The sequence below is a fragment of the Serratia sp. BNK-33-b genome, assembly GCF_048684565.1.
Lineage (GTDB): Bacteria > Pseudomonadota > Gammaproteobacteria > Enterobacterales > Enterobacteriaceae > Serratia > Serratia marcescens.
The window spans coordinates 3,903,418-3,958,925 of the sequence record NZ_JBLQTZ010000001.1; the positions used below are offsets into that span (position 1 = coordinate 3,903,418).

Here is a 55,508-nt window from a genome sequence, read left to right on the forward strand (position 1 = left end):
CACCACCCGCTGCGGATCGGCGGCGCCATCCATCACGTAATGCGCGGCCTCCTGATACAACGCTTCGCGCGCGGCCAGCACCTCGCGCATCTCCTCGGCGATCGGCCTGCCGGTGAGCGTCGGGCGCTGCGCATCTTCCGGGTACTCTTCCAACCGCTGCGCCAACACGCTGGCCGGCGCGCGCAGGTAGATAACGGTGCCATGCTGGCGCATAAACTGACGGTTCTCCTCCGCCAGGATCGCGCCGCCGCCAGTGGCAACTATAGTTGACGGCTTGGTCACAGTTTGCAACGCGATGGTCTCGCGGCGGCGGAACCCCAACCAGCCCTCGCGCTCGACCATTTCCGCTACGCTCATCTGTGCCGCCTGCTGCATAAACAGATCGGTATCGACGAACTGATAGCCCAACGCCAGCGCCAATGCGCTGCCTACCGTGGTCTTGCCGGCTCCGCGAGCGCCTATCATGAACAGGGTTTGTGTCATTACGGGTTGTCCCTTATGCGGTGACTTGAGTGCATTGCATACCAAAATACCGAGCGGGTGCGATGGCGTGGTGGCAGCATCATACCCTGCCCGCTCTGTATTTCAATATTTACGATAGTGTAAATTCCATGGCACAGCGACTGCCGACGGCAAAGCCGTGCGCCAGATCTTCATCCAGGTGCCGCCGCAGGGCGACCGTGAGCCGCGCATCGTCAAGCGGCCGGAATCCCAGCCGCCGGTAGTAAGGCGCATTCCACGGCACCTCAATGAAGGTGGTGAGCGTCAGGCGGTCGGCCCCCTGCCGTTTGGCCTCTTCCGCCACCGCGCCGATCAGGCGGCGGCCGACGCCCTGCCGTTGCCAGGCACCGGCGACCGATAATTCGGCGATATGCCAGTCTTTCCCCTGAGCCAGCACGGCGATAAAACCGGCGCACTCGCCGTTGTCGCTTTCCGCCAGCCATTCACGGCGCTCGGCGATAAACGCGGCATGCTGCTGCGGGGCCATCACCTCGCCTTCGGCGATAAAGCGCCATTCCGGCTGTTGGCGAAACAATTGCGCCGCCGAGCGCTCAACCGCCATCAGATGCACGATATCCTGCTGCTGCGCCAAACGGATCTGCAGGCTCATGGGTTCTCCTTAACGTTGGGGCGGTTATTTAAGCAAATTTCACCGCCCGTGGCTCAGAAATCGATACTGCCGCGCAGCACCACCTCACGCGGTTCCCCCACCGCCACGCGCAGATTGCCGCCGCTGGACGGATAGTAGGTTTTATCGAACAGGTTCTTCACGTTCAGCTGCCATTTCACCCGATAGCCGTTGATCGGCATGGTGTAAGCGGCGAACGCATCGGCAACGGTGTAGTTATCCAGGTAGAAGCTGTTGGCGGCGTCGCCCGGGCGGCGCCCTACGTAGCGCGCACCGGCGCCAATGCGCACCTCATCGCCGCTGTACAGGCCCAGGCTGCCGAGGTTCTGGGTCAGGAACAGCGAGGCGGTATGGCGCGCCACGTTGGTCATCTCTTTGCCCTTGTTGTCCGGATCGTCCACCACGCGGGCGTCGGTATACGCATAGGAACCGATCAGGCTCAGCGAGTCGGTAAGATTACCGGCCACGTCCAGCTCCACGCCCTGCGAACGCACGCGCCCGGCGGTGCGCGTCACGGTTTCGCCCTCCACCAGCTCATTGACCATCACGTTGCGTTTGGTGATGTCGAACAGCGCCAGCGTGCCGGTGACGCCGTTCGGCAGCGCCAGCTTGCCGCCGACTTCCCATGACTTGCCCTGTTCCGGCGGCAGCGAATCAATTTGGGTAGCGATGGAAGAGTTCGGCTTGAACGACTCGGTATAGCTGCTGTACAGCGACACGTAAGGCGTCAGCTTGTAGACCACACCGGCGCGCGGCACCAGCTTGCCGTCCGAGCTGTCGGTGTTGGTCTGGAACGGCCGCCCCTTGCCGGCATAGACGTCGAAAGCGTCGTAACGCAGCCCGCCCATCACCAGCCATTTATCTGTCAGTTGGATGGAGTCCTGCATAAACCAGCCGTAGCTGGTGAGATTTTCCCGCTGGTCGCTGTCTTTGGCGCTGACCGCGGTCGACGGCGGCATCAGGCCGTATACCGGATGATAGATATTGAAATCGCTGTTCTTTTTACCGCGGATCATGTCGCCGCGGTAGGTACGGTTATCTTCAAAATCAAAGCCGAACAGCATCTGGTGGTTGATGCTGCCCCAGTCCACGTCGCCATTGAGCGTCAGCTGCACCGCGTTGGCGTGGCTGACGGCATGGGCGGTCGAGTCGGCCTGGCGGCTCAATGCGCCGCTCTCCGGGTTCAGCGCCGTAGCGCGCGCCTGGTTGTCGCTGTAGCTGTTGCGGCTGTAGGCGTAGGTCAGCGAGCTTTTCCAGCGCTCATTGAGCGTTTGATCGATCTGCAGAGTGACGCTGTCCTGATCGCCGCGGGTGGCGTTATAGGCTTCGTCGAAACGGCGATCGCGCGGCGTATTCACCGGTTTGCCGGTGCGCGAATCGATAATGGTGCCGCGATCGAACGGCACCAGATATTCCATATGTTCATAGGCCAACCGCACGGTGGTGTTCTCGCCGTACCACATCAGCGAGGGCGCGATCACCGTCTGGCGATTGCGGCCAAAGTTGCGCCAGTAGTCGGTTTCATCGTGATCGACGATCATCCGATAGGCAAATCCCGACGTGCCGAGCGGCCCGGTAACGTCAAGCTGGCCGCCGCCGCCGTTGAAGCTGCTGCCCCAACCTTCCACGTGGGTGTGCTGCTGCAGCTGGGGTTTTTTGGTGATCATATTGATCATCCCGCCCGGCTCGCCCATGCCATAGAGCATCGAGGCAGGCCCCTTAAGCACCTCCACCCGCTCGGTGGTCGGCGTAAAGTTGCGCGCCTGCACCGAACGCACGCCGTCGCGCAGAATGGAGCCGTCGCGGTTGTCGCCGAAGCCGCGTTTCATTACCGCGTCCTGGGTGCCCCCCAGCGTGTTGGCCTGGGTAATGCCGCTGACGTTGTACAGCGCTTCGTCCAGGCTGCTGACAGCCTGATCGGCAATCACCTGTTGCGGCACCACGTCGATCGCCTGCGGCACGTTCAGCAGGTTGGTTTCGCTGCGGGTGCCGGTAACGCTAGTCAACGGCTGATAGCTCTGCACGCCGTCGGCGTCTTTGCGGCCGACCACCACCAGGCTCTCTTCCTGCGGCGCGGCTTTTTCCGCCGCCCACGCCGGCGATGTCGCGCAGGCTGCCAAAGGCAATGCGCACCACCAGCCGCGCTTGTTGTTATTCATTATCTAACTGACTCCAATAGGTCCCTGAAAAAGGTAACGGCAAAAACTGCTGATACAGCTGTTGGAAGGTCTGCTGCGGGTTGATGTCGGCGAACAGATCCGGGTAAAACGCTTTGGCGAACATCTCGACCAGCACGACATGGTACGGGCTGAGGTAAAAGTTGTGCCAGACGCTCCAGGCGCGGTGGTTTTTCACCGCCTGCAGGCTGGCCAGCATCGGCTGTTTGGCGATCAGTTGGCGGAAGCTGTCGGCGGCCTCCTGTGGGCTGACCTGCGGCCCGAGACGCAGATCGGACAGCCGTTTGCCCTGCGGCCCAGCCATGCCGGTGGCGAGGTACACGTCGGGATTGGCGCTCAGAATGGTTTCCGGGTTCAGCTCGCCATACACCCCTTTGACGCTGGCGTTGGCGATGTTGTCGCCGCCGGCGAAGGTCAGCAGATCGCCGAGGTTGCCGTGCGCGGCGGTGGTGCAACAGGTGTCGCGCCGCCCCAGATGCAGGTGCAGCATCACTTTGGGCTTCGGTCCCTGATAGCCCGCCAGCCGTTGCTGAACCACCGCCATATGCTGCTGATAAAACGCGATGAACTGCTCGGCGCGTTGCTGGCGATTAAGCACTTCGCCCAGCAGCCGCACGCTCGACACGGTGTTGTTCAGCAGATCGATGCGCAGATCGACGTAGATCACCGCCACGCCGGCCTTGCTCAGTGCGGAAACCAGCAAATCGTTGTCGCCGTCTTCACGCGCGTAGCGCGCCAGGATCACCAGATCCGGCTTCAGCTGCAGCAGGCTTTCGATGTTGACCTGGCGAAAGTTATTGCCGCTGATGACGGGGATCTGGGCTATCTGGGGAAACTTCTGCGTATAAAGCTGCCAGCTTTGCGCATCAAAGCGCGCCAGATCCGCCGGCCAGCCGATGATGCGCTGCGCCGGGTTGCCCGGCTCCAGCAGCGCCAGCGTATACAGCATGCGGCTCTCCCCCACCACGATGCGCTGCGGGTTGTCCGGCACCGCGACCTGGCGGCCGGTGATATCGGTCACCGTCTTCGCCTGGGCGGAGAACACGCCGAACCACAGGGAAAGCAGCAGTAAAATGAGGGAATTGCGCATGATTGAGCCGAAACGGGGGAAATAGTGTGCGCATGATAATCACTCTCATTAGCACTTGCAATCCCACGCCGCGATTGCCAAAAGAAATCCGGGAAACGGTGCCGGGCACGCGGTGAAACACCGTGAAACCGCTAAAATAGCGGCTTTAAAAAGTTAAAAAAATGGCGGAAAAATCGGTTAAATAGGAGGGGGAAACAGCAAAAAAACCGGGAGACCGCCATGACTCAACGCATCATTCCGCTGTCGGAGTGCCCGCAGTTTGCCGATGTGTGCGCCGCCTGGGCTTTCGGCCAATGGGGCTCACAGCGCGGCGGTTCGCTGGCGCGCACCCAGCTGCGCTTCGCCCAATGCAGCCGGCCAAGCGACGACCACCTGACGCTGATGATGATCGACGGCGATCGTCCGGTGGGCATGGCCAGCCTGTGGCCCAGCGACGACCATCAGCGCCAGGATCTCACCCCGTGGCTGGCCGGCGTCTTCGTGCATCCCGATCACCGCCGCATGGGCATCGCCCACCGTCTTGAAATGGCCATCGTCGAGGCGGCACGGCAGCGCCATCACTCGGTTCTGCATCTCATCACCGACAAATCGGAAGCGCTGTACGCCGGCTGGGGTTGGCAACCTCTGGAACGCCGGCGGCAGCATGACGAAGACGTGGTGGTGATGGCGAAAACGCTGTAGCTAACGCGGCGTACAGACATACACCAGCGCCGGCGGGAAGTTGCGCACCACCCGCAGGCGCCTCCAGTGAAAATAGCGGGACAGCAATTTTTCCGACAGGTGGCTGTATTGGAACAGCACCAGCGTGCCGTTGCGCGCCAGCAGCCGCTGCCGGGCCTGCTGAAGAATGCGCACGCTGATCCTGACCGGGATCGACAGCAGAGGCAGGCAGGAAAACACCACGTCGTAATCCGTGGCCATCCGGGTCGCCGAATGGCCCATCACCTGCAGCCGCCGATCGTCTATCCCGCGCAGCCGATGCACGAAATGGGGCTGGATTTCGAAAGCCTCCAGCGCCGCATCGGCGCGCATCCGCCCCAAAATGCGTTTGGTCAACACCCCGTCGGCCGCCCCCAGTTCCGCGATCGACAGCGCCCGGGTCCATTCAATCTGGTTCAGCATCGCCTGACACAGCCACGGGGAAGAAGGTGCCAGCGTACCGACGGTGCGCGGTGAAGCCATAAATTGCTGCAGGTAAGCGAAGTGATTCATCAGTTGCAGCCGGGTCGCATTTAACATTGAGGCCTCCTTGGGTTAAGCCCTCAATGTGAGCCGAATTTCTTAAGTAATCATTAACATGATTCCGAAAGCGGCAGACACAGTTGTAATAAAATGCAACCTCATCAGCGGCACGCAAAGAAAAACGGCCGTAATAATGACCTGAAAATAAGTCGTTTAAACACCGACTACTCAGATAATTAGTACGACCATTTATTTTATTGACCGCGTTGCCGCGGCCAAAGCGTAAAAAAGCCGATGCTTAGCGATAAATTTCCGCATTGCCGCGCCAGTTGCTGGAATCCCCGGGGGTGTCCAGACCGATAATGCGATAATGGCTGGCGCCGTCCGCCGCGGCTTTTTCTTTAAGGGCGGTGATGGCATCATGCGGTGAGCCGCTAATGCCGGAAACCGACACGACGCCGATGCTTTGCAGATTGGCGGCCTGCTCGCTGTTGACCTGTTTCACCGACGACAGCGGCGCGGCGAAAGTGGAGAAGGAAGCGGCGGCGATCAATACGGCTGCGATGCTTGGGATGAGTTTCATGATTGACTCCAGGTGTTCTTGTTTATTAGCTCGTTGTCAGTGATGTTAATTATCCGCCAGCCAATGAAAACGGACGTCATGCAACGTAAAGAACATCAATCATTGTGAGGAGAATAAGGAGGAAGTGAGAGCGGGTGTGTATTTTCAGGCGAGAGTGGCTTTATAGGCTTCACCTTACCCCTATTTGATGAACAATTAAAGGCAGGGTGAAAGAAAGAACGCGCGCTGAGTCTATTTAAGATTTTTTACCCACCGGAGCGCGCTGAGCTACGCTGATTTTGTGGCTTACCCTTTTAAGGAAGAACGCTTATGTCGCAAAACCTGCTGCGCGTGCGTGACGGTCAGGGCGCTTCGGTGTCATTTTCCGAGCTGCTGTTCGATCTGATCTACGTTTTCGCCGTGACCCAACTCTCCCACTATCTGTTGCATCATCTGACGCTGACCGGCGCGCTGGAAACCCTGCTGCTGTGGTTCGCCGTCTGGCTGGCCTGGCAATACACCGCCTGGGTCACCAACTGGTTCAATCCGGATACCCGTCAGATCCGCCTGCTGCTGTTCGCGATCATGCTGCTGGGGCTGTTCGCCGCCGCCGCGCTGCCACAGGCGTTTGGCGAGCGCGGCCTGATCTTCGCGCTGTTCTATGTCGCCATTCAGGTCGGCCGCTCTGTCACGGTGCTGCGCCTGCTGGCGCCTGGTCACCCGTTGAAACAGAACTTTCGCCGCATCCTCGGCTGGCTGTGCATCTCCGCCGTCTTCTGGATCGCCGGTGGGCTGGAGGAAGGCAACGCCCGCCTGGCGCTGTGGGCGATCGCCGTCTTGTGCGAATACGTCTCGCCGATGTTCGGCTTCCGTCTGCCGGTGCTGGGGCGCTCGGACAGCAGCAGCGAATGGACCATCGAAGGCCACCATCTGGCGGAGCGCTGCCAGCTGTTCGTTATCGTGGCGCTGGGGGAAACCATTCTGATCACCGGCGCCACCCTGAGCGAGATGGAAAGCTGGAGTCTGCCGGTGCTCATCGCCTCGCTGGTGGCCTTTCTCGGCAGCCTGGCGATGTGGTGGGTTTACTTCGACACCAGCAGCAAAGCAGGCAGCCACGCCATCAGCCAGGCGGAAAACCCCGGCCAGCTGGGCGCTTATTTCCACTACGTGCACGTCGCGCTGGTGGGTGCCATCATCGTCTGCGCCGTGGCCAACGAGCTGGTGATCGCCCATCCCGATGGCCGCATCCAACACGCCACGGCGGCGGTGCTACTGCTCGGCCCGGCGCTCTACCTGTTCGCCAACGCGCTGTATAAACGGCTGGTGTATCGCCGCTTCCCGCTGTCGCACCTGGTTGGGCTGCTGGCGTTGGCGGTATTGGCCCCTGTCGCCTATTTAACCGATCTGCTGATGGTCAATGGCCTGACGACGCTGATCATGGTGGTGGTGGCGGTGTGGGAGAGCATCTCGCGCGGCAGAGCGCCGCAGCGGCACGCGGAAGCCTGAAGCGAACGGGGGCGCTGTCGCCCCCTCTCGATCACTTCAAGGGTTGCGGCAAGGTGAGCACCCAGAGCTCGCTCAGCGACTCCGGCTGCTCCAGAGGGCGCAATTCGATACGGGCGTCGGTCTTGTCGCCGTCGAGGCTCAACCGCCCTTCTTTCTCCAACTGGTAGTCGCCGATTTTTTTGCTCTTTGGCGACGCATCCACCAGCTTCGCCTGCAAGCCGAAATCGTTGTCATTGATCACCGCCAGCGTGCGATCGTCGATCAGCGCCAGCCCTTCCGCTTTCTCCTGGCGCCAGCCCAACTGGCGCAGATCCGCCACTTCCCGTTTCTGCGCCAGCTTCACGCCGCGTTTAGCCAGATCTTGCGCGTCGTCGAACTCCAGCGCTTTATCCTGGCCATCAAACGTACTCAGATCGCTGGCCTGCGCGAGATCCACCAGATAGATCTTGTTGATCATCGTCTTATCTTTACCGGTTCCCTGTTCAATCAACAGGATGCGCTGGTTGTCCAACGCCACGACATCGCCAATCTTGGCGTCTTTGGCTTTTTTATAGCGGTCGATATCGATGGGATAGCCATACATCGCAGTTTTGCCACTGCGCGGATCGAAGCTCACCAGCCGGGTAAACTGCGCCTTGTTTTTGCCTTTACCATCGACATCCAGCGTGCTCTGCACCGCCGCCAGAATGCGCCCATCCGGCATCCGAGTCAGCCCCTCAAAACCGCGGTTAGGCTGGCGCCACTTCAGGATGTTCGGCAAACCGCTCGCCACCGCCTGCTCGCCGGCCTGCGGCGTTGGGCCATATTTGGCGAGAATTTTGCCTTTGTCGTCGACGTGGATCAGAAACGGGCCATACTCGTCACACAGCCAATAGCCGCCGTTGCCATCACCGATGATGCCTTCGGTATCCAACCCGCGGCGATCGCCGGACAGCGGTTGCAGCGCGTCGTTCAACGCCACTTCGTTCGTGGAACCAATCAGCTCGCTCGGCAGCGGCAGCCCGCTAATCGGCCCTTTTTCGTCATGCAAGGGCCGCGCATTCTCGGCCACGGCCTTGCCGCCGCCGATGCGAATATCCATCAACAGAGGCGTGAATTGCGGATTGGCGAAAATCTTGGCTTCTTGCTTGCCCACCGCAGGGGCATCAGCATTCGGGCCGCGATCGGTCAGCGTCGTCAGCACCAGATCGTCGCCCTGCTTGCGATTGAACGACAGCCCTGAGCCGATCCCCACCGGCAGCCCCTGCGGGAAATGCTTGGCAAACGCCCCCTGATAGGCGACGCGCTCCCCGCCGGGGAAGCCGACCACATAACGCGCCACCTCAATATCTGCAGCGTAGGTGAATACCGGAAACAGCGAAGCCAACAGCAGGGAGAGCGATTTTATTCTCATGTTTTTTACCCGAGGTTGAATGAAGCGTTATCAGGCAGAAGAAGATATTAATTTAGCATGACACTTAGATGACAACAGGCGCTTCGTCAAATGTAAAACAAGCAATAAGGTTGGCTGGCAAATAGAAATTAGCAATTAACCTGAGCGTATTGAATGGAGAAAACCGCTGGAAAAAACCGCCCGAAAATACCCCGCCATTTTGCTTAGGGTAAATTCTTATAGTAAAGATAAAAAAAACGGCAAACGCACGTCGGCACGGGGAAAAACGGTGTTTTTCTCATAGACAAAATAAAATACCAGGGATTTAATACCGCCGTTATTCAAGGTGCATTAAGAAAATTCTATAGAATATCTGCATGAACTCAAAAAGCTGTTCTATAGTTTTTAGTGCTAACGCCCGTTAGTCTATTCCGCAGGATGGAATCTATGTCAAAGCGACTTTTTGCTGAATTTTTTGGCACATTTTGGTTGGTGTTTGGTGGTTGTGGTAGCGCAGTATTGGCAGCGGCATTCCCACAGCTGGGTATTGGTTTCCTCGGCGTCGCGCTCGCTTTCGGTTTGACCGTGGTGACGATGGCCTATGCCGTCGGCCATATTTCCGGCGGGCATTTTAACCCGGCGGTCACCGTCGGCTTATTCGCCGGCGGCCGTTTCGCGGCGAAAGACGTGATTCCTTACGTTATCGCTCAGGTCATCGGCGGTATCGCCGCAGCGGCGGTGCTGTATTTGATCGCCAGCGGCAAAGCCGGTTTCGACGCCACCGCAGGCGGCTTCGCTTCCAACGGTTACGGCGAACACTCACCGGGCGGTTATTCTCTGCAAGCCGCGATCGTGATTGAGCTGGTGCTGACGGCCTTCTTCCTGATCGTTATTCACGGCGTGACCGACAAGCGCGCGCCGGCAGGCTTTGCCCCGCTGGCGATCGGCCTGACGCTGACGCTGATCCACCTGATCAGCATCCCGGTGACCAACACCTCCGTCAACCCGGCGCGCAGCACCGGCGTAGCGATCTTCCAGGGCACCTGGGCGCTGCAGCAGCTGTGGGTGTTCTGGCTGGTGCCGCTGGTCGGCGGCATTATCGGCGGCCTGATCTACCGCTGCCTGCTGGAAGACAAAAAATAAGCGTATCGCAGTCGATCGCGTTTCACGGGGCAGCCTTCATCGGCTGCCCCGTTGCTTTCAGCCCTTCGTCACTGCAAACATCATGATATCGCTGGTAAAGGAGCCGTCCGGCTGAATGGCGAAATGCGCCGCCACCTCCTGCGACACGCTTTGCTGCAGCGCGCGGATCGCGGTAACGAAATGCGCCGGCGTGCGCATGCGCGCCACCCAGCTGCCGAACTCCAGCATCAAGCGATCCGACGTCACCTCACGCACCACCAACCCGGCTTCGGTCAATAACGTCAGCCACTCGCCCGGCGCATAATTGCGCACGTGCGAGGTGTCGCGCAGCACTTCCACGGTTTGCAGGTAGATATCCAGCAGCGGATGCCCCGGCGAGACCACGTCCATAAAGATCGCTCTGCCGCCCGGTTTGAGTACCCGCCTGACCTCGCGCAGCGCCTGGCCGACGTCGTGCCAGTGGTGCGCCGAATAGCGGCTGATGACCAGATCGAAGCTGGCGTCTTCAAACGGTAAAGACTCCGCCACGCCCTGCTGCTGCTGAATGTTATTCAGGCCTTTTTCCGCCGCCGCCTGCTTCACCACCGCCAACATTTGCGCCGACAGATCGTAGGCCACCACCTGCGCTACCCTGGCAGCCGCCGTGAAGCTGGCATGACCAGCGCCGCAGCCCAGATCGAGCAGGCGCGCGCCGGCGTGCGGTTCCAGTAACTGTGCAAGGCGTTGCAAATCCTTGCCCTGCGCGTGTACCGCGCTGGTTAAGTAGGCGTTGGCCTGCTCGCCGAACTGCCGGTCTACCGCGTTTTTATGGCTGTTGCTGATGCTCATGTTTGCTCCCGTTATTATCCGGCTTGCGCCTGTGCCTGAAGGCTTTCGGCTACTATAATCAGGCTATTATACGGGTACAATATAAGCAGTTATCCTGGTATAAATAGGTACCACGCTATGTCATCAGAAGCCTTATCCGGGCCAAAGGCCCTCGGCGCGTTCCTGCGGGCGCACCGCGAACGCATCACGCCGGAAATGCTCGGCCTGCCCAGCTCCTCGCGCCGTCGCACCAGCGGCCTGCGGCGCGAAGAGCTGGCGCAAATCAGCGGCATCAGCGCCACCTGGTATACCTGGATCGAACAGGGCCGCGAGGTATCCATTTCCCCCTATACGCTGGCACGCATCGCCAAGGCGCTGCGGCTCGGCCCGGCCGAACGCCACTACCTGTTTACCCTCGCGCGCGTCGCCGACCCCGAGCAGGAAACACACCGCGAAACCGCCAACGACGCGGTGCTGCAAAGCGTGCACCAGATGACGGTGCCCTGCTACCTGCTGGACGTGACCTGGAACGTCGTCGCCTGGAACCCGCAGGCGGCGGCGCTGTTCAGCGGCTGGCTGGATGTGGCCAACAGCCCCAACCTGCTGCACTTCATGTTCTTCCACCCGTTGGCGAAAACGCTGGTCAGCGATTGGGAGGAACGCGCTCGCCGCGTGGTGGCCGAGTTTCGCGCCGAGACCAGCCATCATCAAAATACCGAAGAGATGCGCGCCTTCGTGCGCAACATGACGCACAACAGCGCGGACTTTAATCACTGGTGGAAGCAACATGACGTCATGGCGCGCGAAGGCGGCGAAAGAGCGTTCGAACATTCTCGGCAAGGCGCACTGCGCTATCGCCAACTGACCTTCCACCCGGCAGAACACGCCGGTCTGAAGCTGGTGATGCTCATCCCGCTGCCGCAATTGGTAACAAATTCATAGGCAAGTTTACCCGCCATTTATTTATTGGTTCATGTAAACGCGCTAGGGTGATTAATACCGATGATAATGATCATCCAGCACCGTTATTTATCTCCTGAGGTACTCCTATGCAATCCGAAGAACAACGCCTTATCGATGGTCTGTTTGGCCGCCTGAAAGACGCCGAGACCAAGACGGGCCCACGGGATCTCCAGGCAGAGCAGCAAATCAACCAGCATATTCGCGAGCAGCCTTCCGCCCCTTATTACATGGCGCAGGCGATGATTATTCAGGAGGCGGCGCTCAAGCAGATGGATCAGCGGGTCAAAGAGCTGGAGGCTCAGGTGGCACAGCTGCAGCAAACCGCCAACGGCCAGCAGAGCAGCGGCGGCTTCCTGGCCGGTCTGTTCGGCGGCGGCAGCCGCACGCCAAGCCCGCGCGAACAGTATCAGGCACAGCAGCAAAATACGGCGGCCTGGAACAACGCGCAGCAGGGGGGCTACGCGCAGCAGCAGCAGCCTGCCTATGCCCAACCGCAGCAGGCGGCGCCTTCACGCGCCGGCGGCTTCCTGGGAGGCGCCTTGCAAACGGCGGCGGGCGTCGCTGGCGGCGTGGTGTTGGCCGACATGCTGACCGGCATGTTCCGCCATTCGCAACCACAGGAAATCGTAAATATTATCGAGGAAACCCCGGCGCCGCTGGACGACAGCGCAATGCGCAATTTCGACGCCTCCAACAACCTCGATACCTTCAACAACGGCGATGGTGGCAGCTTCCTGAACCAGGACAACGGCTTCCAGAACGCCAGCTATCAGGACGACACGGATTACGCCGACGACGATTACAGCGACGACGACGACTCCTTCCTGTAATTCCCTTCGCCCCCTCTCACCCGCAGAGGGGGATTTCCCGTTTCACCAATCTGGTCTACAGTGAACACTGTTCATTTATCCAGCCGGGAGAAACGATGATGAGCCTTACTCCTTCAGACCCTTTTTTCAGCGAACGCCTGCAGATGCGCCCGCCGGTGATGGCGGATCTCGCACGTTTCTACGCCATCTTCGGCGATCCGCAAACCCAGCGTTTCAATCCCGCCGGCCCGCTCACCAGCGAAGCGCAGGCCGCCTCGGCGCTGCAAGAGAGGATTTCCGGGTGGCAACAACACGGTTACGGTTCCTGGGCGATCGCCCTGCGCGAACGGCCGGATTGGATTATCGGCTTTGGCGGATTGTCCTGGAAACCGCTCGGCGCGCAGCGCACCGTGAACCTCGGCTATCGATTCGATACACGCGTCTGGGGCATGGGGTTGGCCACCGAGATGGCGCGGGCTTCGCTGCGATATGGTTTTGTCGGATTGGCGATGGAGGAAATTTCCGCCATTGTGCGAGCGGAGAATCAGGCGTCGTGGCGAGTGCTGGAAAAGATCGGCATGCGGCGGGTGGATACGCTGGATGACGTGCCCGGCGCGGCGCCGAGCCTGGTGTACACACTAAAGCGCGGCGACTATCAGGGCTGATCGTCGCTGATTTTGGCCAATGCCATGCGATAAGATTTGACCTTCTGACGCTTCTTTAGCCAGGTAGTGGTCGACACGATGAACACCGCGCCCGACATCGCCAACACGCCGGTCGGGTGGCCGTAAAACACCATCAAGGCAAAGTACACGGCGGAAACGATCGCCACCCATTTCGCCGTATTGCCCATGTCGTTTTTCTCCTGGGTCAAACGGCGAATGCGCTCTTCTTCACTGATTCCCATACGCGCTCCTTGTTGGTTGAACGTTCCATTATATGGAGTTGGAGTGCTGATATTTCAAGCGATTGGATGGTAAAGAAGCGTAAAGCTCAGGCCGGCGGCTCCCGCCGCCGAGACAGATAACGCCCGGGCTGATCGGCGCCCGGCAGGCCGCTACCGTCGTTGCGGCCAAACAGCCGGTAGCGATTGCCGGCGACCGCATCATAGACCTTGTCCGCCAGTCGCGGCGGCAGGTAACGCGCCAGCGCCAGCGCGCGGTACGGCCATCCCAATTGGCGCAGCGCCTGAAACAACGCCGCCGAACGTAGCCAACAGCGCCCCTGCTCAACATAGACCACGGAATCGAATCGATCGGTCGGCAATCCCAGCGCCTGCAGGATCGCCTGCCCTTCGACGGATTGCACCGTCGCCAACAGAATGCGCCGCTGCCGATCGGCGCGAATAAGGTATCTCACCAGCCCGTGACACAGATTGCATTCGCCGTCGAACAACAGCGCGCGATCGCCGGGCTGGAGATAAGGCAGCTGTGATAAAAGGGTCATCCCGCCTCCCGAGAACCGCTCTCCTTAGCCTAACGCGCCTGGCGCGCCCAGGCCAGGACGGGATGACAGGGCTCGTTAAGACGCAGGCGGCGCGTCAGGCACGGCCACCACCGCGACGCGCACTTCGTAATGTTTGGCGCTGCCCGCCGGGATCACCGCCGTCAGTTTGTTGATGGTTTCCACCGGATTGTCGCTGGCCGAGGTGGCGCAGAACAGCTCGCCGCCGTGGCAGAATCCCGGCTTGGGCGGGTGCCCGCCCGGGAAAGGCGGCATGCGCATCGGCGCATCCATCAAAGGCGGCAACGCGTTGGCCGCAGGCTTCTCAGGCGCCGACATCGCGCTCGCGCTGAACAATAGCGCCATGCCCATGCAGGGCAGCGCCAGGATCTTGATTGCTTGTTTCATTGAATTAGCCTCATTTGCCGGGTTCGGGATTACGCTACCCCGCCCCCGGCCCATGAGAAAGCCGCTTTTCGCTACCTTTTCGCCTCACTGCGTTTTGCTTACATCCCGTGTCTAACGTGATGAAAACAGAAGATTTGGTAAGCATTCCGATCTTTCCCACTTTCCGCACGGCACATGCCGCCCTGCATGGAAAGCTCTTCATGTTCTTTTTTAAATCAATGGGTTAAAGTGGGTATGGACTAACTTTCCTGCTTATCTTTTCTCTTCTGCCTAAAGTTTTCGTCATTAATACAATATTGGTAAGAATCAACGATCAAACCCGTTAGCCGCAAAATATTTTCCGGGCGGTCGATAATGATATGCCCCCCTGCAGCCAACTCCAGGCCGGCGCGAGTTATCTCAGCCTGCCTGGCATCGTCTATCTCAAGCGGAAGCAAAATGGTTGGACGTTGCTTATTGTCGAAATAACGCAGAACCCATCGCGTCGTCTTTCCTTGAAAGAGGATGCTGTAATAGCTTTCCGTGTCTTTCGCAATCAGCTCTGCCTCATTGCCCAAGATCATCGCCACATTGTCAAACAAACACCTTTCTGCAAAGGTTGTCACTATTTTACTATTTTCGGGGTCAACGATCGGGGCAAGCGGGTCGGGTCTGTTTTGCATTTCACCTTCATCTGGTGACTCAGACGCTACAACATTTTCCGACGTCACAGACAAACCAGAAACGACCATCGCACTCACCGCTTTTTCAACAGCCAAACGAACCAATGGCGTTATTGTGTCCAAAAAACGTTGATTTAGCTGACGCTGAACGTTAGAGCGACTTGCCACATAACGAACAAAATCTGAATCAACGTCTCGAAGGCTGGCGCTGATTGTTTTTGTAAATGAAGTCAGATAGATACTTTCCTCAGCTAAGGTTCGCAGCGCTTCCGGCTGAAATTGGTCGTGTCTAAATCGATAGAGCTGATCAATATCAGAGTCGTTTAGATTATTAAAATCTATCTTCAAGAATGGCGTATCATCCATGATATTTTTATCTTTCAGGTCGGTAAAAAATCGCCATTCTTTTCCATTCGTTATTGCAGAAACCGTGACCTCCGGTGTCGCATTAAAATAACGAGATAGTTGGGGACTATGATTTGACAGATTTTGATTGAAAGACTTCGCCTCGATGAACATGACGGGAACAGCATGACAAAAAAGGGCGTAATCAACGCGCTCACCCACCTTAACACCTGGAAAATCAGCACCATACTCTGCCTTCACCTTAGTAGGGTCATACGGATGAAAGCCTAAGGTTTCTAATAACGGCAAAATTAATGCCTGTTTAGTCGTTTCCTCAGTATTGCAATGCTGGCCTACAGAGGCCACATGAAGAACATGGGCCTTAAGCTTATCTCTGAATGCATTCATCAACCATCCCTCTGCTGTGTTAAATCGCTGTAGTCTCAAATCACACGTTCAAAAATGCTTTTCTTGCAACAAAGCGGGGCTCTTAAATAGAACTCCGTCAATATTTAATAAAATTAACATTAATTATTAGTTATATAGCAGAACAAATAGCCTTAATCAAAATGGAAGCGCAAAGACCTATAGCCGATCACAATAAAAAAGATAGAAGTATTAACAGATGGGAATTTATAGCGAGTGAACCATTGCTGGTTGGTACTTATACAGAATCCAAATACAAATGATGGGCAGCAAATACTGCCCATCTATCGCGTTACTTACCGTTCGTCAGCGTGTTATAGCTGGTCATCAGGTTGCGGTAGTCCGGGATATGGTTGGAGAACAGCGTGCCCAGCCCTTCGATATCGTTACGCCAGTCACGGTGCAGCTCGCAGGCGACGCCGAACCAGGTCATCAGCTGCGCACCGGCGGCTTCCATGCGGCTCCAGGCCGACTGACGCGTCAGCTCATTGAAGGTGCCGGAGGCGTCGGTCACCACAAAGACCTCGAAACCTTCATTGAGCACCGACAGCGCCGGGAATGCCACGCACACTTCGGTCACTACGCCGGCGATGATCAGCTGCTTGCGGCCGGTGGCTTTTACCGCTTTGACGAAGTCATCGTTGTCCCAGGCGTTGATCTGGCCGGGGCGCGGAATAAAGGGAGCATCGGGAAATTGGGCTTTCAGTTCCGGCACCAGCGGGCCATTGGGGCCGTTTTCGAAACTGGTGGTGAGAATGGTCGGCAGGTTGAAGTACTTCGCTAAATCACCCAGCGCCAGCACGTTGTTTTTAAACCGATCGGGATCGATATCACGCACCAGCGAAAGCAGCCCTGCCTGATGATCCACCAGCAATACGGCGGCCTGGTCTTTGTCGAGGCGCTTGTAGTTTGCAGTCATGGTTTTACTCCTGTGGGGTTGATGTTGCGGATGGAACGCCCCGCCTTGCGGCGGGGCGTTGAGGTTTAAGTGTAGCGCCTGAGCCGGGAAACACGGCCCGCCCCAGGCGCCAAAGTTCAACCGGCGCTCGCTTCGGCGTTCATGCTGCCGAACTTGCCGCTGTTGAAATCGCGGAACGCCTGCTGGATTTCCGCGTCGCTGTTCATGACGAACGGGCCGTAGCCGACGATAGGCTCATCGATCGGTTCGCCGCTCAGCACCAGCAGCGCGACGTCGTTGTTGGCTTCGATGGTGATCGAATCCCCCGCCCGGTCGAAACGCACCATTTGGGTTTCACGTACCACGTCTTCGCCGTTGACCAGGATCGCGCCGTGCAGCATCACCAGCGCCAGCGTATGGCCTTCTTTCACCGTCAGCGTGGTGGTATGGCCGGCATTCAGCTTCATGTCCCACACGTTGAGCGGGCTGAAAGTGCGTGCCGGGCCGGCGTGGCCGCCAAAATCACCGGCGATCACCCGCACCTGCCCTGCGCCGTCCGCCAGCGGAACCACCGGAATATCGGCGTTCAACAGCGTCTGGTAACCCGGCTCGGCCATTTTGTCCTTGGCCGGCAGGTTGACCCACAGCTGCACCATTTCCATGGTGCCGCCCTTGCGCGAGAAGTCCCGCGAATGGAACTCTTCGTGCAGGATGCCGGAGGCGGCGGTCATCCACTGGACGTCGCCGGGGCCAATCACCCCGCCGCTGCCGGTCGAGTCGCGGTGTTCCACTTCGCCCTGATAGACGATGGTCACCGTTTCAAACCCGCGATGCGGGTGCTGACCCACGCCACGGGTGCCGGAGGCGGAGCGGAATTTGGTTGGCGCCGCGTGATCCAGCAGCAGGAACGGGCTCATTTCCGCCCCCAAATCGTTATAAGAGAACAGCGAATTCACCAGGAAACCGTTACCGACCCAATGTGCTTCCGGGCTGTTGTGAATACCGAGGATTTTTTTCATCTTGAACTCCCGTTTCAGACCTCACGGCCTTAAGTTGATGTCAGAAGTTTAATCCGCCGGAGTTTGCTGCAGTAGTAGGCAAGATGTACACTCAGCGTTCTACTGATAGAACGATAAGGGATACGATGCTGACCGATCTGAACGATCTGTTTTTCTTCGCCAGCGTGGTCGATCACCAGGGATTCGCCCCCGCCGGCCGGGCGCTGGGCATTCCCAAATCCAAGCTCAGCCGCCGCGTGGCGCTGCTGGAGGAGCGGTTGGGCGTGCGCCTGATCCAGCGTTCGACGCGGCGCTTCTCGGTGACTGAGGTCGGCCAAACCTATTACGCGCACTGCAAGGCGATGCTGGTGGAAGCGGAAGCGGCGCAGCAGGCGATCGAACAGACGCGCGCCGAGCCCTGCGGCACGGTGCGCATGTCCTGCCCGGTGGCGATCCTGCACACTCGCGTCGGCAGCATGGTGGCGGCCTTTATGGCCGATTATCCCAAGGTGACGGTGCATCTGGAGGCCACCAACCGCCGGGTGGACGTGGTGGGGGAAGGATTGGATCTGGCGATCCGCGTGCGGCCGCCGCCGCTGGAGGACAGCGATCTGGTGCTGAAAATCCTGGCGCAGCGCACCTGGTGCGTCGCCGCCAGCCCGGCGCTGGTGCGCACCCTCGGGCCGGCGCACACGCCGGAAGACCTGCGTAAATACCCGACGCTCGATCTCGGCCCGGCGCGCGGTCAGCACCAATGGCGGCTGACCGGCCCGCAGGGTGAACGGGTGGAGTGGGAGCACACGCCGCGGCTGGTCACCGACGACATGCTGATGCTGCGCACCGCCGCCATCGCCGGCGCCGGCATCGTTCAGTTGCCGGCGATGATGATGCGCGACGACATGCTGCGCGGCGAGCTGGTGCAACTGTTGCCGGGCTGGCAGCCGCAGGGCGGCGTGGTGCATGCGGTTTACCCGTCGCGCCGCGGCCTGCTGCCGGCGGTGCGGCTGCTGCTCGACTATCTGGGCGAGCAGTTCGCCAGCATTGAAGAAGAGTGATCAGGCGGTGATTTCGATCGCATTGCCGTCTGGATCGCGAATGACGGCCTCGTAGAAACCGTCGCCGGTCCAGCGCGGCGCGGACAGCAAAATGCCCTCCTGCTGCGCGCGCTGCGCCAACCGATCGACCTGCCGCTCATCCCCCAGCGACAGCGCGATGTGCGCCCAACCGACCCGCTCCTCCTGCGCCTGCGCCGGCAGCAACGTCGGCACGCGCATGATCTCCAGCGTCGGCCCTGCCGCCAGGCTGACGAAGCGGGAAACGAACCCCGGCCGGTTGCGGCTGACGTACTCCTCCCCCGCTGCACCGTTGAAATAGCGCTGCCAGAACGCCAGCTGCGCGTCGATGTCACGGGTCCACAGAGCAACATGGGCTATTTTCATCATCATTCTCCGGTCGGTAAATCGCTGTGCCAAACCTGGCCGCCGCCCTGCGCCACCTGCAGCTCAAGCTGCGGGTGCGCGCCGCGCGCCGTCACCAGATGATCCACCCGCCCGGCGGGCAGGAAGGGGTAAGGGGCGTAGGTATTGAGCTTGTCGCGGGTGCACAGCACCGCCACGCTGCCGGCGCGCGTCAACAGCCGCTTTTTGAAGGTGGCGTCCTGGTAGCTCAACGCGGAGAAGCCGCCGGCCGGGTCGTAGGCGCAAATGCCGGTGAACACCAAATCGAAATGGAAACCGTCGATTTCTTCCGCGGCCTTGGCGTCCACGCAGCCGCCGACCTGCGCATCCAACTCGCCACCGATCAGGATGGTGCGGATCCCCGGCCGCTCCAGCATTTTGCCGGCGATGCTCAATGCATTGGTCACCACCGTTAAACGCCGATCGCGCGGCAACAGATCCGCCAGATACAGGTGGGTGCTGCCGGCGTCGAGGAAGATCAGCTGTTCTTCACCGATCACCCCCAGCGCGGTTTGCGCCAGCGCCAGCTTCTCGTCACCGCTGAGCGCAATGCGCGTCGCAACGGGCCCCTCGGCCGGCGTCGGCGCCAGCGCGCCGCCATAGATGCGTTTGCACAGGTTCTGCGCCGCCAGCTGGCGCAGATCGCGGCGGATGGTCGCTTCGGTGGTGTTCAGCCGCTGCGCCATCTCCAGGGCCAGCACCCGCCCCTGTTGGCGGAGCGTGTCAAGAATGGCCTGGTGACGCTCATTCGGTAACAGTTTGGACATCATGTCAATCCGGTGACGCTAAAAGTGATCATAAATGTACACAAACAAACAAAAACGTACAATCCAGGGCGGAAGAAAAATCGCCGGGCAGGATTTTCGCCTGCGGGATGTTGGCTATACTGAGGCAAGCGAAGTTACCGCAGACGTAACGGCTTGGGCGCTAAGGGAAAACAATGTTATTGACGATCGCAAGGTGGCTGTTTCAACTCCCCGGGAAGCTGTTCGGACTGATTTTCAAAAATCGCCTGAGGATATTTTTGTTCTTCATGCTGGTCGCCGTTGGGGTGCTCGGCGCCAAGCGCTATCTGCACGCCCACCAATATGACGACGAATTCAGCCTCGCCGCCCCCGCCGATTACAATCGCGCAATCAAGCGCGAAATGCCGCTGCGAGAGGCGCGCGAACAGTGCGGTGGGCCGTTGCACGACAATGCCGGCCAGCCGTGGCCCGCCTCAGCCGGTTATCTGCATCAGCCGACGCGGCTGCCCGCATCCGGCCTGCATCGGCTGACGCTGGATAATCAGGGCAACGATTTCGCGGTGCTGGTCAAACTGGAAACGCCGGCGGCGCCGCAACAGCTGGCGGAAGTCTTTATTCCGCCCGCCGGCAGCTTCGAGGTAAAAATCAATGCGGACGCGGAACACGTGATGAAAATCAAGAACATCAAGACCGGCTGCATGTTCCGCTCCCGGCCGTTCAACCTGGATAAACAGCGCGATTGGCGCATGCCGCTGACGCCACAGAAGGATGGCAGCCTGCAGCTGCAGCCGATAGGCGATCGCCAATTCTGATCGGGCGCCGGGCGGAAGAGCCGGCGCCGCATAGGGTTACTTTTTCACCGGATGATCGCGGCGGAACAGTTCCCAGCTTTCAATTTCCTGCCCACTCGGCAAGGTACAGGTGGAATACTGGCCTGCCGCATTCTCTTTGGCGTTCAACTTGCCGCCGATTTGGGTGCAGTACACGTCGGCCGGGTTCGCCATGCCGATCGGTTTCACCTGCGGCGGTGGCGGCGCCTCATTGGATTTCACGGAACACCCCTGCAACATCGTCATCCCTGCCAGCAGGGAAAGCATCAACGTTTTTTTCATTTTTTCAGCTTATGCAAAAACGAACGGCGGAGCGCTCCGCCGTTCGCTCATCATGAAATAAAGGATTTGCCCTGTTTCAGCACCAGATCGCAGGCTTTTTGCTTCACCTTCTCGGTGATCTGCGAGGTGCCCAGGCTGTTCAGATCCAGACTCTTGCCTTCGCCGGTCTGCAGCAAGCCGCCCAGGCCCTGCTGATAATCCTGGCTCTTGGCGTTTTCGGTGCTGGTGATGCCCAGCTTGCTGAGCAGCTGATCTTTCACCCCTTCGGCGCCGTTAGCCGACAGCACGTTGTTTTTCACGCAGTACTGCAGGATACCGGCGGCATTGGTCATGCTGCTGGAGCTCAACGCCTTGTCGCCGCCGTTCAGCAGGCCGGTCAACGAGGAGAGCGACATGCCGCCGCTGCTGTCGCCGCCCGACTTGCTCAGTTCGCCCGCTGCGCTGCTGAGGGAATCCATCAGCCCGGCGGCCTGGGAGGCTCCGCTGGCCAGGGTAGCGGACAGCGCCAAAGCCAGCAATAAACGATGTTTGGTGATCATAGTGGTGAAACTCCTGTCATAACGGCATGCAATCGGCGCAGCGCGCCGGGATACCCTTCCGACGCCGTCGGCGGCGACAAGTTCCTTTTATCTCGCCGCCGCGCCGTTTTTCGGAATTCAGGAAGTTTAGAACTGCCAGCGCAGCCAGGCGAAGAACACGTTGCCGTTGTTATAGGTGCCGGGAATGTAGGTCGCCTGGAACGTCAGCCGCTGATAGCCGATAGAGGCCAGCGGCAGCGGCGCCGGAATAGGGATGTAATTCCAGTTGTCGCGCGCGGTGACGCTGGCGGTGAAGCCCAGCCCCAGGCGAAAATCCTTGTCATCCAGCGGGCGCCAGATCTTCTCGTAGGCGTAACCGCCGATCGGCTCCCATTTGTTGAAGGAGTCCTTGAACGCCATGATATAGATGCCGTGCCAGTCACCGTCGCTGTCGTAGCGGGAGATGCCGTAACCGGCGCCCCACGGGCGTTCGTTGTACTTATCGATATGCTCATCATCATAAGTCCAACGGTTGTGCCAGGTGATGGCCGGGATATAGAGATCGTGGTTAGGCGAGTTGTTCCAGGTCTCCGCCACGTTATCGGTAAAACGCTGCCATAAACCCGGTTTTTCAGCCTGTGCGGCATTGCCACTTTCTGCACCAACCTCAGCGTAAGAAGGCAGTGCAGGAAATATCAACGCCAGAGAACACGCCAAAAGAGTCCGTTTTAGAAACATCGTAAAGCTCCTGTAAAAATACGGCCGCAGATTTTTACCGATAGCTTGGGCAAGATCAAGCCGTATCTAATTTATCCAACGCCCGTTGTGCTTTGGTTAAGTTTAGCACCGGAAAATTCCCAATAATTCATGACAGACCGTACCGATATCCGCATGCTATCGCCTTTCGGGCGGCAAAACCGTGGGAAAAGTCCGCTTTGTCGCACGCGACTCGCGAGCAAGGTGCTTGACCAACACATCGACATCGAGACGGTTCACAAACGCCAGGGAATAAGAGGAATAGAGGCCGAACAGGCGGTTTTGGTGCCCGACCACCACCAGATCGATGCCGGCCTGGTGAATAAAATCGCTCACGTCCTTAAAGCGCCTTATGGTGACAATCTCCTTGACCGCGACCGGCACATCGACGGCGCTCACCAACCGGCTCAGCATCGCCTTGGCGGCGATCACTTCCTGCGCCTGGCGATCCTTGATTAACGCATCGCTGCCGTACTCCAGTTCCGCATAGTCGGCGTTAAGATGGCCGACAGTGAGGGCGATTGGCTGCCCGCGCACCATCGCCGCCGCTTGACTCAGCAACGGCAGCCCATCACGCTCGTTATGAATCAGTACCAAAATATGTCGATAGCCTTTCATCACACTTCCCCCTCTCAGGCCAGCGCTAATGGGACATGATCCCCTCTGGTAGGTATACGCCATCCGTGCACACGTAGAGAAAAGTTTACGTATCACTTCCCACAGAATGTGATGACCGCCACGTTATATTAACGCCCGTGACGGCCCATTTTTACACCAGCCCGACGCGGCGCGCATTGCGGCATCTGTAAAGCAAAACTGACAACCATGACCGAATAAAAAAACCTCATTGTTAATTTTTTGTTTTTTATTAGTTACAGAGTGGTTTCATGAAATAAGCGTGCGGCGGATCACCAAAATCCCCCTTTACGCCAGGTTCTGCTTTTCTTTCCCAGGCAAAAAGCGTTACGCCACCCGATGGGATTTAACGCGGCGTCAAAAGTACCGGATGTCTCGCCCTGCATCACGATAAATGCCAATGCGCTGCCGCTTCTCTGCCGATATACCGTCAATGAAAAATACCGTCTCTTCCCAAAATCCAATAACCCTACTTTTTATGTATTACTCATTCGCGTAAAGCGCCGAATACAAACCGCCTATTCACCGGCCGCCCTCCTTATCTTGAACAAGCCGAGACTTTAAATAACTGTTAATGCTAACGACACAACATCGCCAGCAATTTATTTTTGCTGATTTTCGCCTGACAAAATAAAGATAAATAATCCGGAGCAATCAATGAAAATAACTATCGGGTCATTCATTCTGCAACAGCTTCATGCCCTGAGCGTCGATCGTATTTACGGCGTGCCCGGCGACTATAACCTCAGCCTGCTGGAGCTGTTGGAAAGCGACGAACGGCTGACATTTGTCGGCAACTGCAATGAATTGAACGCCTCCTACGCCGCTGACGGCTACGCACGGATGAAAGGCGCCGGCGCGCTGATCGTCACCTACGGCGTCGGCGATCTGGCCGCGTTGTCCGGCATCGCCGGCGCCTATGCCGAATCTTCACCTGTGGTCTGCATCGCCGGCACGCCGCCGCTGCACGCGATGAAGAATCATCAGCTATTGCACCATACCCTGGGCGACGGCAATTTCGACAACGTCATGAACTGCTTTAAACAATTCACCGTCGCTCAGGCTCTGATCACGCCAGAAAATGCCGCTCAGGAAATTCCACGCGTTATTTCTCGCGCCTGGATAGAGAAGAAACCGGTATATTTACAGCTGCCGTCTGATATTTGCGATGTCGAAATTGAAGTTGCCGCAGCCGCAGCACCGCCGCAGTTGCCGGCGAGCGATAAATACAATGTGCAATTAGCGGCGATGGCGCTGTTAACCAAAATAAAACGCGCACAGCGCCCGATCATATTGGTCGACCAAATGGTGGATCGTTATCGGTTGCAGCAGCAGGTTATCGCCGTCGCTCACCGCTTTGCCATTCCGCTGACCAATATGCCAACCGCCAAATGCATTATTCCGGAAGATACCGCCGGTTGGATGGGCGGCTACAGCGGCAACCTATCGCGCCCCGAACTCTATGAACGCATGGCCCACTCGGACTGCGTGCTGAGTTTCGGCGTGCGTCTGGTGGACTCCACCACCGGCTATTTCTCGCAGCAAATTCCCGCCGCCGCTCAGGTAGATATTCAGCCGTTCTCGATGACGCTGGACAAGACTTCCTACCCGGCGGTGTCGACGGCGGATCTGCTGCAGGCGCTGTTGGATCTGAGCGAAGACGCGCCGGCGCAGCCTTTATCACCGCTGGCCGATCCGCGTGACAAGCTGGCGACGCCGAGCGACGCGCCTCTCGACCAGGCCTATCTGTGGCGGCGGATCCAACGCTTCATTCAGGCGGATGATGTGGTGGTGGTGGAAAACGGCACCTCGGGCGCGGCCATCGGCGGCATGCGCATGCCGGGCGGCGTCAAGGTGGTCAACCAACCGATTTGGGGCTCGATCGGTTATACCCTGCCGGCGCTGCTCGGCACCCTGATGGCGGCTCCTGAACGCCGTCACCTGCTGTTCATCGGCGACGGCTCCTTCCAGCTTACCGCGCAGGAAGTGTCCACCCTGCTGCGCTGTGAACAAAAACCGATCATCTTCCTGATCAACAATGACGGTTACACCATCGAACGCTATATCCTCGGCGAAAACTCGTCCTACAACGACATCAGCCCGTGGGACTACGCCAAACTGCCGGCGGTATTGAATACCCAGGCGCAGCCGTTCAGCGTGGCGGTGGAAACCACACAACAGTTGGAAATGGCCCTGGAACACGCCTCGCGGCAGGATCGGCTGGCGTTTATCGAGGTGAAAGTGCCGATGATGGACACGCCGCCAGTGATGAAAGAGTTCTGTAACCGCTGCAACAGCTTTAACTTCGGCCTGACCAACCCGCGCCGCAGCGCCTGAGACGCGATGATCGCGCCGCCGGTGGTTCAGGCTGCCGGCGGCGTTTTTCATGCCGTTACCCGCCGGCGCGCGCCATGCAACGCTGGCGGCGTTCATCCACCCGCTTGGCGAACCAGGCGGTGGTCAGCTTGCGGGTGATTTTCGGGCTTTCCAGCTGAATGCCCGGCAGCATCTCACGCGGCAGCTTGCCGCCCGCCAACGCAAAGACCTTCTTATACAGGTCGGTATCGGCAAAGTCAGCCGTATCGCCTTTCTCAAGCGCCCGGCGAATGGCACTGTCGCTCATGTTCAGGCGCTTGCCGAGCGTGCGCACCGCCAGCTCGGTCGAGCCGGGCTTATCGCTGCTGAAGTCGATCAGATCGCCGTCCAGCGCCAGCGGAATGGCGCTCGCCCGGCTGACCGCGTTTTGGAACGCCGCGTTGCGGCTGGCGTACCAGCCGGCGTTGAAGTCGGCAAAGCGGTAAATCGGCCGGCTGTAATCGGCCGGGTACCCCAGCAAATGCATAATGCCGAAGTACATACCGCCGCGCCGGCTGAAAACTTCGCGGCGAATCGAGCCGTCGACCGGATAAGGATACCCTTTGGCGTGCGCCTCGGCGAAGGCGATGCTCACCTGCATCGGGCCGCCGGTATGTACCGGGTTCAAATGGCCGAACAGTTTCTGTCCCATCGGCACGCGGTCGATCATGTCATCGAAGATATCGCTCAGATCCTTCTCCGTGCGCACCTTATCCAGACGCTCGCTGTAGCTCTGGCCGTTCGACGACGAGATCTTCAACGCGGTATGCACCAAAAAGTTCGGGATGTGCATCTGATCGGCGCGGCGGTCGATCTCTTTCCAGGCGATCTTCGGCAGCCCCGGCACCTGCGGGTTAGCCTGGAACGTCGACTCTTGTTCGGTCACCGCCAGCACCGAACACAGGTTCTCATCGCTCGGTTCGATGCCCTGCGCGGCAAAGGCGGCGGTAATATCGGTGGCCCAGCCCTGACGATCGCCGGCGTTGGCCGGGATCAGCGTCATCAGTCGGGCTTTGACGTCGGCGGGACGCGCCGCCGGCGCCGTGGTGGTGGTCTTGCTGGTACAGCCCGCCAGCGCCAGCAGCGCGGCCAGGCTCAGCAAACGGAAGGGCATCGGGTGGAATAAACGAGGTATCGGCATCTTTTCCCTGAACGTGATGACATGAACAGCACTGAAATTAGCCCAGCCGCCGCGCACAATCCAGTATAAATATACCCGTTCCGCCGCACAGGTGGGCCGGGAAATACCCAACAACGCAGGGAGAACAAAATGATCGAACTCAAAGAAATGACGACGCAGGAACTGGATCACTACCGTAAATACGGGGTAAAGGCTTACGCAGACGATTTGGCGCGTTCGTTTCAGCTCAGCCAGGAACACGCGTTGATCGAGGCCGAAGCCAATTTCAAACGAGGGCTGGCGATGCCCGATCAACGGTTGGTATGCGCGAGACTGCCGAATGTCGAGGACAGCATCGCCACCGTCTGGTACGCCATTGAGCAACGAACCTTCGGTAAGCAGCTGTTTATCTATGATTTTGAAGTGACACACGCCTGGCGTGGCAAAGGTTATGGCGAACGGGTACTAAACGCGGTGCTGGACGCGGCGAGAGCACAGGGGGCGGAATATGCCGAACTGACGGTGTTCAACGATAATCCGACGGCCGCACGCCTGTATTCCAAGTTAGGTTTCGATGCGGTCACCACCCGTATGCGCCGCCGTTTGTAGCAATAGGTTATCGAAGCTCGGGATTTTCAAATGACGCATAAAGATGTATTTTATATACACCATATAAATCACTTTGCTCACCCAGCCAGAGGAGCCCCCTATGGAGCAGCAGCTGCTTTGCTATAAAACCCTGCCGGAATGGAACAGCGATACGCTGCCGGAAGCCTTCCGCCAGCGCCACAACACCCAGAGCGGCACCTGGGCGAAGCTCACCGTGCTGAGCGGCAACCTGACGTTCGCCATGATGACCGAAGACGGCGCCACCACCGAAACCTGGCAGTTCAGCCCCGAAAGCCAGCCGCCGTTTATCGCGCCGCAGCAGTGGCATCGCATCGTTTCCTTCTCGGACGACATGACCTGCCGGCTGGCGTTTTACTGCACGCCGGAAGATTACTACCACAAGAAATACGAACTGACGCGCACCCACTCCGAAGTGATCGAGGCGGCGGCGCGCATCGCGCCGGGCAAGGCGCTGGATCTGGGCTGCGGCGGCGGCCGCAATTCGCTCTATCTCAATCTGAAAGGTTTCGACGTCACCGCCTGGGACAAGCACGCGCCGTCGATAGCTCGCCTCAACCAGATCGTCGACGCCGAGCAGCTGACCCGCCTGCGCGCCGGGGTGCAGGATCTCAATACTCACCGCTTCAGCGGCGAATATGACTTCATCCTGTCCACCGTGGTGTTGATGTTCCTCGAGCGGCAGCAAATCCCGCATATCGTGCAAAACATGCAGGACAGCACCGTGCGCGGCGGCCATAACCTGATCGTGGCGGCGATGGATACCGAAGATTATCCCTGCCCGCTGCCGTTCCCGTTCACCTTCAGCCCGGGTGAGCTGAAGCATTATTATCGCGACTGGGAAATCCTCAAATACAACGAAGACGTCGGCCAACTGCATAAGACCGACGCCAACGGCAACCGCATCTCGCTGCGCTTCGCCACCCTGCTGGCGCGCAAGCTATAGCGCGTCGTGAAAGATCACCCCTAGCGTATGGCGTTGGCCGGTGCGTATCCGGCTGACGCCGTGGCGCAGATTGACCCGATAGTAACCTTTCATTCCCGCCACCGGCCGGTGATGCACGGCGAACACCACCGCGTCGCCCTGCTGCAGTGGCACCACCTCCGGCCGGCTCTGCATCCGCGGCCGCTGTTCGGTCAGCACAAATTCGCCGCCGGTGAAATCCCGTTCGGGGACGGAGAGCAAAAACGCCACCTGCAGCGGAAACACCCGCTCGCCGTACAGATCCTGATGCAGGCAGTTGTAATCCCCTGTTTCGTAGCGCAACAGCAGCGGCGTCGGCCGCCGTTGGCCGGCCCGGTGGCATTCGGCCAGGTAGGCTTCGTGTTCGGCGGGATAGCGCGCCGCCAGGCCCAACAAGGCGTTCCAGCGGTTGGCCACCGGCGCCAGCCGTGCATACATCAGGCTGCGCGCCTCGGCCACCGGCGACGGCAGCGGATAGGCGAAATAGCGGTACTCGCCGCGGCCAAAACCGTGCTTCGCCATTACGATGCGGCTGCGGAAGTGCGCATCCTGCGGGTAGAGCGCTGTCAGCTCGCGGCACAGCTCTTGGCTGCACGCCGGGCAGCCGCGCGCAGCCCTGCGCATCGAGTTCGCGCTCGATCGCCGCCCAGTCCAATTCGGCCAGCCGGGCCGCCAGCGCGCCGCTCATCGCTGCGCCTCTTTTTCCAGCAAGGCTTTCTTGCGCTCGACGCCCCAGCGATAGCCGGACAAGGCGCCGTCGTTGCGCACCACCCGGTGGCAGGGGATCGCCACCGCCAGCATGTTGGCGGCGCAGGCGCCGGCCACCGCGCGCACCGCTTTGGGCGCCCCAATGCGCCGGGCGATATCGGCATAGCTGACGGTTTCGCCGACCGGTATCGCCTGCAGCGCCCGCCAGACTCGCTGTTGAAACGCGGTGCCGCGAATATCCAGCGGCAGCGCCAGCCCGTTCTCCGGCGCTTCAATCAGGCCCACCACCTGCGCCATCAGCGCTTCATACTGCGCATCGCCGCCGATCAGCTCGGCGTTGGGGAATTTGTCCTGCAGATCCTGCACCAGCTGCTGCGCATCGTCCCCCAGCAGAATAGCGCAGATGCCCACCTCGCTCTGCGCCGCCAGGATCTCGCCCAGCGAACAGCGCCCGACGGCGAAATGGATGCGCATGCCTTTGCCGCCCGCCCGATAGGCCTTCGGCGTCATGCCCAGCGCGGCGTTGGCCTGCTGGTAGAAGCGGCCATTGGCGCCATAGCCGGCGTCGAAGATCGCGTCGGTCACCGTTTCCCGCTGTGTAAGACCGGCGCGCAAGCGCTGGCTGCGCTGCGCATCGGCGTAGCCTTTCGGCGTCAGGCCGGTGATCGCTTTGAACAGCCGGTGGAAATGGTATTGGCTCAACCCGACGTGGCGCGCCAGCGTCTGCAGCGACGGCGCTTTTTCCGCCCGTTCGATATAGCGGCAGGCCGCGGCTATCTGCCACGCATGCTGTTCCGTCAGCGGCGTCAGCCCTTGCCGGCAGCGTTTGCAGGGCCGATAACCCGCCGCCTCCGCCTGCTCCGCATCGTCGAACAGCTCCACGTTTTGCCGATTCGGCTGGCGTGACGGGCAGGAAGGAGAGCAATACACGCCGGTGGTTTTCACCGCGTAGATAAAGCGGCCGTCGGCGTGCTTGTCGCGGCTGACGATCGCCAGCCAGCGCGGATCGGCGCTGTCGATTACGTTTTTCATCATCCGTTCCTCACTGCGGTTTCGATGTTAACCAGCATAGTGACGGGCCATTGGCGAAACACGCCGACTCTTGCTTTTTAATTCGATGCCAACGTTTTCAACAATGTTTCGACAATTTTTAACCAACAACATGAAGTTTATTACGTTGCCAACCCGGTTGCACGGCGTTAGGATCGCGGCCGGCCACGGGCGTGGCCAGTGTTTCTGCCTGTTAGTTGCGCGCATGGAGAGGTTATTGTGTTAGAGAGTTTTGGCGTCCTGAATTTATGGACCTATTTGGCCGGGGTGGTCTTCATCATCATTCTGCCGGGGCCGAATACGCTGTACGTGCTGAAAACCGGCGTATCGCGCGGCGTGCGCGCCGGCTATACCGCGGCGCTGGGCGTGTTTATCGGCGATGCGATCCTGATCTTCTGCGCCTATATCGGCGTGGCTTCGCTGATCCGCACCACGCCGTTCCTGTTTACCCTGGTACGTTTTCTCGGCGCGATTTACCTGCTGTTCCTCGGCGCAAAAATCCTCTACGCCACCTTCGTGCAGCAGGCGCAGGCGCAACAGCAGCAAATTGAAGGCGGCCACAGCATTCTGCGCAAGTCGCTGACGCTGAGCCTGACCAACCCGAAAGCTATTCTGTTTTACGTGTCGTTCTTCGTCCAGTTCATCGACTTCAACTACGCGCACACCGGGCTGTCGTTCACCATTCTGGCGCTGATCCTCGAAGCCGTCAGCTTTATCTACATGAGCACGCTGATCTTCTCCGGCGCGATGCTGGCGCATTTCTTCAATCACAAGAAAGGCCTGGCGAAGCTCGGCAACGGCCTGATCGGCCTGCTGTTCCTCGGTTTCGCCACCCGTCTGGCGACCCTGAGCTCGTGATCCCTCCCGGCCGGCGCCCGCCGGCCGCGGTTTACTGTTCCGTCACGGCAAAATGACACGCAGGACAAACCGAATGTCAGGCAGAGCAAAGCCGCCGCTTTACCGCTGATCTAGACTCTCAGGGTTAACGATAACCTGATGAGCCTGATCGGAGGATGTATGTCTGACAATACCGTAGCCGTGCTGGATAGCGTGTCGCGTTTTCTCGATCGTCAGCATGGGCTGTATATCGACGGCCAGTGGCGCGCGTCCGCCGCGGAAGGCCGCCTGGCGGTGTATAACCCCGCCAATGGGCAGCAGATCGCCACCACCGCCGACGCCAACGAACACGACGTCGCGCTGGCGGTGCAGTCCGCCCACAAAGCCTTCAGCGAAGGCGTCTGGGCGCAGCGTCTGCCGGTAGAGCGCGAACGCATCCTGCTGCGCTTCGCCGATCTGGTGGAGCAGCACGCCGAAGAGCTGGCGCAGCTCGAAACCCTGGAGCAGGGCAAATCCATCAACATCGCCCGCGCTTTCGAAGTCGGCAGCACCCTGAACTGGATGCGTTACACCGCCGGGCTGGCGACCAAAATCACCGGCCAGACGCTGGACGTCTCCATTCCGATGCCGCCGGGCGCCAAATATCAGGTTTATACCCGCAAAGAGCCGATCGGCGTGGTCGCCGGCATCGTGCCCTGGAACTTCCCGCTGATGATCGGCATGTGGAAAGTGATGCCGGCGCTGGCCGCGGGTTGCTCCATCGTCATCAAGCCGTCGGAAACCACCCCGCTCACCCTGCTGCGCATCGCCGAACTGGCGAGCGAAGCCGGCGTACCGCCGGGCGCGTTCAACGTGGTCACCGGCCGCGGCACCGTGTGCGGCAAGGTGCTGACCGAACATCCGCTGATCGCCAAAGTCAGCTTTACCGGCTCCACGCCGGTGGGCAAAAGCATCGCGCGCGCGGCGGCGGATCGCCTGACCCGCGTGACGCTGGAGCTGGGCGGCAAAAACCCGGCCATCGTGCTGAAAGATGCCGATCCGCAGCAGGTGATCGAAGGCCTGATGCTCGGCAGCTTCCTCAACCAGGGGCAGGTGTGTGCCGCCAGCTCGCGAATCTATATCGAAGCGCCGATTTATGATCGGCTGGTAGCCGGATTCGAACAGGCGGTGAAATCGCTGTCGGTCGGGCCGGGGATGGATACCGGCGCGCAAATCAACCCGCTGGTGTCGCTCGCGCACCGCAACAAGGTGGCGGCCTACCTGGACGACGCCCGGGCGAAAAACGCCGAGCTTATCGGCGGCGCGGCCGGGCCGGACGCCAACGGCTTCTACATTCCGCCGACGCTGGTGATCAACCCGGACGATCGGCTGAACCTGACGCGCGAGGAAGTGTTCGGCCCGGTGGTCAACCTGATCCGTGTGGCGAGCGCCGAAGAGGCGCTGAGCAAGGCCAATGACACCGACTTCGGGCTGACCGCCAGCCTGTGGACCACCAGCCTGCAGCAGGCGATGGCGCTGACGCCGCGCATTCAGGCCGGCACCGTGTGGGTCAACACCCATACGCTGATCGACCCGAACATGCCGTTCGGCGGGTTCAAACAGTCGGGCAGCGGCCGCGATTTCGGCCCGGATTGGCTGGATGCCTACACCGAGTCGAAATCGGTCTGCATCCGCTATTGAGTGAAGCGGCGCGGGCCTGGCCCGCGCCCTGACTTACTGATACTGCCGACGGTATTCGCTCGGCGACATGCCGAAACGCTGCTTGAAAGCAGTCGAGAAATGGCTGTGATCGGCGAAGCCCCAGTCGAGGCCGATCCCGGCCAGCTTTTCCTGCCCGGCGGCGCTGCGCAGCGCCTGCGCGCACAGATCCAGCCTGCGGTTCCTGATGTACTGCGCCACCACCAGCCCCTGACGGGCGAACAGCCGATACAGGCTGCGTAACGACACCCCCAACTCGGCCGCCACCCACTCAGGGCGCAGCTGCGCCGACTGAATATGCCTGTCGATCAACGCCAGCGCCTTGTCGAAGACCGATTGTTGTCCCTCTGGGCGCGCCTGTTCGAGCGCCAACGCCGGGCGCAGCAGCGCCGCCAGCGCATTCAGCACCGCCTCGCTTTCCGCCGCGGCGAGCTGAGGATCCTGCATGCTGCTCAGCACCAGCTGGCGGCTAAGGCGCACCGCGCTGAGCTCGGCCCCCAGACGCTGGGCGCAGGGCGGCGGCAGCGGCAGGCAGCCGCGCGGCAACAACAGGGAGATTTGGCGCGAATCGCGCTGGAAGGTGAAGCTGCTGGGCCGTGAGGCATCGATCAGCGTCATGTCGCCGGGAGAGAGCAGCGTTTGGCGATCGCCCTGCTCCATCAACGCGCTGCCGCGCAGCTGGATGACGGTGAAAAAGTGCGCGCCGTCGCTGCGGGCGATCTCACGCGGCGTGCGGTACAGCCGGGCCTGAGACACGTCGACCACGCTCAGGCGCAGGGCATGGGCGCGAAACTCCTGCATCGCCCCGCTGAAGCCGGGCCCCAACGTTTTCGCGCAGAATCGGCCGCAGGCGGTGTTGATTTTCCCCAGCCACTCTTCGAAGCCGACGTCCCGGAGCGTTGCCAATGCCGTCATGATCTCTCCCTTCAAACAGCAGCGGTGCTGCGCCGTTGAACAGAAAAACACCATAACAATCCGTTAACACACAATCAATGGCGAGCGGGGGATTTGGCGCCGCGATCACAGATCATCGGGCGCCGGGAGGCATCGCCTTAAGGCTGCGTATCCAACAGATAGCGCACCACCGCCGCGTACTCTTTGGCGTAGCCTTCAACGCTGGTGCTGGCCATGCCGGCATTGTCTATCTTGTATTTGCCGGCCACGTAGAACGACGGAGTACCGCGCACGTCGAACGCTTTCACCGCTTCGTTCTGCTTGGCGATCAATCCTTTGACCAGCAGGCTGTGGCGCGCGTTTTCATAGGTGGCGGCATCGATGCCGGCCGCCGTAAACACCCGCTGAATATCGTCGGCGCCGTTGACGGCGCGCTGTTTCTGCACCGCGTCGAACATCGCGCCTTCAATCTTGTCTTCCACGCCCAGCACCGTCGCCACCGCCCAGGCTTCGGTCAGCGCATTGCCCAGTTTGCCCATCAGGCTGACGTGATATTTGGTGACTTTCTCACCGGCGGGCAGCGCCTGCGCCACGGTGCCGCCTACGCGGTAGGTTTCGGCGAACTGATAGCAAGGGCCGCAGTAGAAGGAGAAGAACTCCACCACCGCCGGCGCGGCGGCCACCGGCTTATCCAGCCGGGTATATTGCTCGCCCGCACGGTAATCCGCGGCCTGAACCGCGGGCAGCGCCAACATCAATACGACGGCGGCGGCGAACGAACGCTTAACTTTTGCCAACATAAACACTCCTGGTTTCATCTATGAACATCGTCCTTAGCGGCGGTTTTTATAATCAAATAACCGCCAGAAGACCAGTTTTTATTACCTTCTATTTGTGAGGGATTAAGTCAGCGTCCTTCGTAGCCGTCCCAATAGGCACCCACCGCTTCCTGCGAGAGCACCTGGCGGCGCTTAGGATTGTCGGCGCTGCTGTAGGCGCGATTGATGAAAATGGTTTTGTGTTCCATGTTCTGCTGGAACTCCGCGCTGGCCAGGTAATCGGCCTTTTTCTGCGCCTCGCTGCGCGCCACGCCCGCCGCGCGATCCTTTTTCCCCTGCTGGTAGAACTGTTCGAACATCGGCACGGCGTTTTTAATGCTGCCGTTCACATCGGTGCGGAATTGCGGATCGAAGTCGTCGCGGGTTTGATAAACGTAGTGTTTGGCATGCTGCTCGGCGCTGCTGAGGTGATGAGTGCAGGCGCTGAGCGCCAACAGCGGCAACAACAGCGCCGCGCTTTTCAGTCTTTTCATGTCGTCTGTCCCTGTCAGTGAGGAAGGTTCCTTTAGCGCCACGAGCATAGCGCCGGCCCCCGGTGAACGTCAAACGACAAATCGCGCATCACTTTGTTTTATATTAATATTATATACATTTATTGGTATTCATTGCCTGAAACACTATGCTTTAACAGACAGGGTAAACACTCACCGGCAGCGAGGCGGCCAATGAAACCGATCGACAAAAACGTGGGGGAGTACGACCTCACGGCGGAAAAAAAAGCGGGCATGATCACCGGCACCATCCGCGGTGAACTGCCGGACAGCGACGCGAATCTGCCGCTGGTGCCCTTCTCCGGCACTTTCGCCGGCCCCAGCGTAGCCGAAGCCATCGCCGATATTCAGCAGCAGTTCCCCGACATCGAACCGGCGATTATCGACGATTTGCGCGAGGAACTGCTGAAGGCCGGGTTCTAAGCCGGATCGCAGTGCCGCACGAACGGGCTGTACACCGGCGCGCCGGGCTTCAGCGCCAGATCGGCGTCAAAATCTTCATTGCGGTTGAACGGCACCGCCGGCCAGGCGGAAAACGCGTTCAAACCGTCCCGGTACGCCTGTGTCACCTGCGCCAACGCGGCGTTTTGCGCCTGCAGAGCTTCACCCGCCAACCCGCCGCGCACGCCATAGACCAGGAACGGCTCCAGCACGCTAAAGCCGATATAGTGCAGCGCATGCATGATTGGCCACAGCATCAGCCGCATGTCGCCGTCGCGCCCATTCGGCGCGCAGGCCTGTGCGGAAGCGCCGGCGGTGACGGTCAGCAGCGCCCGTTTGCCGCGCATTACGCCGTTCTCATGGCGGTGGCGGCTGTCGTAGATCCCGCCGTAAACGAACACCCGATCCATCCAGCCCTTGATGATAGCCGGCGCGCCGAACCACCAGAAAGGGAACTGCAGCACCAGCGTATCCGCCCAGCGCAGCAGCTCAATATGCCGCCGGATCTCCACCGGCAGCGCCTGGATCGTCCAGTGATGGCGCTGTTCCTGCATCGCATCGAACCTGTCCGCCTGCTTTCTGCTGGGGTAGTGGCCGGCGCCCTCGCGCGGATCAAACCCCTCCTGATACAGATCGACCGTTTTCACCTGATGCCCCTGCGCCAGCCAGGCCTGCCGCGCCTGTTCGGCCAAATGGGCATTGAAAGAATGCGGCTCGGGGTGAGCCAGCACAATCAGCACGTTCATCCTGTGTCTCCCGTTGTAAGGTGGTGCTGTTATGCTGTGGTTTTATCGCCCCCTTGGCAATTACGCACCTGAAGGTAACCCCCAATGGCTTATCCCGGCGACGTCTATTCGAGCAAGTGTTCCGCGCGCGATGCGCTGGCGCTGATTTCCGGCAAGTGGGTGATGCTGATCCTGCCTGCGCTGGCGCAGCGCCCGATGCGCAACGGCGAGCTGCTGCGCCGCATCGACGGCATTTCGCAGAAGGTGCTGACGCAAACGCTGCGCCAGCTGGAACGCAACGGGCTGCTCGAACGGCTGGATTTCAGTGAAAAGAATCAGGCGCATGTGGAATACCGGCTCAGCGCCGTCGCCCGCTCGCTGGTCGAGACGCTGACGGCGCTGGACCGATGGGCGGAATACCATTTCCCCGAGCTGGACGCCGCCCGCGAGCGCTATGATGCCGACCGCGGGCGCGAAGCCGATTAAAGCGGTTTGGCCCGCAGCGTCTCGCCGCTGCGCACGAAGTTGCCGGCCCCCAGATGATGAATGGTGTGCAGATCCGCATTGGCGGCGGTGAAGTTCCAGCGCCCTTGCTGGAACACCCGCTCGTCCGCCGCCGCGCTCAACACCTCGCCGAAGCAGGTGTCGTATTTTTCCTGCGCGCCGCTTTCCGGCAATAATCGGCACTCCAGCCACGCCACGCAACCCTGTTCGATCAGCGGCACCTGCAGCGTAGCGCTCGGCGCAGCGGCGATGTGAAAGCGGGCGAACTTGTCGTCATCCAGCCCGGACACGCTGCCGACCGCGTAGGTGGCGTCGATGAACATGGCCGCCGGCACGCAAATGCCGAATGCGCCGCTCTCCTCGATCATTTGCCGGCTGTGTGCCCCTTTGTCCACCACAATGGCGATGCGCGGCGGGCTGAACTCCACCGGCATCGACCAGGCGGCGGCCATCACGTTGCGTTTGGCGCCGTCGCGGCTGCGGCTGGTGATCAATACCGTCGGGCCGTGGTTCAGCAGGCGGCTGGCGTGTTCGAGGGCGACAGGACGAAAGTGGCTCATCGGGAAATCCTTGCGAGTGACTGTTTTCCCAGCAGTGTAGATCTGCGCCGTAAAGGCAAGCAACGCGGGGCGCACAGAATGCACCGATGAGGCGCTTGTTCCCGATCTCGCCATCCGTTATCTATAGTTAGATCAATTCGCCGGTAACGGCCCACTCCACCTGAGGATCTTGCCTTGACGTTTTTAAAACACCCTATCGCCGGATTGGTGCTGGCCGGCTGCGGCCTGTTGTCGGCGGGCGGCGCGCTGGCCGCTTCCGATGCGCTGGTGTACTGCACCGTCGCCTCGCCGGAATCGTTCAACCCGCAGCTCTCCAGCTCCGGGCCAACCTTTATCGCCACCTCGCAGGTGCTGTACAACCGCTTGGTGACGCTGCGCGAAAGCGATAAAACCCCCGCCCCGTCGCTGGCCACCGAGTGGAGCGTCAGCCCGGACGGCAAGACCTACACCTTCACCCTGCGCCAGGGCGTGAAATTCAACAGCAACAAATACTTCACCCCAACGCGCGACTTCAACGCCGAAGACGTGGTGTTCACCGTGATGCGGCAGAAGGATCCCGCTAACCCGTATCACAAGGTCTCCGGCGGCAACTATGAATACTTCACCGACATGGGCCTGGATAAGCTGATCACCAAGGTGGAAGCGGTGGACGAGCATCACGTGCGCTTCACGCTGAGCCAGCCCAACGCCGCCTTCGTCGCCGACTGGGCGATGGATTTCGCCTCGATCCTGTCCGCCGAATACGCCGACGCGATGCTGAAAAAGGGCACGCCGGAATACGTCGACAACTGGCCGATCGGCACCGGGCCGTTTGCGCTGCAGCAGTACAAGCAGGATTCGCTGATCCGCTACACCGCCAACCCGCACTACTGGCAGGGCGAAGTGGCCAGCAAGCACCTGATCTTCTCGATTACGCCTGATCCGCAAACCCGGCTGGCCAAGCTGAAAACCAACGAATGCCAGATCATCCCCGCGCCGCTGCCGGAACAGTTCGCCGCCATCAAGGCCGACGGCAACCTGCAGCTGCACGACATTACCGGGCTGAACGTCGGCTATCTGGCGTTCAACACCCAGAAAAAACCGTTCGACAACCTGCTGGTGCGCCAGGCGCTGAGCTACGCGGTAGACAAGAAAGCGATCGTCGCCGCGGTGTTCAAAGACAGCGGCACGCCGGCCAATTCGCTGCTGCCGCCGGGCATGCTGGGCTACAACGACACACTGCCGGAGTACGCCTACGATCCGCAGAAGGCGCGCGAGCTGCTGAAGCAGGCCGGGCTGGAACAGGGCTTTGAAACCGACATTTGGTCGATGCCGGTACAGCGCCCTTACAACCCGAACTCGAAACGCATCGCCGAGATGATCCAGAGCGACTGGGCGAAGGTGGGCGTGAAGGCCAAGATCGTCACCTGGGAGTGGGGCCAGTATCTGGCCGGGCTGCGCAAAGGCGAGCAACAGAGCGCGCTGTACGGCTGGGTATCGGACAATGGCGATCCGGACAACTTCGCCACCCTGCTCGGCTGCGCCGGCGTGCAGAGCGGCGCCAATGTGGCGCGCTGGTGCGATAAGGATTACGACCGGCTGATCCAGCAGGCGATCCAGGAGAACCAGCCACAGGCGCGCGCCAAGCTGTATCAACAGGCGCAGGTGATCTTCGCCAAACAGGCGCCGTGGCTGCCGCTGGCCACCGGCAAAGTGTTCTACGCCACCCGCAGCAACCTGAGCGGCTACGTGGTGGACGTGAACGGCAGCGATTTCGCCAAGGCCAAATTGAACTGATCTCAGGCGCCGCAGCGAGGGCTGCGGCGTAATCCGCTTCATCGCTTAATAAGCTGCCAGCCTCTGAACCTATCGCGCATTAACTTCACAACTTACGATGCTAACTGCCCCCCTGTCGCCAGGCACTTAACCCACTAAATTCATAGCTTAATAAGCGGCGTAATCCCTGGCATTTTGCTTAAACTGCATGCAGGCGCTTTCCTCGCCTGTAACATTTAGTTACCATCGGCACACAGACCCTTTAACATCAAAAGGTAACCCGGTGCAGAACACCTACATGCCGTTGCAAATTCGCCTGCACTGGCTGGTGGCGATCCTGCTGGTCATCACCTGTGTCACCATCGAGCTGCGCGGCTATGCCGAACCGGGCAGCGCCCCCTGGTACGCGCTGGTTGTCACCCACTTCAGCTGCGGCGTAACGGTGTTTGCGCTGATGATCGCCCGCCTGTTCCTGCGCTGGCGCCACCCCTCGCCCGCCATCGCGCCCAAACCGCCGAAGTGGCAAACCGGCCTGGCGCACCTGACGCATACCCTGATTTATCTGCTGCTGCTGACGCTGCCGGTGCTGGGGGTGTATTCGCGCTATCTGGGCGGCAAGGAGTGGTATCTGTTCGGCCTGTCGATGCCGTTCACCGACGTGGCCGATCGGCCGCAGGCGCGGATGATTATCGGCTGGCATAAAACGCTGGCCTCATTCGGCTACTGGCTGATCGGCCTGCATGCCGCCGCCGCGCTGTTCCATCACTATATCGTCAAGGACAATGCGCTGGTGCGCATGCTGCCGCTGATGAAAAAACGCTGAATACCCGGCGCCAGGGATGAATTTTCGGGCCACGCCCACTGACAGGGAATGACATGCAAACCCAATTTTTTAATGTGACCGTCGAACAATGCGCCTGCCAGCAGACGGCGCCCGACAATCTGGTGAGGATCATCGCCTCCGGCCAGACGTTCTTTTTTTACCGCGACGACTTCAGCGACAGCGAAAATCTGCTGGCCAGGCTCGCCGCCGGCGATCGGGTGAAGATCGGCGCCCACCGCCTGCAAGACGGCAGCTACTGGCTGCACTGGCTGCTGCACGGCACGAAAGGCCGGCTGGAGCCTGACAGGACGCTGAAATACAAGCTGAAATACTTCGCCCTGCTGCTGCTGGGCGCGGTGCTGGCCGGCGGTTTCCCGGCGGCCTTTTTCATCATGGACGGGGAAGATTCCTGGCTGACCATCGTCCTGTTCTTTATCGCCATCATCGCCGGCCTTATCGGCATCGGCATAGTGCTGTTCGTCGGTTCGGAGCTCCTGCTGATCGGGCACCGCGGCCGCAGGCGCCTGCTCCGGGCGCTGGATCGCGTGCTGCAGGGGCAAGACGTCACGCCACCCGGCTCGCTCAGCCTGAAAATCCCCGGCATCAAATACCGGGCTGTCCGGGCAGACGCTGTGCCGGCGACCGCACCGCTGCAGACCGCGCCCCCCCTCCCGGACGGCGTCGAGACCTCCGGCATCGAGACGGTCAACGCCCTGAACTACGAACTCTGCCAATATGAGATCCCGCGGCAGGTGCAGTATTTGGATACGTATGCGTGGCGTCAGAAGGAGACGCACTTCGCGCTGACGACCCGCGCGCTCAATGTCCCCAATACCAAACTGCATCCGGTATTTCGTCGGCAACATCCGCTTTTCATCGCCAAAGGCGATCCGCTGCAGGTGCTGTATTGCGAGAACGACGTCATTCCCGAGTTGCCCAAAGTGCGTGGGATCATCAATCATCGCGATCGCCAAACCTATCTCATCGGCGGCAGCCGCTACTTCACCGAAGCCGGCCTTAACCTGTGCGCGCGCGTTGTCTTCATTTTTGGGGCAATCGTGGCGTGTTTTGTGCTCGGCATGATGGTGGTGGATAACGCCGATACCCCGGCCGGCTTTCACCTGGATGCCTGGACCCTGAAGCGTCTCGGCAGCGAATTGCCGCCGATTATTCTGCTGCTGATGCTGATGGTCAGCGGCCTGGCGCTGTTGATCGAGGGGTTCGCCCAGATCTGCCGCCTGTACTCTTTTGACCAGCACCGCACGTTTAAAACGTTTAAATACCTGAGAAATCTGCGCCGCAGTTTATGGCGGCAGGCTCAGGTGACGGAGCTGAAATGATGACGTTAGCGCTTTATAAAAGACCCCTTATTATCCTGACGCTGTTTTTGGCCAGCGCGCTGGGCGTCTATTTGCTCGCCCCTGAGCAACGCTATGAGCAGTGGCAATGGACTCAGGGCGACCAGGCGTTGCCGACGATAGCCCGTTACGATCTCATCCACAGCTACCCGGCGCAGGACGGCGCCCTGCTGCTCACCAGCAAAAGAAGTGAAGACCGCGCGTACAATAGCTTTTACGGCTGGGCGGCCAACTACCTCAGCCAGGTGCTGTTTGCTGGCCCCAAAGGGTTACAGATGCTGGGGGAACTCGACGACTTGATCCATGATGCGGTTTGCGGCGAGCAGGAGTGCGTGCTTTTTCTCTCTAAGGGCCGCAGGCTGGTTGATGTGCAACGGGGCACCATCGGGGCGCTGATCCCCTGGCCGGAGGGCGACGACAACCGGCCTTCCTTTGTCGGCGGCAAACTGGTGGCGCAACCGGGAAAACGCGCGCTGTATCTCATCAGCACCGAAGGCGTATTCTACAGCCCGGACTTCGGCGCCCATTGGCGGCAGACGCTGGATCTGCCGGCGCTGCTGGACGCGCGGCAACTGCTGGGCTTTGAGCGCGGCGAGGAGGACTCACCGACGGCTTACGCCTCCGGTAAGCGCAAATCCGTACCCGAGATCTTCACCGCCGTTGATGGCGATCGCGTGCATTTCTGGATGAACCCGGTGCTCGGATCCGGCGCGTTACACATCGCCGTTAACGGTAAAACCGGCGAGGTGACTGAACTGCATTGGCTGCTGGTGCGCGTCAAGGAAAGCGCGCAGGCCCCGGACGGCGGCATCTACCTGATCGCGCAAACGCTGGACAGAGGACTGTATCAGCTTCTGCGTTATCAATCCGACGGGCAGTTGAAGGTGCTGCTGGAGACCGGCGATAAATCGCTGTATCAGCTCTGGGCGGGCAACGATAAGCTGGTCGCCCAAACGGATAACGGCGATGCGCGTCTTTCGCTGATTTTCGATCTGCGCTCATCCGAAGTGCGCTACCGACAGCCGTTGGAGTACCGGTACAACGGGCGCGACGACACGCGCCAAACCGTGATCGAACCGGAAAGCCACTATGACGATGACGGGGAGACCCCGGCGCTGCCCTACTTCGTTCGCTATCGCTCCACCACGCCGTGAACATAAGGAACTTGCCATGCTGTTAGGTTATGGCGCCGGCGCCGCCGGCCTACTGGCGCTGTTATTGGCCCTGCTGCTCGCCGGCATCCTGCTCGCCTGGTGGGGCTGGCGATACGCCGCCGCCCGCTGCGGCCGCCCGCGCCCGCCGCTTTCCTGGGGCGGCTATCTGTTAGCCTCGGCGCTGGCGATCTACCCGGTGGCGTTCGCGCTGATGCTGATCGACATTGCCCTTCAGGATCTCAAGAGCCAGCGGGCGGAAGAACGCTGGAATCGGCGCAGTTACCTGACGCTCGAGGCGGCAAAACCGTTCGGTGAAATCACCCTGCCAAAAGGCAGCTGGGTAAACCGGCAGGAGCCGCGCCAGCCCGGCACCGAAGACAGCCCCATCACGATGAACGGCGTGACCGCCGTGCGCTTTCCTCAGCCGCAGAGCGTGGCCGGCGTGCCGATCATCGCCTTCGAGGTTTTACCGCCGGTGATGGAGCTGGCAGATGCGCATACTTTCACCCGCCCAACCGGTCAAATGGCGCACTGCGAAGCCGGTTGGCTGGTCTCTTTCTCTTTACCGCCGGATAAGCCGGCCCCGCAGTGGGAGGAGTGGCAAGCCGGCCTGCCTGCGGCGGCGTTTCGGCCCAGCGACTGGATCTTTAAGGAGTGCTTCTCCGGCAGCCCAATCGCGGTGCTGACCTTGCACAACGGCGAAGTCAGGGTGTTGCCTTAAGCCTTACGCCGTGGCGTTGGGCAAGCGCACGGTCACGCGGTTGTTGGCCGTTGGCAACTGCAGCGGCGTTTCCTGCCAACTCACCGCGATAACCAATACCGGCGGGGCCGGCACGCGCGGCTCACGCCCGTCGGGCCCCACGCTGTAAGCATCCCATTCAATCACAAAAACCCCGCCGTCTTGCGGCTCGACCCGCTCGACGAAAAAGGTGGTGTCCGAACCGCGCCCGCCCGCCGGTTTATGCGCGTAAGAGAGCAGGCTGAACCACTCGCCGGCGAAGTACAGATGATACAGACCATCGACGATATGCTCGCCGTGGAACTGGCAGCCGCCGACGCTCAAGCCGTCACCCGACGGGGATCCCGCCACGCGTTCGAGATCGCGTACGAAGCGATCGGTCGGCCGGTTATCCAGCAGCAGCTCATAAGGCGGCGTGTGCAGCAGCGCGGCAGGATCGTCCGCCTGGCGCAGATCCGCCGGCAACATCGAGCGCGCCGCCAGCATCCGGCCGTTGGGTAAGGCGATCTCCAGCCGATCCGCCGGATCCGCTACCCACTGCGGCACCCACAGACCGCGTACAAGGTGCAACGGCGTGGCCTCCACCTGCCGACACGTCGCCCGCAGCCGCGCCAGCGCCTCAGCGGAACCGGCGGCCAACGCGTCCTGCTCGCGATCGGTCAATGCCGGCAGCGCGTACATCACCCGGGCAGCAGGCTCATAGACCGTCAGCCCCTCCCCCTCGCGGCCGCGGGTCGGGATCAGGCGCAGCTTGCCGTCGTCCACGTCCTGCGGCGCGGCATAGGCGCCATGCACAATCGCCCCGTCGCGCAGCAGCAGCGTCCAAAAGCTGGGGCCGCCCATGCCCAGTTCCCCCACGCCGCCAATCTGCCGGTCGCTGTCGCCGGCGTGCGCCATTTCAATCGGCTGCGAATGCCAGTCGGTCTTGCGCCACTCTGCCGCCTCTTCGGGTTCTTGCTCGCTTTTAGCGGCGTACTTCACCCATTGCAGCACGGCAAACAGCGCGATGCACAGCACACCCCAAACCGGGTGATCCTGCCAAATCAACACCCAACCGACGATCAAAAGCGCCCAGGCGGCCATGACGATATCCTTTTCCACAAGAAAACCGCCTGATTCTAGCGCAGGAAACGCAAGGGGTTGAAGCCTATGCCATGAATAATTAGCCGTTAAATAGAAAGATAATAATTTCAGCGTTATTTCTGTGACTATGAAGATTACATAAATAATGCTTCACTGCGTGATTTTAACGTAGAAAAGACAACTCCCTGTTTCTCAATGCAATATTTATAACCCTGTTAAAAATAGAAAAATGAAAGTGAAAAAAACCGCAATAATTTGTGCATATTCTAAACATTGACTATGTTTATACATACTCTTTATATGCAGGTAAACAGACTGAAAAAAAAGATAAAGACTCTCAATATAATTAAACAACCCTCGCGCACCGCGTGGGTGACACGCTATTTATTATAAAAATTCCGAGGCTATTTTATCTCCACGGAACGGGTCACTTTGCGTTTTATCAGGCCAATAGGCTACACACCGCAATTAATATCATTATTAGCATTCCGGAGATCGACAATGAAAATCGTTACGGGCATTATCCTTACCTCTGTGGTCGCCTTCAGCGGCGCGGCTTACGCGGCCGATGCGCAACCTACCACCGGCAACGCAGAAGTGACGCTGGAACACGTGCACGCCGTGATGGAAAACGGCAGCCCGGCGCCGCAGCATGACGCCGCCTGCAAAAAAGAACTTTCCATGCCGGAATCGAAATATATGGGCATGAAGGTTAAAACCGATTACACCATCAACAGCAGCACCATGATGATGTCGGCCAAATCGATGTTCCCATCGCCGGATTCCATGAAGCCCATGGAACTGACGGTCGATCTCTCCGCGCTGGGCCTGGCGGATGTGTATGCCTTCGGCGCCTTTAAACCGGCCGCATTGCCGCAGGCCTATATTTATTTCACCATCGACAAGGATTTTAAAAATCCGGTCAGCACCTTTATGATCATTAACCAAGGCAAGCAATATAACTGCGTAATTTCCAGCTCGAATAAAATGATGAGTGAAGAAATGCGCGGCAAGATGATGAAGAAACAATAACGGAATGAAAAACGGCGCTTCCCTTAGCAGGAAGCGCCGCCAGCAAAGCCTTAAATCAGACCAGGATTGTATTTCTGGTTGAACTTCTCTTCCGACTGGAACAGATAAATAATGCCTTCGATAAAGCCGACAATCGCCGGGATCCCCGTCCAGCAGAACAGCAGGTAGAACAGCCCCCACCACTTCATCCCCAGGTAAAACTTGTGAATACCCAGCCCACCCAGGAAGATGGCCAGCAGGGCCGCCGCGAGCTTGTCTTTTCTGCTCATAGTGCACTTCTCCTTACTTCTCACCGAACCACCGGCATGTCCAAAAAACGGATGCCGCTACGCAGAGCGCCGCATCGCAATGCTTGAGGTGAAAACATTCACCCATCAAGACTCAACAGGGGTAATTATAACAGTGATTAATTAAACGGTTGTTTAACCGGCGAAAGGGTAAGCAAAGTGAGTCTGGAGAGGAGGTGGTGCCATAATAGGAACGAAACATACCAAACAACACACTGTTTTAAAACTAATTTTATAAACAAAAACAGAAAGCTATACATATATCTATACATAATAAAATGATGCACAATACATAGAATAAATTATAATCAATTAGCACTCGCCCAGTGCTCATCATATTAAAAAAAGATTTATAGGAAAACTGTTCACCCTATACACCTTTTGATTTTATCTTTTTATTTCAATGCATTGATGGGTGTATAGCTACCTTCTCGGTGTACACTCCTGTTCACCTACAGGGTGAACAGTCTAAATCGCAGGCACAAAAAAACCGGCCTGAGCCGGTTTGGGGAGCGCTTGTCGTTATGATATTGGCCGTTCAGCGGACGATAGGATGCCCTGGTGTTGCTGTGTGTGTTTGGGTCACTGCCACTATAGGCGTCGCGGCGATTGAGCGTCCAATGGGTTCGGCAGATCAATAATGGCCTATTGATCGGCCCGGCCGATCGACCCACTCATCGTCACACCGCCCCGCACTTCGGCAGCCAGTCCGCTTCACATTCTTCACTCAATATCAGGTTGGTTTGTATTCTCTACTTGGTGCGGCGTTTCAGCAGCGTATGCTCATACTTTTTCAACGTCTGCGGCACCGCCTGGCCGAACGCCGTCAGGTTCATCACGTGCTGATAGCCTCTTGCGGCCATAAACGACAGGTAGGCGTGGTACAGGTAGCGGCGCGGATTCGGCGGGGTGATGTTGGCATTACCGATCATCCCCCCTTCCGGGGTGCCCAGCACCGTCAGGTAACCACAAAATCAATAAGCGGATCGGCATGCCGTTTGATTTCCAGGGCTTCTGCCGAAATCTGCTGCGCCTGGAGCAGTGCGCGGGGCTCGTTCGGGTTGGCAAAGCGTTGCATCAGGTGACGCACGATGACCGCCAGCTTTTCGGTGATCTTCGCTAGCAGCAGCGGGTCACGCTCTTCAGAGGCGATAGCCTCTGGGAACGTCAGGATCACCCGGCGGCGCGAGATGCCGCCGCTGCGCTCGCTGAACTGCATCGGGTTGTTATTCACCGCCAGTATAACTGCAGGGATGTAGACCGCGTAGGCGTCGCGGTATTTCGGATCGATGACGACCGCATCGCCGCCGGTGATGGCCTTGATACCCGCCTCGTCACCACTCCACTTTTCCTGGTCGGGCAGGATAATCAGCGAGTAACCGACGACCTAGGCACATTTGCGCGCCGACTCCAGTTTGTCGATAGTGGCGGCAGGGTTATTAACGGCACTGGCCAGCCACCGGGCGATAGTCGCCATCACGCTCATCCTGTTGATACCTACGACGTTAAGATTCTATCAACTCCTGTCACAGCGCGGCAGCCTCACAGGCCCAATAGTTGTGGTAGTAGGGATATATCAGGCACCATATGTTTAGTGCATAGCCCTTTTCCTACCAATGCACCGGTTAATGCCAAAGTCTTATAGACAGGGCCTGACTAGTATCGTTTTTGTCGTAATTGTTAATGTTCAAAACTACGCAGACTATTTCAACGGTGGTGCGTTTGGTTGCTTTGCCTTCTATCAATCAGATATGGCGCTGTTCAATGTCTCCGACTGCTCGCAGTCGCATCGATCGCCAATCCACATTTTCCCCATACAGCCAACTGTGGCAGGGCTACCAGGAGGTCCAATAGCATTCTGAATCACTCTTGAGACAAATATTTCGAGGGAAGGTGGACGGATGATGAGCAAATTATTTTTATTAACCACCTTAACTCATATTGGCCTGAAAAATTAAAAAGGTGGAGTGAGTCTCTCTATAGACTTAATTATTAATCAAGTATTGGATGTGGATTTTTAATCATGTTACTGTTAATGAAGATAATTCTAATGATGTTAGGAAAGATAGACATTTGCTGCCGTAGGCCCATTAAGCCCATTCACTCTTCTAAATTCCACTCGAATTCCAGGGGTGATTGTTTGAGTTTCACGTGATGATAATGCTGAAATGTGTACTCGTACGTCTTTTCTTCCATCAGAGGGGATAATTAATCCTTTACCTGTTTTATTATCAAATATTTTGATGATGCCTGTCATTTTTTGGAACAAAGAACAACCTTATAAGATGAAAACAGCCTTGAGTATACATTAAATGAATAAAAAATCCATCTCAATCTTACACATTCACCCTGGCCTTTTAGACGGCTAAAAATAAACATTGCTATCTCTTAAATAAGGGTGTAAGACTAAGTTATTAAAAGTAAACTGCAGAAAATGTCGGTTTAAATGAGTCCTATATTCAGCCCCTATAGCTAATGTTTTCAATCTACCTTTCTTTGATTAGTGTACTATTCTGACTTCTCATACCCAAGTAGGAATTTAATAATATATATCACATTGAAATAGCTTTTTATGTTGATAAGGAGGTTATAATTTTTGTTTTTGGACGATTAATTACCCACTAAATATTTTGTAACAAACACGCATCCATCAATAAGGTAACCCATTGATAAAAGTCATTATTTTTTTTAATTCTGCGCCATCTTGTATCACTGAGCTTCAGGACGGCGTAAAAACAATTTCACGCTCTTATCCGAATGGAGAGAGAGTACAATTACCTATAATGACGGCGGGGTTAGCCTCTCGGACAGGTGACCACACAATTGTTCATGTCGCTTCAGATCGTGATTTAACATCCGACGAGATTTTTGCTGCTGCTGAAAAGTTGCTGTAAAACGTTCAAGGAAGTAAAAATCAGTAAAATACAATTTTTTCTTGCAACCTGACTTGATTGACATCGTATATTATATAATTTCGGGCTAATGCTTAGCATAAGCATAAGCATATGATAACTATGCACTATAATAAAAGAAAAATATTACCAGTACAAAAAACGACCATCAATGATATGATAAATCTCATTCATTGAAAGGTTAATCCATATGTCTTTTATCGATTACGCAATGAAGTACATCGGCGGCATATCTAGATCTGCTGTAATTTGCCCTGTTTGTGGATTCAAGTCATCTCAGGCGGTTAGCAAGCTTCGACTGAAACAAGCAATGCTTTGCCCTGAATGTAAAGCGCTATTTGTCAAGTCACGCTAAACTCTGATACATGGTGATGCTAAATTTTGTGAGTACGCCTAAGACATATTCAAGCAGCTGTTAAATCCCGGATGGCTTACATCCATCCTGAGAGAACGCTTCTGAACTGATTTCGCAACTGCTCCTGCGCATTAACGTCGCAACTGAGCAACTCTATGAAAATGAACCCCAGGGCATGGTTTAGCCACTCCCGAATTCTGGCAAAAAAAAGCGAACGATCGCCGCTTGCCGCTAACGATCCTGCTGGTGAGGGGGCGGTACGATCGGAGTTGTTTTCAACATCTCAGATGGAACGTTACGGTCAAAAGTTGGCACGTGCCCATAAATTATCTCCGGATAAGCTTCCCTACTACCTTCTCAAAAGGCTTGGCAATAATGAGGCCGCTATCACGCAGAACTGCTACGAGCTCAACTCAGGTATAAAAGCGAGTATTATGCCTGCCGGGGAGTGGTTGTTGGACAATTACTACCTTATTGAGGAGCAAATTCGCATCGTTCGCCAACACTTGCCGAAAAGCTTCGGCAAAGGTCTCCCATCCCTGATATCGCCTCAGAATTGTCCGCGAATTTATGATATTGCATCCGAAGCCATTGCGCACGGCGATGGCCGCTGGGACACTGCCAGCCTGACCAGCTATATCACGGCCTACCAACAGGTCACCCCACTGACGTTGGGCGAAGTTTGGGCCCTACCGGGCATGCTGCGCCTGGCTCTGATTGAAAATCTTCGCCGCATCAGCATGGAAGTCGTAAAGGCTCAGCGGGAACGAAACCTGGCAGATGCGTGGATAACAAGAATTTTCGAATGTGCAGAGAATGCTCCCGCTGACTTAATCATGGTGGTCGCCGACATGGCGCGCTCACGTCCTCCGTTGAGCAGTGCATTTGTCGCGGAGTTAGTACGGCGTCTGCAGGGGCATGGCAATGCGGTGTCGTTGCCTCTGACCTGGGTTGACCAGTGCCTGGCGGAACAGGGGGTCACAACCGAGGCACTGATTCATCGCTTCAATCAACAGCTCGCTGCCAGTCAGCTTTCAGTCAGTAACAGCATCGCTGGGTTGCGTTTACTGAGCGAAACGAACTGGGCTGATTTCGCTGAGGCGATAAGCGCCGTTGAACAGGTATTACGCGGTGATCCTGCCGGTATTTATCCCCAAATGCACTTTGATACTCGGGATCATTATCGCCACGTCATTGAGATTTTGGCCAGAGATAGCGGCCTCAGTGAGCCTGAGGTAGCCAGCCGGTTACTGGCTCTTACCAGGGAGAACGCTCCCGACACATCGAAGTCCCACATTGGCTATTATCTGGTAGGCGAAGGTCGAGAGAAGTTGGAAATTCATCTGCTGGCTGACACCTCAACGTTTATACGCCTGCGGCACAGTTTCAACAGAATATCCCTGCTGTCATGGCTTGGCAGCCTGAGTTTGTTGACCACAGCAACGGTGGCCGGGGTATTGCATGAAACTGCGCAGCAAGGAACGTATTGGCTGCCGATCGTTGTGGCATTGCCTCTTGTCATTGCTGTTAGCCAATTAGCAAGTGATCTGCTCAGCGATGCCACCACTCGTTTTCGAATCCCCCGCCCATTACCGAGGATGGACTTTTCAGCCGGTATTCCCGTAGATAGTGCAGCCATGATCGTCATCCCTTGCATGCTGACAAGTCACGAAAGCTTCAGCAAACTCCTCACCAGTCTTGAAGTATGTTGGCTGGGGAATCAAAACGAAAACATCTGTTTCGCTCTGCTCACCGATTTTGCCGATGCAGAAAATAAACAAGCGCCTGCAGACAAAGCCCTCCTCAGACAGGCGATCACCGATATGCAGGCGCTTAACCGCCGCTATCCATCCCGACACCCTCGTTTTTATCTGCTGCACCGGCAGCCTGAATGGAACCCTTCTCAGCGGACCTGGATGGGTTATGAACGCAAGCGGGGCAAACTGGCGTTGTTAAACGACTGGCTACGCCATCCTGCGGCACAATTTGTCAGCGTTGCAGACATGCCTGCTCATCTTTTACCGGGCTATATAAAATATGTCATTACGCTGGACAGCGACACGGTGCTGCCGCGCGATACGGTACACAAGCTGGTCGCGACGATGGCGCATCCGCTGAATAAGCCAGAGTATGATCCGGTACGCCAGAGGGTGGTCAAAGGATTCGGCATTCTACAGCCCGGACTGGCGGAGGCGATGCCGCATAATGGCCAGGGGCGATACGCGGCCATGCGCAGCAGCGCACCTGGCAATAACCCCTATTCCATGATGTCTTCCGATATCTACCAGGATCTCTTTGGGGAAGGATCGTTCGTGGGCAAGGGGATTTATGATGTCGATACCTTTGTTCAAGCCACGGCCAACGTTTGTCCTGAAAATCTGGTTCTCAGCCATGATTTACTGGAAGGGTGCTACGCGCGTTCGGGGCTGCTGAGTGAAGTTTTACTCTACGAACAGTACCCCAATAATTACCTTTCGGATGTGGCACGCCGCTCACGCTGGATCCGGGGTGACTGGCAACTGCTGAACTGGTTGAAACTGCGCGTCAGAAAAGCGGATGGAAGCCGGGATAAGAATCCTCTATCCGCACTCTCTTACTGGAAACTGTTTGATAATTTGCGCCGCAGTCTCGTCGCCCCCTCTTTACTGGTATTGCTGTTCTTGACACTGCTTTGGGTGCCTAATCCGGTTTATTGGCTTGGCGTGCTGGCGCTGATATGGCTGTTACCTGCGATGCTGAGCATCCTCTATGATCTGCTGCATAAGCCCCTTCGCCGCCACCTGAAACCGCATTTGTTGCTGGTAGCTTCAGGGGCGCTGAAGCGTCTGTCAGGCATCGGGCTTAATTTTGCGATACTGCCGCACGAAGCCGGATATTCATTGTATGCGATTATCGTGACGCTATGGCGTCTGGGCGTTAGCCAGCGCAATCTCAGCCAGTGGGTCAGCCATCGTCCGGACGACAATCAGGCCAGAACTTCGGTTGGCCGTTTCTACCAAGCTATGTGGCTGAACGTCGCTGGCGGAGTGGCACTCACCATTCTGACCGTACATATTGCGCCGCAGCTGCTGGCGATCGCTTTGCCGGTCAGTGTGTTATGGTGCCTGGCTCCCCTGCTGATGAAAGGGTTGAGCCGCCAACCCGTTCGTAAGGCCTTTTCGCCGAACCAAGAGCAAAAACGGCTGCTACGCCAGACAAGCCGTGAAATCTGGGCATTTTTTGAGACCTTTGCCACGGCACAAGAGAACTGGCTTCCGCCTGACAACTATCAGGAAATACCGCAACCGACAGTGGCTCACCGTACCTCTCCTACCAATATTGGCCTTTCCCTGCTGGCCAATCTGACGGCCTGGGACTTTGGTTATCTTTCCGGCGGGGAGGTATTGCAGCGCGTCTCGCTAACGCTTGATACGCTGGACAAAATGGAACACTACCGGGGACATCTCTATAACTGGTACGACACCCGTACGCTGGCACCGCTCAGCCCACGCTACGTTTCAAGTGTCGACAGTGGCAATATGGCGGGTCATTTACTGACATTGCGTGAAGGGCTATCTGCCATGCGCCATCAGCCTGTTTTAAACATCGAACAGATGCTGGCCGGGCTGAACGATACGCTGGAGATTCTGGAGAAACATTGGGGCTCAAGCGCGCCTACCGCTTTGCGGCTACTGCGCAAACACTGCCAAAGTGCGGTGTCACTGTCTCCGCCAGCGCTTTTCAGCGAACTGAAAAAAATGCGCACTCAGTGCAACCACCTTACAACGCAATGTCATCAAGACTCCCACCTTCAGGTACGCTGGACAAAACATCTGGAAAATCAGCTGGTGCAGCTTGGTCATGAATGGTCGCTACTACTCGACTGGTTGCCAGCGTCCTGGAACAAACAGACGCTGCCGACGCTGAACTGGTTGGCCCGTGCGACATTTACCGGAGAAGGAACGCCTCCGGCGTCCGTGACGGCGCAAGCTCAAATGCGGCTGAAAATTATCGCCGAGCTTGAACAACGGCTGAATGACCATGCTCGGATGGATTTCGCCTTTCTGTACAGTGAGGCAACCAGTCTGCTCAGTGTCGGTTACAACTGTGACACGAATACGTCAGACAAAAGCCATTACGATCTTTTCCCATCTGAAATCCGACTGACCAGTTTCCTCGCCATTGCGGCGAATCAGTTGCCACTCAAAAGCTGGTACGCGCTGGGGAGGTTGTTCACCACCATAGACAATGAAACAGCCCTGATGTCATGGAGCGGTTCGATGTTTGAATACCTGATGCCTAATCTGGTGATGCCCACGTGGCCAGGCAGTCTGCTTGATGAGATGAGCCAGTCGGCGGTGATGCGCCAGATACACTGGGGTAAAGAGCGTGGGGTGCCTTGGGGAGTATCAGAGTCTGGCTATCATGCTTTTGATGTTCAGCAAAACTATCAGTATCAGGCATTTGGCGTGCCAGGGCTCGGTCTGCGTCGGGGACTTGCCGATGATATGGTGGTTGCCCCTTACGCCACCCTGCTGGCGCTGATGGTCTCACCGCAAAAAGCGTGTGAAAACCTGTTCCGATTGCAAAAAAATGGCGCACAGGGTGAGTATGGCTTCTATGAAGCGCTGGATTATACCCCTTCACGCCTTGCAACCGGTCAACTGTATGCGGTAGTGCAGTCCTGGATGGCACATCATCAAGGCATGGCATTTCAGGCGCTCGCCCACGTGCTGCTTGACGCCCCCATGACTGAGCGATTTATGTCCAGCACGCTCTTCCAGTCAGCGAGTTTGTTGTTACAGGAGCGCGTGCCGGATGCGGTCGATCTCTACAGCCCGCGTCGTCATTTTGAATCTCATGAAGGAAGGGTCAAACCCGTTCGCTATGAACCTCGTATTTTCAACGGGGTGGACACCCCGGTTCCGGAAATTCAGCTGTTGTCCAACAGCCATTATCATCTGATGTTGACGGCTGGCGGGGGAGGCTACAGTCGCTGGAATAATATTGCCCTAACGCGCTGGCGAAGTGATACCACCCGGGATAACTGGGGAACGTTCTGCTATATCCGCGATATGCAGACGGGTGAGATATGGAGCAATACCTGGCAACCGACAGGCAACGCTATCGGGCTCGACGAAGAAGTGATATTTACCGATGCGGGGGCGGAATTCAGGCGCACCTTCGGGACGCTCAGCGTCAAAACCCAGGTTGTTGTCTCCCCGGAGGATGATATTGAACTACGACGGATCACCCTGGTGCACCGGGGCCGCCAGCCGCGCTCCCTGGAACTGACAACCTACGCCGAAGTGGTACTGGCGTCTGATGCCAGCGATCTGGCACACCCAGCGTTCAGCAATTTGTTTATCCAGACCGAGCTTGATCCTGAACGTGATGCTATCCTCTGCCACCGGCGCCCGCGCTCGCCGGATGAGTCGAGCCCTTGCCTGTTTCACATGATGGTGGTGCATGGCGGTCACCATAAGAGCGTCTCGTTTGAAACAGACAGGGCAGAGTTCCTTGGACGAGGCAGAAGCCCAGCCGATGCTCGGGCCATCGAGCAAGGCGGAGCGCTCAGCAACACATCGGGCTCAGTGTTGGATCCTATATTGGCGATACGTCACGCCATCATCCTGCAGCCTGGGCAACCGGTTACGATTGATATCGTTTATGGCATTAGTGAAAGCCGCCAGCAAAGCCTGGCATTGCTCGAAAAATATCGCGACTATCCTATCGCTGACCGCGTGTTTGAACTGGCGTGGTCGCATAGTCTGGTGGTATTACGTCAGATGAACGCCAGTGAAGATGATGCCACCTTGTTTAATCGTCTTGCCAGCGCAGTACTTTATCCCAGTCAGGAGTTGCGTGCCGAGGGCCAAACCATCAGCCATAATCGGCGTGGTCAGTCCGGCCTGTGGGGCTGGGCAATCTCAGGTGATCTGCCGATAGTGCTGCTCAGCATTTCCAGCGAGGAAGGCGTCGCCTCCGTCACCACCCTGATTCAGGCACACCGATACTGGCGGCTGAAAGGGCTGGAGGTGGACTTGGTGATCTTGAATAACAGCCCAGGGGGATACCAGCAGGGATTGCAAAATCAGATTATGGATTTAATTTATGCCGGGTCAGAAGCCAGTCTGCTGGATAAAACGGGCGGCCTTTTTGTGCGTAATGGCGAGCACCTCACCACTGAGGATAAGCTGCTGCTGATGAGCGTGGCTTGTCTTTACCTCGATGACCGTGCGGGTGGAATTAATGAACAGCTTAACCAGCGTATTCACACCCCAAAACCTCCGGCCAGACCGTTGATTCCGCATATTGTTTCGGAGAGTAACCAACATACCGATTGGGCCCCCGATACCAGCCAGTTGCGCCATTTCAATGGGTACGGCGGATTTTCTCATGACGGCCGGGAATATCAGATTGTGCTCCGGGAAAATGAGTCAACGCCCGCCCCTTGGGCAAATGTACTGGCGAATGCCCGTTTTGGCAGTGTGATTTCGGATGCGGGGCAGGCCTATAGCTGGTATGAGAATGCCCATGAATTCAGGTTAACGCCGTGGGAGAACGATCCTGTGAGCGATCGTAGCGGTGAGGCGTATTACCTGCGTGATGAAGAGAGTGGTGAGTGCTGGTCACCGACGATTTTACCTACGCGCGGACAAGGGGATTATCTGACACGCCATGGTTTTGGCTACAGCGTATTTGCCCATCGGGAGAGTGGTATAGACAGTGAGCTGACGGTATTTGTTGCCGAAGAGGCCCCGGTTAAACTTGCAATCCTGACGCTCAGTAACAATTCGGGACGCACTCGTAAACTGTCCGTCACGGGCTACGTGGAGTGGACGCTCGGAGAGTCACGAATCCGCTCCGCCCCTCATATCGTGACACATGCTGCCAGTATCCCTGGCGGTTGCGGTGTGATGGCAAATAACTTTTACGGTGACAACGGTGGCGAGCGCACTGCATTTTTTGCCGTCAGCGGTAATTATTGTTCGTTGATGGGAGATCGCCGGGAGTTTATTGGCCGTAACGGTTCGTTGCGCAGCCCATCCACCATGAAACTGCGCAGACTC

Annotated in this window: 55 protein-coding genes and 1 pseudogene (2 of these 56 only partly in view); 24 read left to right on the forward strand and 32 right to left on the reverse strand. The window is 58.1% G+C overall.

Translation table 11 applies throughout. The annotated features are described in order from the left end of the window. From aroL to ACMGGK_RS18910, 4 genes are all read right to left on the reverse strand, one after another. Positions 1-483: the 5' portion of a shikimate kinase AroL gene (aroL, locus tag ACMGGK_RS18895; protein WP_016928904.1), read on the reverse strand. The gene continues 42 nt to the left of window position 1, outside the view; the window shows 483 of its 525 coding nt (coding positions 1-483); it begins with the start codon at positions 481-483; the stop codon falls past the left edge of the window. Between the two features lie 109 nt (positions 484-592). Next, on the reverse strand, positions 593-1,111 hold the full coding sequence (locus ACMGGK_RS18900) for a GNAT family N-acetyltransferase (RefSeq protein ID WP_337060305.1): 519 nt from the start codon (positions 1,109-1,111) through the stop codon (positions 593-595). A gap of 53 nt (positions 1,112-1,164) precedes the next feature. Then, on the reverse strand, positions 1,165-3,288 hold the full coding sequence (locus ACMGGK_RS18905) for a TonB-dependent siderophore receptor (protein ID WP_420277127.1): 2,124 nt from the start codon (positions 3,286-3,288) through the stop codon (positions 1,165-1,167). Next, positions 3,281-4,396 (reverse strand): ABC transporter substrate-binding protein, encoded by a 1,116-nt coding sequence (locus tag ACMGGK_RS18910; RefSeq protein ID WP_420277128.1) that lies wholly within the window; start codon positions 4,394-4,396, stop codon positions 3,281-3,283. Before ACMGGK_RS18910 ends, ACMGGK_RS18905 begins: the two co-directional genes overlap by 8 nt. A 219-nt stretch (positions 4,397-4,615) precedes the next feature. On the opposite strand from ACMGGK_RS18910, the gene ACMGGK_RS18915 reads away from it, so the two are divergent. Further along, the gene (locus tag ACMGGK_RS18915; protein ID WP_164052884.1) at positions 4,616-5,077 is read left to right on the forward strand and encodes a GNAT family N-acetyltransferase; all 462 of its coding nucleotides are present in this window, start codon (positions 4,616-4,618) and stop codon (positions 5,075-5,077) included. Here ACMGGK_RS18915 and ACMGGK_RS18920 read toward each other — a convergent pair whose 3' ends face one another. Beyond that, positions 5,078-5,635 (reverse strand): class I SAM-dependent methyltransferase, encoded by a 558-nt coding sequence (locus ACMGGK_RS18920; protein WP_016928909.1) that lies wholly within the window; start codon positions 5,633-5,635, stop codon positions 5,078-5,080. It lies immediately after the preceding gene. 241 nt (positions 5,636-5,876) lie between these two features. Then, complete coding sequence (locus ACMGGK_RS18925) at positions 5,877-6,161, reverse strand: YdgH/BhsA/McbA-like domain containing protein (RefSeq protein WP_004940519.1); 285 nt, start codon at positions 6,159-6,161, stop codon at positions 5,877-5,879. Positions 6,162-6,470: 309 nt separating this feature from the next. Between ACMGGK_RS18925 and ACMGGK_RS18930 the strand changes: the two genes are divergently transcribed. Continuing rightward, positions 6,471-7,646, forward strand: a complete 1,176-nt coding sequence (locus ACMGGK_RS18930) for a low temperature requirement protein A (protein ID WP_016928910.1) — start codon at positions 6,471-6,473, stop codon at positions 7,644-7,646. A gap of 31 nt (positions 7,647-7,677) precedes the next feature. Here the strand turns inward: ACMGGK_RS18930 and ACMGGK_RS18935 are convergent, their stop codons facing one another. Further along, positions 7,678-9,039 carry an esterase-like activity of phytase family protein gene (locus ACMGGK_RS18935; RefSeq protein WP_049299699.1) on the reverse strand — a complete coding sequence of 454 codons (1,362 nt, stop codon included), beginning with the start codon at positions 9,037-9,039 and terminating at the stop codon, positions 7,678-7,680. A 426-nt stretch (positions 9,040-9,465) separates the two neighbouring features. On the opposite strand from ACMGGK_RS18935, the gene aqpZ reads away from it, so the two are divergent. Continuing rightward, positions 9,466-10,161, forward strand: a complete 696-nt coding sequence (aqpZ, locus tag ACMGGK_RS18940; protein ID WP_004940529.1) for an aquaporin Z — start codon at positions 9,466-9,468, stop codon at positions 10,159-10,161. Between the two features lie 57 nt (positions 10,162-10,218). Here aqpZ and ACMGGK_RS18945 read toward each other — a convergent pair whose 3' ends face one another. Next, positions 10,219-10,989, reverse strand: a complete 771-nt coding sequence (locus ACMGGK_RS18945) for a class I SAM-dependent methyltransferase (RefSeq protein ID WP_420277129.1) — start codon at positions 10,987-10,989, stop codon at positions 10,219-10,221. Positions 10,990-11,106: 117 nt separating this feature from the next. Here ACMGGK_RS18945 and ACMGGK_RS18950 point away from each other — a divergent pair, with 117 nt between their 5' ends. From ACMGGK_RS18950 to ACMGGK_RS18960, 3 genes are all read left to right on the forward strand, one after another. Beyond that, entirely contained in the window at positions 11,107-11,910 is an 804-nt protein-coding gene (locus ACMGGK_RS18950) for a helix-turn-helix transcriptional regulator (protein WP_033641179.1), read from the forward strand. Positions 11,911-12,017: 107 nt separating this feature from the next. Then, a complete protein-coding gene (locus tag ACMGGK_RS18955; RefSeq protein ID WP_049299701.1) occupies positions 12,018-12,761 on the forward strand; it encodes a DUF2076 domain-containing protein in 744 nt (247 codons plus the stop codon). Between the two features lie 95 nt (positions 12,762-12,856). Continuing rightward, a complete protein-coding gene (locus ACMGGK_RS18960) occupies positions 12,857-13,405 on the forward strand; it encodes a GNAT family N-acetyltransferase (RefSeq protein ID WP_016928916.1) in 549 nt (182 codons plus the stop codon). On the opposite strand, the gene ACMGGK_RS18965 is transcribed toward ACMGGK_RS18960, so the two are convergent. From ACMGGK_RS18965 to ACMGGK_RS18990, 6 genes are all read right to left on the reverse strand, one after another. Further along, the gene (locus tag ACMGGK_RS18965; RefSeq protein ID WP_016928917.1) at positions 13,396-13,647 is read right to left on the reverse strand and encodes a hypothetical protein; all 252 of its coding nucleotides are present in this window, start codon (positions 13,645-13,647) and stop codon (positions 13,396-13,398) included. The two genes, ACMGGK_RS18960 and ACMGGK_RS18965, sit on opposite strands and share 10 nt — an antisense overlap. A gap of 86 nt (positions 13,648-13,733) precedes the next feature. After that, positions 13,734-14,186 (reverse strand): thiol-disulfide oxidoreductase DCC family protein, encoded by a 453-nt coding sequence (locus tag ACMGGK_RS18970; RefSeq protein WP_049299702.1) that lies wholly within the window; start codon positions 14,184-14,186, stop codon positions 13,734-13,736. 75 nt (positions 14,187-14,261) lie between these two features. After that, positions 14,262-14,591, reverse strand: coding sequence for a hypothetical protein (locus ACMGGK_RS18975; protein WP_049299703.1), 330 nt, complete (start codon positions 14,589-14,591; stop codon positions 14,262-14,264). Positions 14,592-14,830: 239 nt separating this feature from the next. Continuing rightward, positions 14,831-16,006: a type I restriction endonuclease gene (locus ACMGGK_RS18980; RefSeq protein WP_016928919.1), complete on the reverse strand. Its 1,176-nt coding sequence runs from the start codon at positions 16,004-16,006 to the stop codon at positions 14,831-14,833. A gap of 310 nt (positions 16,007-16,316) precedes the next feature. Next, a complete protein-coding gene (gene ycaC, locus ACMGGK_RS18985) occupies positions 16,317-16,943 on the reverse strand; it encodes an isochorismate family cysteine hydrolase YcaC (RefSeq protein WP_420277130.1) in 627 nt (208 codons plus the stop codon). A 116-nt stretch (positions 16,944-17,059) separates the two neighbouring features. Continuing rightward, positions 17,060-17,941: a pirin family protein gene (locus ACMGGK_RS18990; protein WP_016928920.1), complete on the reverse strand. Its 882-nt coding sequence runs from the start codon at positions 17,939-17,941 to the stop codon at positions 17,060-17,062. Positions 17,942-18,066: 125 nt separating this feature from the next. Between ACMGGK_RS18990 and ACMGGK_RS18995 the strand changes: the two genes are divergently transcribed. After that, on the forward strand, positions 18,067-18,975 hold the full coding sequence (locus ACMGGK_RS18995; RefSeq protein ID WP_033634044.1) for a LysR family transcriptional regulator: 909 nt from the start codon (positions 18,067-18,069) through the stop codon (positions 18,973-18,975). Here ACMGGK_RS18995 and ACMGGK_RS19000 read toward each other — a convergent pair whose 3' ends face one another. Both ACMGGK_RS19000 and ACMGGK_RS19005 read right to left on the reverse strand, forming a co-directional pair. Next, positions 18,976-19,359 (reverse strand): VOC family protein, encoded by a 384-nt coding sequence (locus tag ACMGGK_RS19000; protein ID WP_049299704.1) that lies wholly within the window; start codon positions 19,357-19,359, stop codon positions 18,976-18,978. A gap of 2 nt (positions 19,360-19,361) precedes the next feature. Next, positions 19,362-20,144, reverse strand: a complete 783-nt coding sequence (locus ACMGGK_RS19005; protein ID WP_016928923.1) for a DeoR/GlpR family DNA-binding transcription regulator — start codon at positions 20,142-20,144, stop codon at positions 19,362-19,364. Positions 20,145-20,178: 34 nt separating this feature from the next. Between ACMGGK_RS19005 and ACMGGK_RS19010 the strand changes: the two genes are divergently transcribed. Further along, complete coding sequence (locus ACMGGK_RS19010) at positions 20,179-20,469, forward strand: hypothetical protein (protein WP_228009799.1); 291 nt, start codon at positions 20,179-20,181, stop codon at positions 20,467-20,469. After that, complete coding sequence (locus ACMGGK_RS19015) at positions 20,411-20,935, forward strand: hypothetical protein (RefSeq protein WP_239505755.1); 525 nt, start codon at positions 20,411-20,413, stop codon at positions 20,933-20,935. Before ACMGGK_RS19010 ends, ACMGGK_RS19015 begins: the two co-directional genes overlap by 59 nt. A gap of 36 nt (positions 20,936-20,971) precedes the next feature. Here the strand turns inward: ACMGGK_RS19015 and ACMGGK_RS19020 are convergent, their stop codons facing one another. The 4 genes from ACMGGK_RS19020 to ACMGGK_RS19035 form a co-directional block, all read right to left on the reverse strand. Beyond that, positions 20,972-21,235, reverse strand: a complete 264-nt coding sequence (locus ACMGGK_RS19020) for a DUF333 domain-containing protein (protein ID WP_016928925.1) — start codon at positions 21,233-21,235, stop codon at positions 20,972-20,974. Between the two features lie 50 nt (positions 21,236-21,285). Beyond that, positions 21,286-21,774: a DUF2501 domain-containing protein gene (locus ACMGGK_RS19025; protein ID WP_033637239.1), complete on the reverse strand. Its 489-nt coding sequence runs from the start codon at positions 21,772-21,774 to the stop codon at positions 21,286-21,288. 126 nt (positions 21,775-21,900) lie between these two features. Next, positions 21,901-22,491 carry a lipid IV(A) palmitoyltransferase PagP gene (pagP, locus tag ACMGGK_RS19030; protein ID WP_028128205.1) on the reverse strand — a complete coding sequence of 197 codons (591 nt, stop codon included), beginning with the start codon at positions 22,489-22,491 and terminating at the stop codon, positions 21,901-21,903. A gap of 156 nt (positions 22,492-22,647) precedes the next feature. Continuing rightward, on the reverse strand, positions 22,648-23,127 hold the full coding sequence (locus ACMGGK_RS19035; RefSeq protein ID WP_016928927.1) for a universal stress protein: 480 nt from the start codon (positions 23,125-23,127) through the stop codon (positions 22,648-22,650). A 675-nt stretch (positions 23,128-23,802) separates the two neighbouring features. Between ACMGGK_RS19035 and ACMGGK_RS19040 the strand changes: the two genes are divergently transcribed. Then, positions 23,803-25,482 (forward strand): alpha-keto acid decarboxylase family protein, encoded by a 1,680-nt coding sequence (locus tag ACMGGK_RS19040; RefSeq protein WP_016928928.1) that lies wholly within the window; start codon positions 23,803-23,805, stop codon positions 25,480-25,482. Positions 25,483-25,537: 55 nt separating this feature from the next. Here the strand turns inward: ACMGGK_RS19040 and ACMGGK_RS19045 are convergent, their stop codons facing one another. After that, positions 25,538-26,641, reverse strand: coding sequence for a DUF1615 domain-containing protein (locus ACMGGK_RS19045; RefSeq protein ID WP_049299707.1), 1,104 nt, complete (start codon positions 26,639-26,641; stop codon positions 25,538-25,540). Between the two features lie 129 nt (positions 26,642-26,770). Between ACMGGK_RS19045 and ACMGGK_RS19050 the strand changes: the two genes are divergently transcribed. Then, on the forward strand, positions 26,771-27,229 hold the full coding sequence (locus tag ACMGGK_RS19050; protein ID WP_049299708.1) for a GNAT family N-acetyltransferase: 459 nt from the start codon (positions 26,771-26,773) through the stop codon (positions 27,227-27,229). A gap of 100 nt (positions 27,230-27,329) precedes the next feature. Further along, positions 27,330-28,193, forward strand: coding sequence for an SAM-dependent methyltransferase TehB (gene tehB / locus ACMGGK_RS19055; RefSeq protein ID WP_016928930.1), 864 nt, complete (start codon positions 27,330-27,332; stop codon positions 28,191-28,193). Here tehB and ACMGGK_RS19060 read toward each other — a convergent pair. Both ACMGGK_RS19060 and ada read right to left on the reverse strand, forming a co-directional pair. Beyond that, positions 28,188-28,835: a 2OG-Fe(II) oxygenase gene (locus ACMGGK_RS19060; RefSeq protein ID WP_420277131.1), complete on the reverse strand. Its 648-nt coding sequence runs from the start codon at positions 28,833-28,835 to the stop codon at positions 28,188-28,190. The two genes, tehB and ACMGGK_RS19060, sit on opposite strands and share 6 nt — an antisense overlap. A 60-nt stretch (positions 28,836-28,895) precedes the next feature. Next, entirely contained in the window at positions 28,896-29,951 is a 1,056-nt protein-coding gene (ada, locus tag ACMGGK_RS19065; RefSeq protein WP_420277470.1) for a bifunctional DNA-binding transcriptional regulator/O6-methylguanine-DNA methyltransferase Ada, read from the reverse strand. Between the two features lie 237 nt (positions 29,952-30,188). Between ada and leuE the strand changes: the two genes are divergently transcribed. Both leuE and ACMGGK_RS19075 read left to right on the forward strand, forming a co-directional pair. Continuing rightward, positions 30,189-30,827, forward strand: a complete 639-nt coding sequence (gene leuE / locus ACMGGK_RS19070; RefSeq protein WP_049299711.1) for a leucine efflux protein LeuE — start codon at positions 30,189-30,191, stop codon at positions 30,825-30,827. A 159-nt stretch (positions 30,828-30,986) separates the two neighbouring features. Beyond that, positions 30,987-32,486 carry an aldehyde dehydrogenase family protein gene (locus tag ACMGGK_RS19075; protein ID WP_176063633.1) on the forward strand — a complete coding sequence of 500 codons (1,500 nt, stop codon included), beginning with the start codon at positions 30,987-30,989 and terminating at the stop codon, positions 32,484-32,486. A 33-nt stretch (positions 32,487-32,519) separates the two neighbouring features. Here ACMGGK_RS19075 and feaR read toward each other — a convergent pair whose 3' ends face one another. From feaR to ACMGGK_RS19090, 3 genes are all read right to left on the reverse strand, one after another. Beyond that, a complete protein-coding gene (feaR, locus tag ACMGGK_RS19080) occupies positions 32,520-33,419 on the reverse strand; it encodes a transcriptional regulator FeaR (protein ID WP_143778587.1) in 900 nt (299 codons plus the stop codon). Between the two features lie 137 nt (positions 33,420-33,556). After that, positions 33,557-34,198 carry a DsbA family protein gene (locus ACMGGK_RS19085; RefSeq protein ID WP_049299712.1) on the reverse strand — a complete coding sequence of 214 codons (642 nt, stop codon included), beginning with the start codon at positions 34,196-34,198 and terminating at the stop codon, positions 33,557-33,559. Between the two features lie 107 nt (positions 34,199-34,305). Next, positions 34,306-34,710 (reverse strand): Exc2 family lipoprotein, encoded by a 405-nt coding sequence (locus ACMGGK_RS19090; protein ID WP_016928937.1) that lies wholly within the window; start codon positions 34,708-34,710, stop codon positions 34,306-34,308. 192 nt (positions 34,711-34,902) lie between these two features. On the opposite strand from ACMGGK_RS19090, the gene ACMGGK_RS19095 reads away from it, so the two are divergent. Next, the gene (locus tag ACMGGK_RS19095) at positions 34,903-35,151 is read left to right on the forward strand and encodes a hypothetical protein (RefSeq protein WP_016928938.1); all 249 of its coding nucleotides are present in this window, start codon (positions 34,903-34,905) and stop codon (positions 35,149-35,151) included. Here ACMGGK_RS19095 and ACMGGK_RS19100 read toward each other — a convergent pair. Continuing rightward, positions 35,148-35,915: an NAD(P)H-dependent oxidoreductase gene (locus ACMGGK_RS19100; protein ID WP_049299713.1), complete on the reverse strand. Its 768-nt coding sequence runs from the start codon at positions 35,913-35,915 to the stop codon at positions 35,148-35,150. The two genes, ACMGGK_RS19095 and ACMGGK_RS19100, sit on opposite strands and share 4 nt — an antisense overlap. 84 nt (positions 35,916-35,999) lie before the next feature. On the opposite strand from ACMGGK_RS19100, the gene ACMGGK_RS19105 reads away from it, so the two are divergent. Next, a complete protein-coding gene (locus ACMGGK_RS19105; protein ID WP_049299714.1) occupies positions 36,000-36,380 on the forward strand; it encodes a winged helix-turn-helix transcriptional regulator in 381 nt (126 codons plus the stop codon). Here ACMGGK_RS19105 and ACMGGK_RS19110 read toward each other — a convergent pair. Continuing rightward, positions 36,377-36,958 carry a flavin reductase family protein gene (locus ACMGGK_RS19110; protein WP_033641194.1) on the reverse strand — a complete coding sequence of 194 codons (582 nt, stop codon included), beginning with the start codon at positions 36,956-36,958 and terminating at the stop codon, positions 36,377-36,379. The two genes, ACMGGK_RS19105 and ACMGGK_RS19110, sit on opposite strands and share 4 nt — an antisense overlap. Positions 36,959-37,132: 174 nt before the next feature. Between ACMGGK_RS19110 and ACMGGK_RS19115 the strand changes: the two genes are divergently transcribed. The 5 genes from ACMGGK_RS19115 (at position 37,133) to ACMGGK_RS19135 (ending at position 42,769) form a co-directional block, all read left to right on the forward strand. Continuing rightward, entirely contained in the window at positions 37,133-38,734 is a 1,602-nt protein-coding gene (locus tag ACMGGK_RS19115) for an ABC transporter substrate-binding protein (protein ID WP_049299715.1), read from the forward strand. A gap of 277 nt (positions 38,735-39,011) precedes the next feature. After that, on the forward strand, positions 39,012-39,536 hold the full coding sequence (gene cybB / locus ACMGGK_RS19120; RefSeq protein ID WP_420277472.1) for a cytochrome b561: 525 nt from the start codon (positions 39,012-39,014) through the stop codon (positions 39,534-39,536). A gap of 53 nt (positions 39,537-39,589) precedes the next feature. Further along, a complete protein-coding gene (locus ACMGGK_RS19125) occupies positions 39,590-40,876 on the forward strand; it encodes a hypothetical protein (protein ID WP_151254891.1) in 1,287 nt (428 codons plus the stop codon). Beyond that, entirely contained in the window at positions 40,873-42,048 is a 1,176-nt protein-coding gene (locus tag ACMGGK_RS19130) for a hypothetical protein (RefSeq protein ID WP_206195203.1), read from the forward strand. The genes ACMGGK_RS19125 and ACMGGK_RS19130 overlap by 4 nt, the downstream gene beginning before the upstream one ends. 16 nt (positions 42,049-42,064) lie before the next feature. Continuing rightward, positions 42,065-42,769, forward strand: a complete 705-nt coding sequence (locus ACMGGK_RS19135) for a hypothetical protein (protein WP_016928946.1) — start codon at positions 42,065-42,067, stop codon at positions 42,767-42,769. Between the two features lie 3 nt (positions 42,770-42,772). Here the strand turns inward: ACMGGK_RS19135 and ACMGGK_RS19140 are convergent, their stop codons facing one another. Further along, positions 42,773-43,888, reverse strand: coding sequence for a hypothetical protein (locus ACMGGK_RS19140; RefSeq protein WP_228009794.1), 1,116 nt, complete (start codon positions 43,886-43,888; stop codon positions 42,773-42,775). 483 nt (positions 43,889-44,371) lie between these two features. On the opposite strand from ACMGGK_RS19140, the gene ACMGGK_RS19145 reads away from it, so the two are divergent. Next, a complete protein-coding gene (locus ACMGGK_RS19145) occupies positions 44,372-44,902 on the forward strand; it encodes a hypothetical protein (protein WP_420277132.1) in 531 nt (176 codons plus the stop codon). A gap of 50 nt (positions 44,903-44,952) precedes the next feature. Here ACMGGK_RS19145 and ACMGGK_RS19150 read toward each other — a convergent pair whose 3' ends face one another. The 3 genes and pseudogenes from ACMGGK_RS19150 to cspF form a co-directional block, all read right to left on the reverse strand. Continuing rightward, a complete protein-coding gene (locus tag ACMGGK_RS19150; RefSeq protein WP_015376761.1) occupies positions 44,953-45,171 on the reverse strand; it encodes a TM2 domain-containing protein in 219 nt (72 codons plus the stop codon). Positions 45,172-45,869: 698 nt separating this feature from the next. Beyond that, a pseudogene (locus tag ACMGGK_RS19155) lies at positions 45,870-46,672 on the reverse strand (primase-like DNA-binding domain-containing protein); the annotation flags it as partial. A gap of 573 nt (positions 46,673-47,245) precedes the next feature. Then, a complete protein-coding gene (cspF, locus tag ACMGGK_RS19160) occupies positions 47,246-47,458 on the reverse strand; it encodes a cold shock-like protein CspF (protein ID WP_072022372.1) in 213 nt (70 codons plus the stop codon). Positions 47,459-48,291: 833 nt separating this feature from the next. Between cspF and ACMGGK_RS19165 the strand changes: the two genes are divergently transcribed. Both ACMGGK_RS19165 and ACMGGK_RS19170 read left to right on the forward strand, forming a co-directional pair. Beyond that, the gene (locus ACMGGK_RS19165; protein WP_216606217.1) at positions 48,292-48,456 is read left to right on the forward strand and encodes a YnfU family zinc-binding protein; all 165 of its coding nucleotides are present in this window, start codon (positions 48,292-48,294) and stop codon (positions 48,454-48,456) included. A 155-nt stretch (positions 48,457-48,611) separates the two neighbouring features. Further along, a protein-coding gene (locus tag ACMGGK_RS19170) for a glycoside hydrolase family 94 protein (protein WP_164053930.1) crosses the window boundary here: on the forward strand, positions 48,612-55,508 show its 5' portion. Its footprint extends 1,686 nt past the window's final position; only the first 6,897 of its 8,583 coding nucleotides appear in the window; the start codon lies at positions 48,612-48,614; its stop codon lies beyond the right edge, outside the window.

Excerpts from the sequence above, each read along its gene's own strand:
- ACMGGK_RS18900 (WP_337060305.1), bottom strand. The coding sequence starts at position 1,111 with ATGAGCCTGCAGATCCGTTTGGCGCAGCAGCAGGATATCGTGCATCTG.
- ACMGGK_RS18905 (WP_420277127.1), bottom strand. The coding sequence starts at position 3,288 with ATGAATAACAACAAGCGCGGCTGGTGGTGCGCATTGCCTTTGGCAGCC.
- ACMGGK_RS18910 (WP_420277128.1), bottom strand. The coding sequence starts at position 4,396 with ATGCGCAATTCCCTCATTTTACTGCTGCTTTCCCTGTGGTTCGGCGTG.
- ACMGGK_RS18915 (WP_164052884.1), top strand. The coding sequence starts at position 4,616 with ATGACTCAACGCATCATTCCGCTGTCGGAGTGCCCGCAGTTTGCCGAT.
- ACMGGK_RS18920 (WP_016928909.1), bottom strand. The coding sequence starts at position 5,635 with ATGTTAAATGCGACCCGGCTGCAACTGATGAATCACTTCGCTTACCTG.
- ACMGGK_RS18925 (WP_004940519.1), bottom strand. The coding sequence starts at position 6,161 with ATGAAACTCATCCCAAGCATCGCAGCCGTATTGATCGCCGCCGCTTCC.
- ACMGGK_RS18930 (WP_016928910.1), top strand. The coding sequence starts at position 6,471 with ATGTCGCAAAACCTGCTGCGCGTGCGTGACGGTCAGGGCGCTTCGGTG.
- ACMGGK_RS18935 (WP_049299699.1), bottom strand. The coding sequence starts at position 9,039 with ATGAGAATAAAATCGCTCTCCCTGCTGTTGGCTTCGCTGTTTCCGGTA.
- aqpZ (WP_004940529.1), top strand. The coding sequence starts at position 9,466 with ATGTCAAAGCGACTTTTTGCTGAATTTTTTGGCACATTTTGGTTGGTG.
- ACMGGK_RS18945 (WP_420277129.1), bottom strand. The coding sequence starts at position 10,989 with ATGAGCATCAGCAACAGCCATAAAAACGCGGTAGACCGGCAGTTCGGC.
- ACMGGK_RS18950 (WP_033641179.1), top strand. The coding sequence starts at position 11,107 with ATGTCATCAGAAGCCTTATCCGGGCCAAAGGCCCTCGGCGCGTTCCTG.
- ACMGGK_RS18955 (WP_049299701.1), top strand. The coding sequence starts at position 12,018 with ATGCAATCCGAAGAACAACGCCTTATCGATGGTCTGTTTGGCCGCCTG.
- ACMGGK_RS18960 (WP_016928916.1), top strand. The coding sequence starts at position 12,857 with ATGATGAGCCTTACTCCTTCAGACCCTTTTTTCAGCGAACGCCTGCAG.
- ACMGGK_RS18965 (WP_016928917.1), bottom strand. The coding sequence starts at position 13,647 with ATGGGAATCAGTGAAGAAGAGCGCATTCGCCGTTTGACCCAGGAGAAA.
- ACMGGK_RS18970 (WP_049299702.1), bottom strand. The coding sequence starts at position 14,186 with ATGACCCTTTTATCACAGCTGCCTTATCTCCAGCCCGGCGATCGCGCG.
- ACMGGK_RS18975 (WP_049299703.1), bottom strand. The coding sequence starts at position 14,591 with ATGAAACAAGCAATCAAGATCCTGGCGCTGCCCTGCATGGGCATGGCG.
- ACMGGK_RS18980 (WP_016928919.1), bottom strand. The coding sequence starts at position 16,006 with ATGAATGCATTCAGAGATAAGCTTAAGGCCCATGTTCTTCATGTGGCC.
- ycaC (WP_420277130.1), bottom strand. The coding sequence starts at position 16,943 with ATGACTGCAAACTACAAGCGCCTCGACAAAGACCAGGCCGCCGTATTG.
- ACMGGK_RS18990 (WP_016928920.1), bottom strand. The coding sequence starts at position 17,941 with ATGAAAAAAATCCTCGGTATTCACAACAGCCCGGAAGCACATTGGGTC.
- ACMGGK_RS18995 (WP_033634044.1), top strand. The coding sequence starts at position 18,067 with ATGCTGACCGATCTGAACGATCTGTTTTTCTTCGCCAGCGTGGTCGAT.
- ACMGGK_RS19000 (WP_049299704.1), bottom strand. The coding sequence starts at position 19,359 with ATGAAAATAGCCCATGTTGCTCTGTGGACCCGTGACATCGACGCGCAG.
- ACMGGK_RS19005 (WP_016928923.1), bottom strand. The coding sequence starts at position 20,144 with ATGTCCAAACTGTTACCGAATGAGCGTCACCAGGCCATTCTTGACACG.
- ACMGGK_RS19010 (WP_228009799.1), top strand. The coding sequence starts at position 20,179 with ATGTACACAAACAAACAAAAACGTACAATCCAGGGCGGAAGAAAAATC.
- ACMGGK_RS19015 (WP_239505755.1), top strand. The coding sequence starts at position 20,411 with ATGCTGGTCGCCGTTGGGGTGCTCGGCGCCAAGCGCTATCTGCACGCC.
- ACMGGK_RS19020 (WP_016928925.1), bottom strand. The coding sequence starts at position 21,235 with ATGAAAAAAACGTTGATGCTTTCCCTGCTGGCAGGGATGACGATGTTG.
- ACMGGK_RS19025 (WP_033637239.1), bottom strand. The coding sequence starts at position 21,774 with ATGATCACCAAACATCGTTTATTGCTGGCTTTGGCGCTGTCCGCTACC.
- pagP (WP_028128205.1), bottom strand. The coding sequence starts at position 22,491 with ATGTTTCTAAAACGGACTCTTTTGGCGTGTTCTCTGGCGTTGATATTT.
- ACMGGK_RS19035 (WP_016928927.1), bottom strand. The coding sequence starts at position 23,127 with ATGAAAGGCTATCGACATATTTTGGTACTGATTCATAACGAGCGTGAT.
- ACMGGK_RS19040 (WP_016928928.1), top strand. The coding sequence starts at position 23,803 with ATGAAAATAACTATCGGGTCATTCATTCTGCAACAGCTTCATGCCCTG.
- ACMGGK_RS19045 (WP_049299707.1), bottom strand. The coding sequence starts at position 26,641 with ATGCCGATACCTCGTTTATTCCACCCGATGCCCTTCCGTTTGCTGAGC.
- ACMGGK_RS19050 (WP_049299708.1), top strand. The coding sequence starts at position 26,771 with ATGATCGAACTCAAAGAAATGACGACGCAGGAACTGGATCACTACCGT.
- tehB (WP_016928930.1), top strand. The coding sequence starts at position 27,330 with ATGGAGCAGCAGCTGCTTTGCTATAAAACCCTGCCGGAATGGAACAGC.
- ACMGGK_RS19060 (WP_420277131.1), bottom strand. The coding sequence starts at position 28,835 with ATGCGCAGGGCTGCGCGCGGCTGCCCGGCGTGCAGCCAAGAGCTGTGC.
- ada (WP_420277470.1), bottom strand. The coding sequence starts at position 29,951 with ATGAAAAACGTAATCGACAGCGCCGATCCGCGCTGGCTGGCGATCGTC.
- ACMGGK_RS19075 (WP_176063633.1), top strand. The coding sequence starts at position 30,987 with ATGTCTGACAATACCGTAGCCGTGCTGGATAGCGTGTCGCGTTTTCTC.
- feaR (WP_143778587.1), bottom strand. The coding sequence starts at position 33,419 with ATGACGGCATTGGCAACGCTCCGGGACGTCGGCTTCGAAGAGTGGCTG.
- ACMGGK_RS19085 (WP_049299712.1), bottom strand. The coding sequence starts at position 34,198 with ATGTTGGCAAAAGTTAAGCGTTCGTTCGCCGCCGCCGTCGTATTGATG.
- ACMGGK_RS19090 (WP_016928937.1), bottom strand. The coding sequence starts at position 34,710 with ATGAAAAGACTGAAAAGCGCGGCGCTGTTGTTGCCGCTGTTGGCGCTC.
- ACMGGK_RS19095 (WP_016928938.1), top strand. The coding sequence starts at position 34,903 with ATGAAACCGATCGACAAAAACGTGGGGGAGTACGACCTCACGGCGGAA.
- ACMGGK_RS19100 (WP_049299713.1), bottom strand. The coding sequence starts at position 35,915 with ATGAACGTGCTGATTGTGCTGGCTCACCCCGAGCCGCATTCTTTCAAT.
- ACMGGK_RS19105 (WP_049299714.1), top strand. The coding sequence starts at position 36,000 with ATGGCTTATCCCGGCGACGTCTATTCGAGCAAGTGTTCCGCGCGCGAT.
- ACMGGK_RS19110 (WP_033641194.1), bottom strand. The coding sequence starts at position 36,958 with ATGAGCCACTTTCGTCCTGTCGCCCTCGAACACGCCAGCCGCCTGCTG.
- cybB (WP_420277472.1), top strand. The coding sequence starts at position 39,012 with ATGCCGTTGCAAATTCGCCTGCACTGGCTGGTGGCGATCCTGCTGGTC.
- ACMGGK_RS19125 (WP_151254891.1), top strand. The coding sequence starts at position 39,590 with ATGCAAACCCAATTTTTTAATGTGACCGTCGAACAATGCGCCTGCCAG.
- ACMGGK_RS19130 (WP_206195203.1), top strand. The coding sequence starts at position 40,873 with ATGATGACGTTAGCGCTTTATAAAAGACCCCTTATTATCCTGACGCTG.
- ACMGGK_RS19135 (WP_016928946.1), top strand. The coding sequence starts at position 42,065 with ATGCTGTTAGGTTATGGCGCCGGCGCCGCCGGCCTACTGGCGCTGTTA.
- ACMGGK_RS19145 (WP_420277132.1), top strand. The coding sequence starts at position 44,372 with ATGAAAATCGTTACGGGCATTATCCTTACCTCTGTGGTCGCCTTCAGC.
- ACMGGK_RS19150 (WP_015376761.1), bottom strand. The coding sequence starts at position 45,171 with ATGAGCAGAAAAGACAAGCTCGCGGCGGCCCTGCTGGCCATCTTCCTG.
- ACMGGK_RS19165 (WP_216606217.1), top strand. The coding sequence starts at position 48,292 with ATGTCTTTTATCGATTACGCAATGAAGTACATCGGCGGCATATCTAGA.